This is a genomic window from Flavobacterium sp. 1 (assembly GCF_002797935.1).
Classification (GTDB): Bacteria; Bacteroidota; Bacteroidia; order Flavobacteriales; family Flavobacteriaceae; genus Flavobacterium.
Genome location: NZ_PGER01000001.1, coordinates 3690966 through 3748636 on the forward strand (window position 1 = coordinate 3690966; position 57671 = coordinate 3748636).

A 57671-nucleotide genomic window follows, 5' to 3' on the forward strand; every position below is an offset into this window, starting at 1 on the left:
CATTATAAATTTGTTTTAGAACCACTTTTTTACTTTTCAGAACCTTATAAAACTGGAATTATAACTAGTGCTTTTACAAAAAAACTGAAAAATGCAATTATGACAAATCCCGAAAATTATCTCTGGAGTCATAAGCGTTGGAAACATACCTACAAAAATGAGTACAAAAAAAGGTGGATTGATTCCTAATTCTACTTTTCAAAGAATCTAAAAAAAATCTATAAATATATTTCAAAATGAAAAAAAATATTTTCTTAATTATTGTATGTCTTTGTACTAATATAAAAGCACAAGGACAAGATAGTTTTTTAGGATTTTGGGCAAATGAAGATACAACACAAATCATTAAAATTTACAAAAGTGAAAAGTCCTATTATGGCAAAATGGTATATCTCAAAAATAAAGACGCGAAAGAGTTTAAATACGAAATTGTACTCATTCAAGTAAAAAAGAAGAACAAAAAACTTTACACCGGAAGATACTATGATAATAGTTTAAATCAAGAGTATGAGGTAAAACTCGAATTAGAAAATGATAAAACAATAAATTTCACTGGATTTTATGGTATTTCAAATATTTTTAGCGTTTGGCATAGGATGCTGTAAATTAAATACATACTAATTTGAACACAAAAACAAACAAATTACTATCGGAATTAAACGAGCAACTAAACTTTATTGATTTAGAGATTGACGACACCATTAAACGATATGCGAAAGCCATAGAAATTACAATCAAATCTGTGCAGAAACTAAAAATTCTATTCATTAAAGAAAACATCAAAAACCAAGAACAGGAAATTGATTTTTTCAAAAATATAAAACCAAAGTTTACTTCAAAATTCATCTTTTACGACATAATCTATAAAATCGAAACCAAAAAACCGTATGGTGGCGAACGGGTTGTGAAAAAATACCTCAATAACGAACTCGACAAACTAAAACGCTATTTCGACAATAATTTAGAATTTTACTTGACCGAACAAGTAAAAAAACACTTCATTGACATTGAGCTTCCCCAAATAGCTTCTAACTTTTTGGGGTAGTGCTTTTTTGTCGATTTTTTCGCCATTAGAAAATCAGAGAAAGTTTTTTTTTAAAAGAATCGGTTTATTATCTCTTCATTCATACTGCAAAAGCAAAAATTCTTTAATATATTAATTTCCTACGCATGAACTTTTAGTGCCTAAAAGCGACCCAAAGCGCCACTTTTAAGCAACGAAAAAGATTGCACCATAGCTTAGCTCACAACTTAACAATTAAAAATGAGAGGTGCGATGATGAACGACAATATAAATAAAGATGATTTAAGGCAATTTGGTCTATTGCTTGTAGACCAGTTCAAACAAATTATAAAGAACAACCAGAATAAAGACGATGACCACCTAAATCCAGAATGGATTAAAAGCCGTGTTGTCAAGAAACTGATGGATATGTCAGCAGCATCGTTACAGAATCTCCGGATTACGGGAAAAGTGCGCTTCAAAAAAGTTTTAGGATCTTACTATTACAACAAATCAGATTTAATAAATCTGTTCAACGATACAAAATAATATGAAACCGAAAAAGGTTTTAAAGTCCCTTTCAATTTTGGAAGCGGACCACAAACTTAATGTTTGGCACTTTGCGCTCTTAAGTGCAATTCTTTGTCTCGCTTATAAGCAAGGACAGACTAGGATCATTAAAGTGAGTCGTAGCAAGATAATGTCACTATCACATATTAGCACAATCCCAACCTATCATAAATACTTTAAGGAGTTGCAGCAAATGGGCTATATTAATTACAGACCATCCTATCATCCAGGATATCGAAGCGAAGTGGAAATAACAATAAAGCCTCACGATTTATCTTAAGTGTTCCTTGGTAATATTAAAATGCTTTTATCATACATTAAAAACCTTACGTAACTTTACCATCTGTAAATCTATATCCAGAAGTTCTTCAGCATTATGTACAATACTCTGCGCACTATCAGCAGTAGCAAATTGCTGCTTCAATTCTTGAATTTCCCTTTCCATTCTTTCGAGAACAGAAAGCCCCTCACCTCGGGTAATAATTTTTTCCCTATCCAATCTATTCTTTAATACTTGCATCTCCCTACCAATTGTCACTTGTTCTGTTAATGCGTATTCCTCAGTCTGCTTAACAGATTGATGACCAAGCATTTCTTTTACTACATGAATCGGCACACCATTGTTCAGCGTAACTGTACTGCCAAAAGTACGTCTCGCTTTATGTGTGTTCAATGTGAAATTGAAACCGCATAAATCACCGATTTCCTTCAAGTAGGCATTCATCTTCTGATTTGACAAAACAGGCAAGACAGTACCACGTTTCAGGCATAAAGGATGTTTTTTGTATTTCTCCATAATTTCAACAGCTTTTGGGAGCAATGGAATATTAGTTTCGGAATCCGTTTTCTGCCTCGCGGACATAATCCATTGTCCCCCATCAATACCGATTTTAATATTTGCCAGCTTCAGTTGGAAAACATCTATATAAGCTAATCCCGTATAACATTGGAAAATAAAAACATCTCTAACTACTTCGAGTCTCTCTATGGCAAAATCGCGATCCTCCAATATAAAAAGCTCTTCTGCCGTCATAGGTTTTTTATTCGTTTTGGTCTTTTTACCCTTGAACAGCTTAAAAGGATCAGTTGTAATAATCTCTTTAGCGATGGCTCTGAGCACAATTTTCTTAAAATTAGATATATACTTTAAAGAAGTGTTATTGCTGCATCCTTGTACTGTTTTAAGGTAAAACTCGTAATCTTTTATAAATTCATAATTCAGCTCCCTGAATTCAAGATCATCTACGTTATATTTAAACCTTATAAAATCACTAACATGAGATTTGGCTGTTACATAACGCTCAAGCGTGCCTGGAGCATACTCTTTCGGTACCAACGCTTTTACTTCATCATTATGGTTTTGAAACTCTTCTAAAACTTTTGCTTTTGAAGCTACCTTCCCTTTAACGTAATCAATGAGTTTTTGCGCAGTGATCGTTTGGTCATTGTAAAGCAAATCTGTTTTTCTTTTTTTTACTTTCAATTCCAGCGAATTCAAAAATTCATTTAATACTCTAGAATCTTCCTTACTTCCGGTAGCTCTTTCCAATTTCTGATCCCACCGGCTCACATTCCAAGTGTACTTCGTAGATGTTTCTTTAGGAATCCCATCAACTGTAATTCTTAAATAAATAGATCTGACATTAGTTTTTTTTCGCGGACTCTTCAAAAAGAAAGTTAATCCAAAACTGTTCTCTAACATAATTCAACATTTTAAGTTAATAAAGGTCGAACTATAGTTCTTTAAAATCAAGTCGTTAAAGCAATTTACATGTTGTAAATCAGTTAGTTACAACGATTTTGTGGCACACTTTTTTTCCCAGCCCGTTGCGCCACGAATGTGCCACAAAAAATAGGAGCATTTTTGAAAATTATGAAGGTACAGGGTATAAAAAAAGAAAACCTGCAAGTTAATAACTTGCAGGTTTTTAGTACTTTAAGACACTTTAAGCAAAAAACATCACTTGTTTTTGCAGAGAGAAAGGGATTCGAACCCTCGATACAGTTACCCATATACTAGCTTTCCAGGCTAGCTCCTTCAACCACTCGGACACCTCTCTATTTATTAAGGAGTGCAAAGAACACTAAAAAAAATGACTTTCGAAAATAAAAAATCAATATTATTGCATTTCTCCTCTTAACGAAGTTTCGAAAACATTTTTGAAGTCTTTTTGCGGTATATTTTGTCCTAATAAATACATTAATTTGGTAACGGCGGCTTCAGTTGTAATATCTTTTCCCGAAATAATTCCCAACTTTTTCATTGTGGTGCTTGTTTCATAATGTCCCATACTCACGCTTCCAATAGAACATTGCGTAACATTGACAATGAATAATCCTCTATTAACAGCATTTTGCAAAAGCGACAAAAACCATTCTTCTGTCGGCGCATTTCCTGCTCCATAGGTTTCCAGCACAATCCCTTTCAAACTTTCAATGTTTAAAATCGCTGACAGTACCGTCTCGCTGATTCCCGGAAACATTTTGATGATGGCTACATTATTATCCAAATGTGTATGGACTTTTAACGAACCTCCTTCGTTTGCAGGTAAAAACAATTCCGAATTTATTTTTAAATGCACACCTGATTCGACCAAGAAAGGATAATTAGGAGAAATAAACGCTCTGAAATGTTCGGCATTTATCTTAGTCGTTCTATTGCCACGGTATAATTTGTATTCGAAATAAAGACAAACCTCTTTGATTAACGGTTTTTCATTTTCCTGCAAAGAAGCGATCTGAATCGCCGTAATTAAATTTTCTTTGGCATCAGTCCGTAAATCACCAATAGGAAGTTGTGAACCCGTAAAAATGACAGGTTTGGAAAGATTTTCGAGCATAAAACTCAATGCCGAAGCCGAATACGACATCGTATCCGAACCGTGAAGCACCACAAAACCATCAAAATCGTCGTAATGGCTCTCGATAGTCTGGGCAATTTCGGCCCAATGTTCAGGATTCATATTCGATGAATCTATTGGATTTTCAAAAGAAAATGTATCTATATCACAATCCAATAATTTTAATTCGGGAATATTATGAAGAAGCTTACTGAAGTTGAAAGCCTTAAGAGCTCCCGTTTCTAAATCCTTGCTCATACCAATGGTTCCTCCGGTATAAATCAAAAGAATCTTTGGCTTAGAGTGCAAGTGCATCAACATATTTTAATTTATTAACAACTGGATTAGCATACATATCCAAAAATCCTTGTTTGGCAACTGGATGTTCATGATCGATTCTCATTTCCAATCGTCTCTCAAATAGTAATTTTTCGTTTTCAGTATATAAATGAGAAAATCGGTTCGAGCAGTTCAAAATATCATAAGCAATAAAATTGGTCGTCCATAATTTGTAATTGGATAAAATAGAATCATCAATTACTTGTGCCAATGCTTGTACTTGCTTGTTAGTAGTGTCTATATTTTTGATAATGTCATCGATTTCAGTATCGAGCACGCCACCTATATGGATGTGAATTCTTTTCTTTTGCCCAATAATTCCGCTCAATAAAGTCTTGAAGTCTTCATTTTTCTCTTTGATATAAATCTCATTATTTGCTTCGGCCAACAGTTGTGGCATTTTCAAAGCATCTGTAGGATCATACTCATAGGAAATAGAAACAGGCACAATTTTAATCTTCTTAAAATAGTCCATAATATTAGGCTCGTCAGATCCCATGGCTATCATTTTCAAAACTCCTGGATTGGTTTCATCATTTCCGTCTTTGGTTCTTCCCTCGCGTTGCGCAATCCAAACCGAACGATTTTCATGCAACAGCAGCTGCGCCATATATTCGGACAACAGTTTAGAACTAACCAATAATTCTCTTGGTGACAATCCGCGCTGCACCAAAAAATTTCTATTTAATTTTGATAATGTTTTTAAAAACGATTTTTTGACCAAATTATCACCAATGGCTGATGAAGTCATGTCCAAACCATGCTCAAATAAACAAGCATTCAGCAATGATGTATCCAAAACAATATCTCTATGATTGGACACAAACAGATAAGCTGTATTTTTTTCCAGTTTCTCAAAACCCGAAGTAGTTAACCCCTCCGAACTTTTTTCCAAAACCTGCTGCACTCCATGATAAATAAAGTTGCATTGAAAATCACGAATAGAGTGTGTTTTACGAAGCTGTTCTTTCCAAATTTCATCTTCTACTCCTGGAAAACAAAAGTTCATCAAAGCCTTCATCATCGGATGATCAATTACTTTTATTATTCCTTCGTTTATTTCGGAATCATAAAAAGACCGGATCGCATCAAATTTATTCATTTTTGTTTTCAATTTAGTTGGACAAAAGAACAAAAAAAATATTAAAGTTACAGAATATCTACATTAAATACCGAATATTTCAATCGAATTATTGGTTGTTACAGCTGCAATCTCATTTGTAGAAACATCATATATTTGAGCTAATTTATCGGCAATATTTATCAAATAGCTGCTCTCATTACGTTTGCCTCGATAAGGAATCGGAGCCAAATAAGGAGAATCGGTCTCCAAAACGATATGCTTTAAATCGATTTTATTTAAAAACTGATCTATTTTACCGTTTTTAAAAGTAACTACACCTCCTATTCCTAACTTCATATTATAAGATATCGCCTGCAAAGCCTGTTCGCAGGTTCCAGAAAAGCAGTGAAAAATTCCAAATAATTCAGGTGATTTCTCTTCTTCCAGAATTTCAAATATTTCATCAAAAGCTTCCCTGCAATGAATCACTATTGGAAGTTTATACTGTTTGGCTAACTGAATTTGTTTTCTAAAAGCGTTTTGCTGTTCTGCTAAGTGCGTTTTATCCCAATACAAATCAATGCCTATTTCACCAATAGCCACAAACTTTCTTTTGGCTAACTCATTTTCGACATGCTGCAGTTCCTCCAGATAATTATCCTTTACGTAAGTAGGATGCAAACCCATCATCAGGAACACATTATTGGGATAATCGCGTTCCAAATCGTACATACTTTGTGTGCATGACGAATCTATTGCAGGGACAAAAAAGCGAGTAACGCCATTATCCATGGCACGTTGCATCATTTCGCTTCTGTCCAAATCAAACTCTTCTGAATATAAATGGGTGTGGGTATCGGTAAGTATCGTTTTTGTTTCCAAGTGTAAAATTTAATGCTGCAAAATTACTCGAAAAAACGGGTATTTGCAAAAAAGGAAATACAGAAGCTATTTCGCAAAGATTCACAAAGAAAAAAAAGATTCGCAAAGACTTTAATATCTCTACGAATCTTTAAAATAATCTATCTCTGCGAATCTTCGTGTACCCTTTTCGAATCTTCGCGAAACTCTAATCCAGCTCTTCCAGCAAAGCATCAACCTGATCATTGCCTTCGTAATCTTCAGGAATAGTTAACAGCAGTTCTTTACACGATTTATAGTCTTTTTGTTTTAATTTACTCAAAGCTAAACTCCAAACCGCCTTATTTTTATAAATAGAATTTCCAGCTTTCAAAGTATTAAAAACTGCTTCAGCCTCCGGTAATTTATTGCCTTCAAGTAAAGAAAGCCCGTAAAAATACTGAATCTCGGCACTTTTATCCGTTTTCAAAATAGTTTCAAAAAGCGGAATCGCCGTTTTATATTGTTTTGCATTAAAAGCATCCTGAGCCAATTTCAAATTAGCAGCCACTTCTCCTCTCTCCGTAAAAAAAGCAGTTTCGGGCTGATTGTAATCCTCAAACAATGGATCTGAATTTTGATTCAAAAAAAACAGCCCAACCAAAACCGCCACCGAAGCCACAACTCCATAATGCCAAGGTTTGAAAACAATCACTTTTGGTTTGGAGTTTTTAAAATGATCTTTAGAAATCCCTTTCAAATTTTTCTTGAACATTTTTAATTCATTGGCTTGCCTAAATTTATTTTCCAAATGAAGATGCAGTTCCTTATACGTTTCAAAGGCCATAGCTAATTCAGGCTGATCCTTTAACTGCTGCTCAAAAGCCAATGTATCGGCAGTGGACATCTCGCCTTGAATATATTCGTCAAATTCCAAAAAATGATCTTCGTTCATGGCTAGGTATTTTTTATAGATTTAAAGCGGTTCGTTTCTTGAATCCACTGCGTCAATTGACCAATGCAAAGCGATTTTTTCTTGCGGGCATAACCATAGGTTACTGCCAGTTTTTCGGCCACTTGTTCCATCGATGGGAGCGTAAAACTTAGTTGCAGTAATTCTTGGCATTTCTCACCGAGTTTTTGAAACATCACATCATACAGTTGCTGTTTCTCGTCAAAATGTTCGGTCTGCAAAACCATCTCATCAGCAGATTCATGTATAGATGTCAATTCTTCTTTAATTGTTACCCCTTTATTCGAATGTTTTTTCAGTTCATTAAGCCATTTCCTTTTGCAAAGCAAAAAAAAGTATGCATCAAAGGGACATGTCAATCGAAGCTGTCCTGTTTTCGCCTGATTAAAAAGCAAAATCAGCACTTCCTGAATCACATCCTGAGCCTTATCGGCATCGCCCGAATTGTTCTTTATATAATGAATAACCTTTGGCACAAACTTTTTATAAATAACATGAATAACCGCCGAATCATTATTCGCCAATCCTTCAATATACATTTGGTCGGGATGCACAGTCGCTGAAACCATAAAAAACTTTTTACCGAAAATACTAAAAAAGATCGAAAAACACCCATATCACCTTTTATGAATTCCAACAATTATCTGGGCGTAACCCCATTATGAAAAGAGGCCTGCTCAGCTTTGCGGGTATTCGGCCTCTTTCCATAATGCGGTCGGGCTATCCGTTCCGCAGCGGCGGATTACTCCTATCCCTTACGCACATCACATAAAACGAACTATTTAGCATTTAAAAAACAACTTCAATTGCAAAAATCATATTGATTCCTATTTCCTGCAAGGAATCTCAAACAACAAAATCAAATAAAAAAATATTAAAACAAGGGTAACAATTCTAAAACCAAATGGATATAATGCTATAAATCGATAATTAAGAACTTTTTAAGACTTTTAGATTATGGAAAACATTAAAAAAATTGGAGTCAGTTTCTTAAGCAAACTTTGGGCATTAATTACCCGATAAAAAAAAATTAAAATTAATAGGGTAACAAATCAAAACTAAAGTTGATATAAGAATGAAATTAGAAATTAAAAAAATCCAATTCCAGCTCCCTCTACTCTGAAGAGGGTTGGAGTGAGAAAAAAAAAGAAATTTCAAAAACAAGGGTAACAATATCAAACCTTAATTGATATACAACAAAAGAAACAATAATTAACAACCAGAATCAAAAAACAAACTCTTGAACATTTCAAGACTGATTCAAAAAAAATTAGAAATCATGAACAGAAATTTAAAATCAATCGCATTTTTATTTTTAGCCACAATGGCAATGGTGAGCTGTACAAACGATGAAACTCCAAATACAGACATCCCAAACGTTCCAGCAACTGCCACCGAATTCAAAGCCATCAGAACCGAAGCGCTAACCAAACTAAAACAAACCTTCACAATTACCGAAGCTTCTGGTACAGTGACACTAACTTCAGCCAAAGGTGTAAAACTCATGATCAACAGGGATTATCTCAGAAAAAACGGAAATCCGGTTACTGGAACCATCAATATCGAATATATAGAATTGTTCGACAAAGGGCACATGCTTGTGGCAAACAAGCCTACAATGGGATTAACAACAGACGGAAAGAAAAATTTATTAATCTCGGGCGGAGAATTTTATATCAAAGCTACACAAGACGGCGTTGCTCTAGAATCGACAGCCAATATGACCCTTCTTGTCCCAGCAAGCTTAACCGATGGATTAAAAACAGGAATGCAGCTTTGGATAGGCAATGTTGAAGATCCTGAAAACTTAGTTTGGAGAAATGTAGCCGATCCTGGAACTGCAGGAGGAAAAGGCGGTGTTCAAGGAGAAGGGAATAATTACTATGTTTCTTTTGGAAACTTTGGATGGACAAACGTAGATAAATTCTATAGTGACCCAAGACCAAAAACAACCATTCTTGCTGATGCTCCCGAAGGTTATGACAACACCAACAGCGCTATTTATTTATCTTATGACGGTGAAGGTCAAAACGCCCTTGCTAAGTTGGATACTTATACCGCAGCAGGCTTATTCAGCGAACATTACGGTCAAATTCCGATTGGTCTAGCTTGTCACGTAATTTTTGCCACCGAGGAAAACGGACAATGGAAATATGCCATCAAAGCCGTTACTACAACTGCAAATGCTGTTTATACCTTCACATTGGCAGAAACGACTGTAGGCACCGAAGCGCAATTAATAGCAGCAATCAATGCCATTCAATAAGTTATAAATCCAAATTAATAAGAAAAAGTGGTGATTTGCTCACCGCTTTTTTTTACTTTTAAAAATTATTTGAATTTCAAAAAATCCAAAAAAACTATATTGACCGACCAAAATAACCAAATATGAACAAATCGCTATTCGTTTTTTTTCTAATTGCAGCTTTCCCGGTTTACGCGCAAGTAAAAGTAAAAGACACTATTACCAGAAGAGCCAATATTGGATACGATCAAAAAGGAAATTTAGTTAGTTTCAAACCCGAAACACCGCCATTGATTCCTATCGCAGGCGCGCCAAAACCGAGTTATTCTTATTTATGGGAATTGGGCGATGGTCATTACAGTAAAGAAGCCGAGCCGAAACATGTTTACAAAAACAAAGGAACATATACCGCCAGACTTACCGTAACCAATAATTACGACAATGGAAAACCTCCGGCTACCCGACCTAAAAAAGTTGTAATTAACGATATTGAAGACCCCAATTACAAAAATATTGCCTCTATTGTCAATCAAAATGGATTATCTATTCAAAAAAATTGCGACCCCATTCCCGAGCAGGAAATGCAGGTGATTGTGAGTTATGAAAACATGGAAAACTATGTAACCAACGGAAAACTCTATCTTTTTTACAACGAAAAACAATTCAAAAACAACAATTTCGATTTACAGGAAGTGCGTCCTTATGCCGGTGAAAGAACCGTAAAAGAAAACAACATCGTTTCAGCCGACGATATTGATAACTCAAATCGTTATTTGGCATCTGCCGAGACTTTGGCTTTTGCCAAAAAATATAAAGAAACCACTAGCGAAACCGATTTGGATTCGACTTTGTTAGCAGCCAAAAACAGCTATAAAGATGTCGCCATTTTAGAAATAGACGATCACAACCCCGGAGAGACCCGAAATGTTTTTTACACTTTCAAAACCACTCCCGAAATGATTAAAGACACTAGTGCCACCATAACCATGCGTTCTATTTATGTCCCAAACCGAAGTTTTAAAAACCATAAAATAAAAAACCTGGAAATGGAAATCGTCACTTCCCACGATCCAAACAAAATGGGCTCTAACGGAAGTTTCATGAATTACAGATTCGTGCGCTACAAAAGGGTCAAATTCAAAACCAGCTTTCAAAACAACGGTGAAGGACCTGCCCGAAAAATTCAGCTTGAAACTGATATTCCAGATATGTTTGACAAAAGCACCTTGAAAATTGAAAGCATGTATCCCGAATGCCCCATTTGTCCAAAAGGCGAAGCTCCAACAGTAAGCTGTCTCGATACCATTGTGAGAAACACGCAGATATTTTTTGTATTTAGAAACATCTATTTACCAGGAAGCAATCAAAAAAACGTGAAAGAAATTGACAGCACCAAAGGCTTTGTAAAATACTCCATGAAATTCAATGAGGATTTTCACAAAATAAAAACCAAAAGCAGAACTGCAATTATATTTGACAAAAACGAACCTATTATCACCAATTATGCCACCACCCGATTCACTCCTGGCATATCCATTGGAGCCAAAGCCGGCTATAACATATACTCAAACTTAGACAATTCCAAAAGCTATTTTGTTGGAGCTACAATCTCTCCTTTTAAATCCTACCGCTATTACATGCAGGCCGAATTTTTAAACAGTGTCACTTCCTATGACGGCGCTACAACTCTCACCCAAAAAATCAATCAAGATACAGGAGCAGTACAATTAAACCGCATCACCACATCTATTGAAAACAAAAACATTAATTGGGAAATCCCGGTATTGTTTCGATATAATATTTCAACGTATTTTGGTGTGGGCGCAGGTGTTCAAATCAATATGAATGTTTCCGAAAAGCAAACTCAACACATAGAAACCAAAGTATATGAAGGAACATCAGATAAATTATTATTACGTACAGATTACTCAACCGTTACCACCACAAACTCATTTCCAGAATTAAAATCAGGACTATTATTTGATTTTACAGCCGGGTTTGCAAGAATTGGCCCCACTTTTGGAGCGCGTTATGTGCTTAACTTTGACAATAATTTCAATTATTATCAGTTATATGCTCTCTGGAAATTTTAGAATTTTGACACCAGAAAACAAAGTTTCATTAGCTAAATATTTAATTTTTTAAAATATCAGACAATCGAAATGTTATGATAAAAAAAAGTATACTGCTTTGCCTTTTTACAGCTCTGAGCCTTTATGGGCAAAAACAGCTCCAAGAAGACATAACTTATGATGCCATCGATTATTTTGTAGCCAATCCGTCATTGGAAGGCATTAAAAACCTCAATACTGTTGAAACACTTTTTTGGAAAAGCCAAGACAAAAAAACAAAAGAAGGACTGCTGTCTATTGTCGTTCTCAACTGCAATAAAGGGTATTTTGAGAATAAATTCGGAAAAACAAATCAAGCCATTGGCAGTTACGAAAAAGCGTGGAAAACATATCAAGCCTATCAGCTCACCGATTATGATATAATTGAATATTGTCTGAAACCGCTTGGGAATTTATACACCATAATAGGAGATTATAATAATGCCGAAAACATCATTAAACACTATTATTTTATTGCGAATAAGCAAAATAATGAATCGCAGAAAATCGCTGCAATTCTTAATTTATCAAATGTGTATCAAAACTCAGGCAGAATTAATGAAGCAATCGATTTAATTAAAAAGACAATCCATACCGAAAAAATAACCACAACTCAAAAAGGGCTTTTATTAAATAATTTAGGCGCAAATTACCTTTTGAGATCGATAAATGAAGATTCATATAATGCTGAAGTGGCTTTTTTAAAAGCAATTCCATTATTAAAAAAAGACAAAACACAAGCGGAACCTTTATTTAACACCTATATCAATCTGTATAGGATTAAAATTAACATCCAAAAAAATGAAGCTTTAAATTATTTTGCAGAAGCCAAAACTATTTTTAAAAAATTACCAGATCAGGAACCTAGAAAAAAAGCCCAATTTTATTTGGAAGAAGCTTCTCTATTGCTAAAACAGAATAATTTAACCAAAGCTCAGACAGTTCTCCAAACCATTTTCAAAACATTAATTTCCAGTTACTCCAGAGAAAAAGACATACTGCCAAAAGAAAATTCTCTTTATGCCGAAACCGTTTTACTCGATGCTCTAGACCTCCAAGCTGATTTGTTTACAGCACAAAAACAGCCCGAGAAAGCATTAAAAAGCTATGATCTTGCTTTTTGTATCGAAAAATTATTTCAAACACTCATCGTGTATGAAAATTCTAAAATCATTACCCAAATTAAAAACAGAAAACGCATCGAAAAATGCATCCTCATTTACCAGTCATTATTTGAAAAAGATGCAAATTCAGTTTATATAGAAAAAGCTTTTCAATTAGTAGAACATACCAAATCGTGTGTTTTAAAAAATGAGATTTACAGAAACCGAACTGCTTCAAAAAAGGAAAAACAAAAAATAGAAGAATTGCGATTTTGGAACAATGAAATCCTGAAAGAACAGCAAAAAGGGGAATTGGCCAATATTAACAAAATAAACGAAGACATAAAAGAGCAGAACCAGACAATGCTTATACTAAAAGAATACCAACCAGTCCGAGCAAAACAAAATGAAACAACTATTAATATCAAGGCATTATATTCTAAACTGGAATCAGATAATTCCATTATGGTCGAGTATTTTTGGGGTTCGGAAACGGTGTATGTATTCACGATACAAAACAATCAAATTTCCCTGCAATCCTTTTGTACGGGACAAATGTGCGGCGATCCAATACCAAATTATATAAGCCTTTTTTATAACCCAGACAGTATCGTAAACGACATTGGCTTATACCAAAAAAAAGCTCATTTAGCTTACAAAAACCTGTTGTTACCTGCCAAATCAAGCTATCAAAACCTCATCATCATTCCTGATGGAATTTTAAATTTCCTGCCGTTTGAAGCCTTGATTACCAAAGAATCCAATACGGCAAATTTTGAAAAAATGCATTATTTACTGCATGATTTCAATATTGCATACAACAATTCGGCTAGTTTTTATTTGGATGCAAAACCGTTTTGCCCAAAAGAAAAAACCGTTTTGGGTATTTTCCCTGTTTTTGAAAAAACAAATTACACACTCACTTATTCTAAAAAAGAACTGCAGTCCATCAGAGACAGCTTTAAAGGACGCTTTTTTGAAAACAATAATGCAACTTTTCAAAATTTTAAAAATAACGCTGCTAATTATTCTATATTACATTTATCAACTCATGCAGATGCCGGCGATATTGAAACACCTGCCAGCATTAAATTTTATGACCGGGAAGTCTTGTATTCCGAATTATATCATCTGAATATCAATCCGAATCTGGTCGTTTTGAGTGCCTGTGAAACGGGGATTGGCAAACTCTTCAAATCCGAAGGAGCAATGAGTATTGCGAGAGGTTTTCAGTTTGCAGGAGCGCAGAATTTATTATTCTCTCTATGGAAAGTAAATGATTATACCACCTCTATATTTATGGGTGACTTCTATAAAAATATTAAAAAAAACAATTCCTATTTTGAAGCTAATCATCAGGCTAAACTTGATTTTTTGAATAACAAAAACATTTCAAATGCTAAAAAATCACCCTATTATTGGGCTTCATTTGTATATTATGGCGATATCGAAAACAAAGATAAAAACAACTACTTACTGCTAGGGATTATCATTGCAGCCATACTTATTGGAGGTTTTGTATTATTCAAACTTATTACAAGACGCATTCAAAAAGAAAAAACAACATTTAAAAAGGAAAAATAACGTTAGGAATGCTATTTTTACTTCTCACAATAGTCACCAAGTATGAAAAACTTACACGAAAAACTGAAGAAAGCAAATTATAAAAAAGTTAAGTTTAAAATCACCAAAACACAGCATCTTCTAATTAAGGTCAAAATCAATGGCGTGAAAGGAAATTTCATACTCGATACTGGCGCTTCAAACAGTTGTGTGGGATTTGAAAGCATCGAACATTTTGCATTGGAAGCCAAAAATTCCAAAACCAAAGCTTCGGGTGCCGGAGCAACAGGAATGCTGACGCAGATATCTTCCAACAACAAACTCCAATTGAACAACTGGAAACATAACAAGTTTGATCTTGTTATCTTCGATTTATCGCATGTAAATGAAGCTTTAAATCATTATAAGGTAAAACCTGTACACGGTATTATTGGAGCCGATGTTTTAATGAAAGGAAAAGGAATCATTGACTACTTTAATCATTGCTTGTATTTGAAGTAATTCGGGGTTTACTGTCAATAAAAAATCCCAAATTCCATTTTTATAAAGGAGTTTGGGATTTTTAGTATTGAAAATTAAATGAATTACAATTTCACCGTTTTTGTGTTATCATTCAAATCTATTGAGAAAATTTCTTTCCCTTTGACCCCATAATTACCGTTTGCATCCAGTATTATCTGATCATAAATACAAGGAAGTGTTTCAGTTTTAGTCAGCAAATTGTATGCTCCAATTTTTCCTTTTTGTTTTACGAGCAAAATATTATTGTTCTCTCCAACAATTTCCTCGTAGTTAGATTCCATTACCTGCTGTCCCATCATATCCAAAAGACCTGCTTTATTATTGTTTTGACACATCAAATAACTAAATTTTGATTCATCATAATAAGAGCCGCTTTTATTCAAAAAAGTAACTGGAGAGATATTAGAATATGCAATTGCTGAGATTTGCTGTGCGTTTTTGTCCAGCAAAACAAATTTCTTGTTCTTTTTGGCAATAAAAACAAAATTACTGGAATAATTGTTGTTCTTGCTTACAACCTTGTCTATGGATTCATATTCGCAGGGAGCGATTAATTTCCCAAAAGAATCCAACATTCCAAACAGATTGTTTTTTTCTACAATAAATGTTTCGTTTTCAATGTTGATATTATCGTATTCACAAGTAACAATTTCCGTAGGAGTACCGCTGTTTACTTGTATCAAACCGCATTTATTGTTTTTGGTAGTTTTCAAACTATTGGAATAACTGGTATTAATCTGGTCGTATTCAAATGGCAGAGAAACTTTTCCGTTGATTAAAACACAACCGTATTTACCGTCTTTATTGACAGCCAAAAATGAACCGTCATTATACGGATAAGTTTTAATATCCTTGTATTCTATTGGCAAAACAATGTTTTCATTTTCATCTATAATCCCCATTCTGTCGTTCAGTTTTACGATAAAATTTTTACTGTTGCTAACGCTGTTTATTTGAGTATACCATTTTTTAAATTTTGGCTTATTGTCGATCGTAACCAAATTAGATCCTTTTTCATTTTCAACTTTAAAATAATTACTATTATCAACAGTTTGAACGTATTGATATTCACAAGGAATCATAAATTTACCATTCAAAAGACTATACAACCCTCTCAAATTGGTTTTTTTATCCTGCAGAATAAAATAGTTCTCCACTCCGGAAACAGTACTGATTTCTCCCCATTTGAAAGGAATTAACACTTTATTGTCTCTGCTTAATACTCCATAATAACCATTCTTTGTACGTGCCGAAAAGATATCGTTCCCAATATGATTCAAAGAGTAGTAAATCATAGGAATTTCCCAAACTTCTTTTTCAACATTATAAAGCCCGTAATTATTCCCAATTCCAATTGGAAAAGAATTACCGTCGCTTACAGCTGGATATGTCTTTCTCTCGAATAATGCAGGTAAAAGAACTTGGTCTCTTTTTTTGATTCCAAATTTATAATTGCTGTTGTATTTATCATAAAACCAAATCGATTCGTCGTTTATTTTTTCTGTAGCATAGCGTCCATAATTTCCATCTGAACGAAGCTCTCTTATCTGAGGAGCCTCTTCAGCCATGACTGGCGCATCACTCACAAGCATTACATCTTCAACAGGCTGCGGATCGCCTTTTATTGTTTCAGTTTTAGGTTTACTTTTTTGTTTTGGTTTTTTCTTTTGCGAAAAGCTGTTTTGAAAAAATAAAACCATTGCAGAAAGCAACAATACTTTGACTTGATTTTTCATATTTTTGAGTAGATTTTTTGAAATGCAAGTATAAATAAAAACTTGCTTAAAAAGAAAGTTTTATACTGCTAAAATATATATTATCCTACTTACCATTTATTAGAGCGAATGACCTGATAAAAGACAAAGCAATAATTGATTACTTTAATCACTGTTTGTATTTGAAACAGCATACTTTTTTAATGAAAAATAGGAAACAATACCACTAATCATCATCAATAAACCGCCAAGAATAAATGGCATTCCTGCAAATTCAAATGGTGCTCCTTTATGTGTAAAATAATAAAAAAGACCTGACATTACTGGTGGTCCAACAATGGTTGCCGCACTCATTAAACTCGCAATTGTTCCTTGAATTTCGCCTTGTTCGGTTGGCAAAACATGATTTGTAATAATAGCTCGCAATGATGGACCAGCAATCCCAGCAAGACAATATGGAATTAGAAAGAGAAACATCATCCAGCCTTCTGAAGCAAAAGCAAACAAAAACATTCCGATAGTATATAATGTCATTCCCGCATAAATACTTTTTTCATTTCCTAATTTTCGACTGGTCCAGCGTATCAGTCCTCCCTGGACCAGACTTACTAAAACGCCGACAACACCCAGCGAAATTCCAACCATTTTTTCGTCCCAGCTGAATTTGTACATCGTAAAATAACTCCAGTTGCTTTCGACCGCATGTGATGCAACAAAAATCAAAAACAAAGCAATTAATAATCCATAAAGCGATGGGTATTTTTTTAAATTCAAAAAGGCACCTATTGGATTGGCTCTTTTCAAATTCACTGGCCTTCTGTTTTCTTTTGATAATGATTCGGGCAAAATAAAATAACCGTACAAGAAATTCAGCATGCATAAAACTGCGGCAGCATAAAACGGAATTCTGGAACCATAATGCCCCAAAACACCTCCAATAACCGGCCCAATTATAAATCCAAGGCCAAAAGCCACGCCAATCATCCCAAAGTTTTTGGCTCTATTTTCTGCCGTGCTCACATCGGCTATATACGCCGAAGCTGTTGAAATACTTGCTCCGGTCAATCCGGCAATTATTCTTCCTACAAACAACCATGTAATCGTTGGAGCAAATGCCAGCAAGATATAATCCAGCGAAAAGGCAAAAAGCGAAATTAAGATTATGGGTCTTCGCCCAAATTTATCACTCAAATTGCCTATTAATGGAGCGAACATAAATTGAGTTATCGCATAAGCAAATGTTAACCAGCCACCGTATTTTGCCGCTTCACTAACATCACCATGTATTAATTCTTTAATCAGTTTTGGAATAACCGGAATGATAATTCCCCAACCCGTAATATCGATTAACATTGTGATGAAGATAAAGCCGATAGCCGCTTGTTTTTTATTTGATGCCATAAATAGTATTTGGTTATAAACAGAGAACTAATTCAGTATTATAAAAAACTAAATCTTAAATGTTCCGAGATATAAAGTTTTATACTCATCTGAATAAACCTGAATTTCATAGCCGTCCCAAAGATTTCTAGCCCAAACTAATTTGTTTACTGAGATAAAATAATTGTACCATTTTCTTTCTCCTAATTTTTGAGGATTAAGTTTATTGGTTTCTAAAGCTTTTAGAATTTTAGTCTCTATATTCATAATACTAATTTACAAAATCTAAAAAAAGATGAGATAATTCTTTCTCATTATGATTAGAAAAATGACTGCCATTTACTGATGATAGAGGAGATAATATAGTTTCTTTTTCTCTTTTATCCATTATCAGCAATTTATTAATTCCTATTACACAATTATCAACTGTTCCTTCAAGAATATATCCAACAAGAAATCCTTCACAGTCAAAATATTTTCCACCCATTAAAAAATTATCAATACCTGTAGTAATATATCTTCTTTTTAGACCAGAATCATTTACTTTAATATTTTTTGCCTCAACAAAATACTTGTACTCTTCGCCTTTCCAAAAAGTAGCATATCTCATATCAATTCTTGAAAATTTAGCAGCAAACCCTTTATTATAAGTCACATCATTGTCAAAAATATAATTTTCCAGATTTGTTGAAATTCCCCAAACTTTCCTTTTAGGATTTTCATCGATATAATTATGAAGATTAGCAGTTATATCATTTTCATCAAAATCTAAACCAATAGATTTATTTGAAATAGAAGTATAATACGCTTCAATAAACAAACTTGTACATCTTTCTTTGAATTTGCCTTGAAACTTTAGAAATATTTAAGTAGTTAAAGTTCCTGCCATTATTCTTTCATATTAAGAATTTCAACTAACAAAGATTTACTATCTTCCATAGCGGCAGTTTGACTCCAAAAACGTCTTTGATTTGGCTTTATGATGTAAACATCATCACCATCATAATAATTTAGTTTTTTTCTAAAATATAAATTTTGACTTTCTTCTTCCCAAAGTTTTCTATCTAATGTTTTTAACTCTTTATATATATCCTCTTTTGATTCGAAAACTGGCTTTTGTTCATTTCCAAATGATATTTTAACCAAATACAATGGGCAATTTCCTTTGATATCATAAATTGTTGCAGACGCTTTTAAATCAACATCATCCAACCAATTATTTAGTTCTTTTGTTAATCTTTTGGAATAAACATCTATTTCATTAACAGGTAAAACGGCTTTAGAATTCTCTTGTTTTTCAAACAAATCCAAACTATAATCAAGTGTATCTTTAATTATTACCTGCTCGTCTTCTGTTATTTTTAAAATATCGTTGAAAATAATTTTGTCTATTTCTTTTTCTAAATGAGAAATATTTTGATCTACTTCGTCTGACTTTTTTATCGAAATTATTTCATCTGCAAGTTTTGATAGATTAACTAAATCTATTTCATTTATTGCATCTAAAATTGACGGTATTGTAAGTAACTCATTTAAATTTATCCTTTCTCTTTCAATACCCCAAGTAGATGTTGAAAGCGCTAAAAAATAATTAGCAAATGTTGAATTTAGAAATAAACACAATACTTTAGAATTTCTAAAATCACCACTATTATAAAAACCATACAATGAATTAGTAAAATATTCTTCATAATCTATTATTGAAGCACAATACTTTTTGTCTGTCTGTCCTTCTTTAAAAACTAAAAATGGTGATTTTACAAACTTAAAATCAATCTTTCTATAAAACTTATCATTTAATATTAATGCCGTCTTCGGAGTTGTATATCTTTTAACAAATTTTGGAGAAATAATTTTTTCAGGAATAAATTCAGGCTTAGAACTATCTGACATTATACCTTTTGCACAGTCCCATACATCGCTGTTTGATTTAATAAAATCACCTAAACTTATATATGCTTTATTCAATTTTTCAAGCAACTCAAAATCAAAATAACTTCCCCACATTGCTATTTTCCAAATCTTAGAATCTTTCTTTTCACATTCAATTCTTGGTAAAAACTTTTCATCTGATGAATCAATTACAATTCCTTCTAAAACATCATTTTTAATATAGGTTTTTGGAGCATAATAAGTAATTGTATCCTTTGGATTGTCTGGGTTTTCTTTCTGATAAAAGACAATACTTATTGGACCAACTGCCGAACCAAAAAGCTGACCTCCAAAATTCTTTTTTGCTTTTCTTAAAATGGAAAAATTATATATTTTTTCAACATAATTTTTATTGAATAGCCATTCTCTAAAATTTTGATAAGTTCCGCCAGTATTGGTTAAAACTTTAGTATTAAAAATTAAAGCGATTTGACCCTTTGGAGCTAAAAATGAAGCCTTGTGCATAAAAGGCAAAACCATTTCTTGTGCAAAGTTTTCTTTTTTGCAATAACTAATTATTGTTGGTAATAAATTTTTTGTTCCAAAAGGTGGGTTCCCAACAATTAAATCAAAATTTTGCAATTCTTTAATTCCAGACAGATCAGAAATTGTATCTTTTCTAAAAAGATTATTTCCTTGTTCTTTTAATGTTTTATCATCTAAATCATTAACTAAGTAAGGGAACTTTATAACACCATTCCACCACCCTGTCTTAGGATCAAGATTGTCCAACAATGCTAAATACAAACTGAATGCAGCTACTTTTATAGATTTTGCATCAAGTTCGATTCCAAAAATATTAGTTTTTAAAAGATTGATTAATACATCAAAATCATTTAGTTTACTATTGTGTTTGTTTTCATAACGTTTTACTAATCTTTTAAAACTTTGCAACAAAAAAATTCCTGAACCACAACTTGGGTCTAAGGTTTTTATATTGTAATTTGTTTCTTCATTTTTGGTAGATAATTTTTCATTAAGAATTAATTCAACCAATGATGGTGGTGTATAAAAAGTACCTGAATCTTTTTTTCCTTTCTTATCTAATTCAGACAAAAAGTTTTCGTAAATCTCACTTAATAATTCGATTCTGATAATACTAAAATCGAATAATTTCCAACTGAATAATCGTTGTTGATATTCGTCAATATTTCCGTCAAAAAAACATTTTTTAATTAAAGATAAATGCTCTTTTGTGACAGAATCTTTTTCATTTTCTTCAAAATTGAATAAACTACCGTTAAAATCATCTGCTAGTTTTTCAAATAAATTATAAGTTGCTTCTGTACTTTCGAGAATGTCAAAATAAGAAGTAGCACCACGTAAAAAGATTCATATAAATCAATTGATGTCGCTTTTTTATCTTCTAAATAAAACAAAAACAAAGAACGCATAATTAACTTATGGATAATTAACTTATTATTTAATCCATTATCATCTAATGCTCTCGCAACCTTAATAAGGCTCTGAATTAAAAATTTATCAACTCTATTTTGAAGATTTATTTTTTTCTTTATCTCATTTGCTTCTAAAGAAGACCAAATAAAACCAGTGTCAATAGCAATCCTAGAAAAAAGATTATTTAATGTTTTAAGTTTTGATTGATCCGTTTCTACACAAGAAAAAAGTTCAAGATTTTGAAGTTCTTTTTCTAAATTAATTTTTTCGTCATTTACATTATATCCAAATGGCTTTTCAGAACAATTATAAATTCTGATTTCAGTTTTGGTATAAACATAGAGAAATAATACTTTTTGAAAATTCCAACAAGTGTGCTGAATTTCAGAAATCAATTTTAATGTTTGAAAATCGAAAGATTCTACTTCTTTTAAGAAAAGAGCTGGTTGCCCCTCATTTTCATAAACTTTAATAATTCCGAATTTTTCAACACTAAAAATTTCAATATCAATTTCCTTGCAATCTTTTGCAAAGTCATTAAAATCGAGTTGTTGAAAAATGGAATTTGACATTATTTGGGTTTTAAACAAAAATATATTAAAAATCAATATTGCGTATAATTACGCAATATATTTATAAACAAAAAACCCAAACTCCTTAATTGGAATTTGGGTTTTTAATATTGAAAGTTATTTAATTACAATTCCAATGCTTTTTTAGCATTCCCACCCATCAATAATTCTAATGGGTTTTCCAACGCTTCTTTTACAGCAACCAAGAAACCAACAGACTCACGACCGTCGATAATTCTGTGGTCATAAGAAAGAGCAACATACATCATTGGGTGAATTTCCACTTTACCATTTACAGCAATAGGACGCTCGATAATGTTGTGCATTCCAAGGATTCCAGATTGAGGAGGGTTGATAATTGGAGTAGATAACATAGAACCAAAAACACCACCATTAGTGATTGTGAAAGTTCCTCCAGTCATGTCGTCAACAGTGATTTGACCGTCACGGGCTCTAAGTGCCAATCTTTTAATTTCAGCTTCAACTCCACGGAAAGTCAAGTTTTCAGCATTACGAACTACAGGAACCATAAGTCCTTTTGGTCCTGAAACTGCGATTGAAATATCAGCAAAATCATAAGCTATTTTATAATCTCCATCCATCATAGAGTTTACGTCTGGATACAATTCTAAAGCTCTTGTAACGGCTTTAGTAAAGAAAGACATATATCCTAAACCGAGTCCGCCGTGTTTTGCTTTGAAAGCATCTTTGTATTCGTTACGAATCTGGTTGATTGGCGTCATGTTAACTTCGTTGAAAGTAGTTAACATTGCTGTTTCGTTTTTAGCAGCTACTAATCTCTCAGCAACTTTACGACGCAGCATTGATAATTTTGTACGCTCAGAACCACGGTTGCCACCAGTTGGAGTTCCCATTGAAGGCACTGCATTTACAGCGTCGTCTTTAGTTATTCTTCCGCCTTTACCAGTTCCTGATATTGTTGCTGGAGCGATATTTTTTTCTTCTAATATTTTTTTAGCTGCTGGAGATGGAGTCCCTGCTGCATAAGATGCTGCTGGTGCAGGTGCTGCGGCTACCGGAGCCGGAGCCACTGGTGCAGGTGTTGCTTTTGGCGCTTCAGCTGCAGGAGCTGAACCTGATGGTTTTGCACCGTCAGTATCAATAAGACAAACTACTGCCCCAACCGCTACTGTGTCACCTTCTTCTGCTTTTAACGTGATAATTCCGCTCATTTCAGCTGGCAATTCAAGTGTTGCTTTGTCAGAATCAACCTCAGCAATAGCTTGGTCTTTTTCTACATAATCTCCGTCCTTAACTAACCATGTTGCAATTTCTACTTCTTTGATTGATTCCCCTGGTGATGGGACTTTCATTTCTAAAATCATGTCTTATTATTTTAAATTATGAATTTTATATTCTAAAATTGTCCTTAAAAGAACACTTGTTCATTGTACTTTCTAGCCCTGATGGAAACGGCATCCTTTTTATTTTTCCTTTAAAAATAAAAAGATACAGTGTACAGCAGGAAATAGCTCCTTATTATTATCTGAATAAATTTTTGTCAAATACCATTCTGATAGCATCAGCATGACGGCGTTTTGCTCTTGTATAACTTCCAGAAGCTGGTGCAGCATACGCTTTTAATGAAGCCAATCTCCATTTGATAAAGTCAAAATTCATCAGCATAAAGCTGTAAGCACCCATGTTTTTAGGCTCTTCCTGTGCCCAAACATAATCGTCAGCATTTGGATATTTAGCGATAATTGCTTTAATCTGTTCTGCCGGGAAAGGAAATAATTGCTCGACACGAACAACTGCAACATCATTTCTTCCGCTGTTTTCTCTTTCGGCAACAATATCATAATAGAATTTACCTGTACAGAAAACCAATGTTTTTACGTCCTTTTTATTTACTGTTTCGTCATCAATAGTTTCTTGGAAACTTCCTTTTGCTAATTCTTCCACTGAAGACACGCATCTTGGGTCACGCAATAAACTTTTTGGAGAGAAAACAACAAGCGGTTTACGGAAAGTTGTTTTCATTTGTCTTCTCAACAAGTGGAAAAAGTTGGCTGGCGTTGTACAATCGGCAACATACATATTGTGTCTGGCACAAAGCTGTAAGTAACGCTCCATTCTTGCAGATGAGTGCTCTGCTCCCTGTCCTTCGTATCCGTGAGGCAATAATAAAACAATACCGTTTTGATTGTTCCATTTGTCTTCACCGCAAGAAATATATTGATCAATCATAATTTGGGCTCCATTGCTGAAATCTCCAAATTGTGCTTCCCAAATAGTTAATGCATTTGGATTTGCTAAGGCGTAACCGTAATCAAAACCAAGAACACCATATTCAGATAAATGTGAATTGAAAATACCGAAGTTTCCTTTTTTGTTTTCGATAGCGTTCAATAAGATTACTTCTTCTTCAGAATCTTCTACTTTAACTACGGCATGACGGTGAGAGAATGTCCCACGCTCTACGTCTTGCCCTGAAATTCGAATATCAAATCCTTCATTCAAAAGCGAACCGTAGGCTAATGTTTCGGCAGTTCCCCAATCGATAGTATTGTTATCGTATCCTGCTTTTCTGTCAGAAACAATTTTGGTTATTTTGTTAATGAATTTTTTATCAGATGGTAAAGTCGATACCGTTTTGATAATAGAATCCAAAGATTTTTTAGCAAAAGATGTATCTACATTTTGAAGCATCACATCATCAGAAACCTGTTTGAATCCTTTCCATTCATTCTGCATAAATGGAGTAATGATTGTCAGGTCTTTTTTGCGGGAAGCTTCTAAATTTTCTTCAAGATCTGCTTTGTATTCTTTTTCTAATGCATTTACAAAAGAAGCATCGATAACGCCTTCTGCCAATAATTTCTCGGCATAAATGTCTCTAGGGTTTTGATGTTTTGCAATGATTTTATATAAAACTGGTTGTGTAAAACGAGGTTCATCACCTTCGTTATGACCGTATTTTCTGTATCCTAATAAATCGATAAAGACGTCGCGGCCATACTCCATTCTGTAATCCAACGCAAAGGATACTGCATGTACAACAGCCTCTGCATCATCAGCATTTACGTGCAATACTGGCGAAAGCGTCACTTTGGCAACATCTGTACAATAAGTAGAGGAACGAGCATCTAAATAGTTTGTTGTAAAACCAACCTGGTTATTGATTACAATGTGAATCGTACCGCCTGTTTTGTATCCGTCAAGCAATGACATTTGAATGATTTCATACAAAATCCCCTGCCCTGCAATTGCAGCATCACCGTGAACGGCAATTGGCAAAACTTTAGAGAAATCATCTGCAAAATATTTATCTTGTTTGGCTCTTGTAATTCCTTCGATTACTGCACCTACTGTTTCAAGATGCGAAGGATTTGGAGCTAAATTGATGTTTATTTTTTTACCAGATTTAGTTACTTTATCAGCAGTAAGACCTAAGTGGTATTTTACATCCCCGTCAAAGTATTCCTGATCGTAATCTTTTCCGTCAAATTCACCGAAGATATCCTGAGTTGATTTTCCGAAAATGTTAGCCAAGACATTCAAGCGCCCGCGGTGAGCCATTCCCATCACAAACTGCTCTACTCCTTTTTCGGCCGCTTTTTCGATCAAAGCATCAAGAGCTGGAATTACAGATTCTCCTCCTTCTAATGAGAAACGTTTTTGCCCTACATATTTGGTATGCAAAAAATTCTCGAAAGAAACTGCTTGATTTAATTTATTTAAGATTGTTTTCTTTTCCTCAACAGAGAAATTAGGCTGATTATTATTTACTCCCAATTTGTCTTGAATCCATTTTACAACACTAGGATTCCTAATATACATATATTCAACCCCAATATACTGACAGTAAATAGCTTTAAGGCGATCTACAATATCCTGCAAAGAACACGGTGGAACACCAATTACCTGAGCTGCATCAAAAACAGTTGAAAGATCAGCAGTTGTTAATCCGAAATTTTCAATATCCAAAGTCGGGCTATATGTTCTGCGATCTCGAACCGGATTTGTTTTTGTGAATAAATGTCCACGGGTGCGGTATCCATCAATTAATTTTAAAACATTGAATTCTTTTTGCAGTTTATCCGAAACCAAACTGTAGTCAGCATTGCTTTCTACATATTCAACAATTCGCTGAACTGGATTTTCATCATTATAAGTAGTCATTCCAAAATCGAAACCTTGAAAAAAACTTCTCCAGCTAGGTTCTACGCTATCTGGGTTTTCTAAATATTGATCGTATAATTGAGCAAAAAATTCTGTGTGTGCTGCGTTTAAAAATGAAAACCTATCCATATCTTATTGAATATACTTTTGTTAAATAGTTCGGCAAAAATACAATAAAGCAATTTATTTAAATCTATTTTTTTACGTACTTTTACGTAAAAATTTGTTAAAAAAAGCCAGAAGTATGAAAAAATCAACCTTTCCCCCCCTAACAAAGCACCTTTTCATCTTTTTTACCTTGTTCTTCTACGAAAACGTAATAGCTCAATACCAGCAAATGCCTCAGCCAAGAAATCCTTTTTGGGAAAAAGTACAATTTGGAGGTGGATTAGGATTGAGTTTTGGCAGCGGTTACACGGATATTTCTGTTGCTCCCAGTGCAATTTATAATATAAATCCTTATTTGGCAACGGGTTTAGGTCTTCAGGCGAGTTATGTTTCTTCCAAAGGATATTACGATTCCGGAATTTATGGAGTGAGCTTCCTAACTTACATCAATCCGATTCCTGAGATTCAGCTTTCGATAAACTTAAATGAGTCGTATGTCAATAATCATTACGAAGCCTATAATGGTTATAGTAGTTATACCGATAATTTCTGGAATACAGCTTTGTTTCTTGGAGCAGGTTACCGAACTGGAAACGTAACCGTAGGGCTTGCCTATAATGTATTGTTTAACGAAAATGACAATGTGTACAGCGATGCACTTATGCCTTTTGTAAGAGCATATTTTTGATTTTTTGGAGTTGCTAAGATTCTAAGTTCCTGAGATTCTAAGATAGAATTATTCTTAAACTCTTAGATTATCAAACTCTTAGAAACTTAGAATCTTTACTTATATTTATTCCTAAACCAAACTTTTTAAATATATTTTAAAAACATTATATAATTAATATACAGATACTTAGATAAATTTTATTTTGTTAAAAAAATAGTCAAACGACACAAAAACGACACCACCTTTTTTATTTGAATGTAAATTTGTATAAATTTGAATTATAAAACATATTCAAATGACTAAATCCATCATATTACATCAAATAAATTCAGAAAACAAAGGAACTCTATTCATTAGATTTTTTGATGGACATGGCAACAAAAAACTTATATCTCTAAAATTTAAAATGTTTAAGAAAGACTTTGAAAAGTCCTACATTAAAGATTTATTATTGTTTGGGAAAAATCAGAACTTTAATCATATTGAAATCAACAATAAAGTTAGAGAGTACGAAAACCACAACCCCTTTTCAGAAACTCAATCTGTAAACTTTACTTCTTTTACTGATTTTTTCAAAAGAGAAGTAGATAATACAACCAAACAATCTACAAAACACACAAATCAATATGTCCTAAATTCATTAAATGATTTTAGAAAAACAATACACTTTGAAGACTTAAATCGAGATTTAATGAAGTCTTACATGAATTTCCTCATCAAAAGAAGAGAAGCAAAACCAATAAGAAAATCAACAATAAGAAAGTATTTTCAAGTCATAAAAACAGTTTGCAACATTGCCAAAAGAGAAGGACATATAATAAATGAAAACACATTTGACATCGTAATAGGTAAAGACGAAAACATTAACAATAAAGTATTAACCAAAAATGACATTGAAATACTAAACAACATACAAAAGGATCAAAGATATTTTTACGAAAGGAATGTATTTCTATTTTCATTATACACCCAAGGTTTAAGGGTTTCAGATGCATTGTTTATTAGAGTAGAGAATTTCAAACAATCACATATTGAAATAGGAATGACAAAAACTAAAAATACATTACAAATTCAATATTCAGACAAAATAATGGACATATTAATGGATGTGTTAGACATTCCAAATCCAATAAAAAGATTCAAAATGCAAAATGCCCAAATTTACATAAAACAACAAGCTAATGAAACACTAATAGATAGACATACCGTTGAAGGAAGAAAAAAAAGAAGAGTCCAAAAAGAAATCCTTTCAAATCTTTTAAAGAGTAAATATCAAGAATTCAACATAAAAGAAACAATACTAAAGAAATTTAAAGAAAAATATAAACCTAACGATTTTCTTTTTAAGGATTTGTTAAATGACCACTATTTTAAGAATTCAATGAAAGTTGATATTGACAATAAAGTATGGAGAGGTTCTCAAATTTCTGTTCAAAATTACAATCAGAAACTAAAAATCATGTCAAGAATATATGACTTATCAGTAGGTCAGAATATTAGTTCTCATTCCGCAAGATATACATTCGTAAATCTATTATTAGAAAAAAACACCAATGTTTATCTCATATCTAAAGCCCTAGGTCATTCAAACCTCTCAATCACTGAAAAATATATCAGACGAAATTTTGGAGCCGAAAGACTAAATATAACGGAAACATTATCTAATATTTTTGATTAACACAAAAAACTTAAATATCATCGTTGTACAAGCTGTTACCAGCAGTAGTTGCTTTTTATTAATGATTTTCAAACGTGTTATTTATTGGATAAGTTCCCAATTTAAAAGCAAGATATGGTTCAAACATTGTCTGCAAAATATCATTTTCTACAGCGATACATCTGAATTCTATATTTGTTAAATTTAATTTATGCTTTCTGAAAATTTCTATAAATTCTTCAATTTGCATTAGTTGCTTTCTTTGCAATGTTATTTCACTCTTCTTTGCATATTCCATTTTCGCAAGGTTAAATGCAAAACTTGCGCTTTCACTTCCTGAACTTTCTCTGGTATGCCATTGAATTCTTTTGCGGATATTATTTGCACGTCCAACGTATATTGGTTTTCCGTTTTCGTAGAAAGCATAAATGCCACGATATTTTGGTAATTCGTTTCTTTTCAATAAATCAGATATTTCAAATTCTTCAAATAATTCTTGAAATAATGAATCCATTTCTGTAATGTAAGGCTTCAATTGTTCTAATTTATCCATATAGTAGTTTTATTCGAAGTTGTTATACATTATGCGTATCTATTGCTAGTAACTAACAGATAAGACCTATTAAACTCAGTCGTTTTAAAAAATTAAAATTTACCTTGATACTGTATATACAAATATATACAACTGCTCCTACTATATCGAAAATCTCTTTAAAAAATCCATCATTTAAAAAATACACTCCAATTCTTTCATATATAATACATGGATTGAAACGATTTGTTTTAATTCAGAGAAAAAAGAAATTATATTATGAAAAAGAAAACACACTTACACACCAACTTTGTTAAGTTTATTGTTGAGAAATACAATAAAGAAAATCAAGAACTCAAAGACGAAGAAACAATAGAACCAAATGAAAATGAATTTGATGAATTTGATAAAATTATAAATAATGACAATGAGGTTCAAGATGAAAAGGATGAAGACGAAGATGAGAATGTGGATGACCTTTTAATTGAATACAAAAAGGAATTAGAAAAAAAATATTGGAGAAAGAAAAATGATAAAATTTATAAAAGACGATAAAATACTATACGATATAGAAACTATCAAACAAATCTTAAGAGTTCCTCGTTCAAAAGTTCAAAGAGAAATAAAAAAACAACAAACCGAAATTATTAAATATAAGAACTTGTATTTATATCCAGAAACGACATTGTTTAAATTAATGGAAATCGTCCTTATTGAAAAATTAAATAAGTCAAATGATAGATTGGAATAAAATTAGAAAATATCAAGTTTCCATCAAAAAGACCAAAGAGAAGTTACAAGCTGAAACGGATTTTAAGAAAAAAGAAAAGTTAAAACTTAAAATACAAATTGATGAATTAAAGGTAAAAATTGAAAAACTGAATTAAAATATAATGAGTTCTCACACTCTGGAATAAAAGTGAATAGACGGCAATAAAAAGCAAACAGATTAACAAATTCAACTGTATAGATATTTTATTTATCTGTATTGGTTGAATTATATAAAAATATTAAGTGATGAATGACATTGATAAAAAAGAAAAACACTTTCAAAACACCCCAAATGATTGTTGATGACATAAGATATGGTTTTCACAGAATAACCTCCCAAAACAATCCCATTTATTCAATAACAATAACCAATACGGGTTGTAAAACAACCGAAGAACTAAGATTTTTTCTAACCAATAAACTTTTCAATCAAATCAATAAAGATTATAAGAACTCATTTGAAAAATTAAATTATCTTTTTGTTATAGAATATCCTACCAAGGTTTCAATGGGAAATCAAATTCCTGATAGTTGCGATGTTCATACTCATATTGTTTTAGAAACCACTATTTCACCTCAACATTTAGAATACTACATTCAAACAACCTTTAAGAACCCTAATATTCACATTGAAGATATTACAAAGAGGGATGATAAAAATGAGTACGTTAATTACTTAATCAAACAAAAGGATTTACTCACCAATGACAATTATAATTATAAAATAAGTATATGAAAAATAACAAAATTTGACTTTATGAGAGAACTACATTATACACATTACTACACCCAAAAAAAGTTAGTTCTTTATCCGTGATTTTCTATTATTTTTATTCTGCATTCTAATGTTTTCTGATTTCCATAAATGATAATTAAACTTATAAAACCACTTAAAAGCTATTTCTAGCTCATTAATTATTGTTTGCATATCTTTTGATTGATTCCATATTGCTTGAAAGTTTCCAAACGAAATATTTTCTCTTTCTTGTTTTGGTAATAACATTCCACTCACATAATTGTGCATAAGATTAATAATGTTGCTTTTGTATTTTGCATTAAATTCTGGAGTAATATCTTTTTCGTAATATGGGCCATTATGAAAAAATAAAAATCCATTTTTAGTGCATATATCAAAAAACTCCGTCATAAACTCATCTTTTAGATTACGTATATTTTCCCAATGTCCAATATCTGTATCAAAGTATAATTCTCTTTTAAAAAAATCTAACCCAATCATAAAATGACAGCCTGTTTTAATAGATTTTGCAGTAACACTAATTACAATGCCAGGCGACCAATAAAACTCAAAATCATCTTTAAAACTTGTTTTGCTTATTAAATAATCCCAAACTAAATATGTAGTATCAACAAAATCCTTGTAACCCTCAGACTTTGGATCCTCCCATAGTTTATTAATGCAGTTGCAATAGTCACTTATTAGTTTATCATTTTTTTTCATGCTATTATCTAATTAACTACTACAGTTGATAATGGGATTATATAAAAATCATCATCATTAAGATCCTCAAGATAATCATCATCAAAATAATTATCGAGAGTTTCTATCGAATTTTTATCTTTTAAAATTGATTTAAGAGTTTTAATTTTTTCAATAACATCCTCACTTCTAATAACCATATACATATTATGCTCACCGTCAATTATATTGCTTTCTGAATAACAAGAAAGATTATCATTATTGAATCTTTTAATATATTGCTCAAGAAAATTAATGGATTTGCTAAATAATTCAGATTCAAAAATATCTTCCTCCAATTCATAGCAAATCTCATCTAATATAACCTCAACATCTTCAATATCTTCTACTGACATATCTAATTGGTCAAAAGTATCATTAAGTGTTAAACCGCTATACAGAGTAAATTTATTAATATCATCAATTTTAAGTTGAATTTCTCCATCTGAAATATCATCAGTTATTCTATAAACTTGGTCTTGTGTCAATTCAAATTGTTTCATGTTTTTTTAATAGTTGGTTTAAAATTTTGTTGTTTTTTAATTGTAAATCTGAATTAATTAAGTTTCCAATATGTCCCGTGATTTTTGTCAGTCCCTACTCTAAATTGTACTGTTAATTTTCCAGTCATAATTAAATCCTCTACAAACTGATTTGTGATAAAATTACATTTTACATTTTTAACATCCAATACTTTGGTAATAGATTTTAATTCCCAACAGTCAATATCTAAAGAGTTGTTTCCATCACCTACAACCAATGAAACCACATCTTTTTTTACAGTTAAACTCAAATAATATCCATTGTATATTACACCCTTGTTTCCAGAAATATATGGAGTTTTGAATGTTGGAATTCCATCCACTTTTATTCCTAAATTGTTTTTTAAAGAATTGATAGAACCACTAAAGAATTTTTTGTCTGTAACCAAACAAAACTTTTTAATTGTAAGTAATGCCATATTTAAAACAGGTTTTACTTTTTTGAAAATTTTTGGGTAAGTAGTGAATCCTCCGTCGAAAATAGATAATGTTCTCATAATTTTTATATTTAATGATTAGTAATTTTTAAGCAATAAAATCCCTGCTCACCAAAGGCAAGTTTTTTTAATTTTAATTTATAATCTTTTGAAAATTAACCTCTAATAGAAATATTTAGAGATGTGTTTTTGATTTCTTTGACAAAAGTAATATGAAAATAATTCATTTTTTTAAAAAAATTAGAGGCAAAAAATTTGGAAAATTCGAACCCGTGATGAATACTGAAATTATAAAAAAAGTTGTTTTTAATTTTAATTCACTCCAAATAAACAAAATCGGTTTTACTGGGTTTGAAGGATTTTTTTAATTTTATCGTTCCTAACGATAGATTTTAATAAATTGAACACCGTAACATATTCATCGATAGAAAACGTAAGGACAGAACTAAAAACAACAAAATAATACATAACCTCCCAATCTTTCAATAAGTAATTTTCAATTTTATTGGTTTCAAAATCTTTTATTATTTTTTCAGTATCAAAACAAAGTAATATTTTGTGTAGTTGTTGAGGTCTTATTGTTTTACCTCTACCAATTATTATAATTTCATTGTCTTTAAGGTGGTATTGTTTCAATTTCAATATTGTATATATAAAGAAAGGGGTCAACTGTTGTTGACCCCTTTCTTTATTTTATTTTTTCCAATAATCAAACTTTGGTAATTCTTTTTTTAGACTATTAAGGCCATTATCAATTGTCTTTTCATCAGGATGACTAAAAAAATAGTTTGGTTTTTCCATCTGTAAGAACAATATTTTTTTAAATCCTGATATGGCTTTTGATTTTGATAAATCATAATTATTAGTTCCGATTAACATTCCTTTATCTGTTTCTTCAAAAAATTCGGAATTTTCATCATATCCTTGATTTATAGTAATATAATCATCGATAAGAATAAAAATATCCCATTCGTATTTCTCCTTACCATTTTGGTAATTTATAAGGGCTGAGGTATATTCTATTTTAGGTTTCTTTTCTTCTATAATTATTTTATAACCATTCATTATTTTTCCACTATCAAAAGTTAAATCTGAAAGAGTTATATACTTATTGTCTTTTTTAATTCTATGTGTATATCTTATTAACCATCCATTTTTTACTTCTACTTTATTTAATATACTGTCATTTTGATCTTTTTCAATTCCTACACCGCTGAAATTTTCTTTTTCATCATTTCTTTTTATATTTTGAGTTGTATAGGGATTTTGATCACTATTATAATTTAGTTCGTTTGTTGGTCCTTTAATATGGAGTTGGTCGAGAGGACATTCATTTTCTTTTTTTGTAATTTCATCTGTATTAACAACGTCTTTTTTGTCATTCTTACCTCCGCAAGAAATTAGTAATATCCCGCTAATCATAATTAGCATAAAATTGATTTTCTTCATCTTAGTTATTTTTTTATAAATTTATTGATTACAATATTTTTCTTTAAAACCTTTGCCTTTTTCATCACCATTACTCTGAGCTTCATTGAAATAAAAGCAGGCATTGTTTTTGTCTCCAATTTGAATATATGCTAATCCTAAACAAAGCACTAAATTTTTTGCATTCTCTTCATCTTGTTTGTAATTTAATTTGACAAGATTCCACCCTTCTTCGTAATCTTCAACAGCACCTTTCCAATCGTTTAACCTACCTTTTATCGCTCCTCTCAGATAAAATCCATTATAATCTTCCGGAGCAAGTTTGATATAAGAATTGATTTCTTTAATAGCACCTTCGTTATCTTTTGCATTAAATTTATCAACACCGTTATTATAATAATTTTTGATATCTAGCGAATTATCTTCTTTAACACATCTTATATAAATACCCCATTTCCACCTGTCTCCCCAATCTTTATTATCTTCCCAGATACTTTTGTTTCCATCCGAATATCTATTAAATGAAACATCATTATCACTATTGTCAAAATCTATATATTTATATTTTCTATTTTGTTCATCATAATACCAAAAAGATGTTGTTAATCCAATAGAATCAAATCCTCCAAAATTCCCCATTGCTCTACTATCGAATCTCATTCCTGCCGCTAATAAATTGAATCCTGTTTTATTTGCTTTTTGTGCATTGACTTTATTGTATGTCCAACTATCTGAAACCTTTAAATAGTCGATATCCCCATTAACGGCATTCAATAAATTTACCCAATTTTCAAAAGTTGCGATTTTCCATCCTTTAGGTACTAAAACTCTGGAATCTGTTACCGCATAATAGTTATACATTTTGCCATATTTCCCACTTTGAGGATTGCCGTATTTTACTTTATCTGACTCACTTAATTTATAGTAACACCAAGCAGGTTTTTTATTGTTTAGTGCATTTGTCCATTCGTCAGCTGTTTTTGCTTCTGGAATTGGGTCTCCATTTCTGAAATGACTGACATTTAGATTTTTTGTCATCCACTTCGCATCCCCTATATCTATAAATTGATATTCTTTTTCAATGGTTGCTTTTACTGATCCAGTTGTTATTGCTTTTTTTACAGCTGGTTTCTTTGTTTGTCCTATTCCATTTGTTGATAAAAATAGAAGTCCAAACATTACTGATAAAAATACTTTTTTGGTTTTCATTGGTTTGTTAAAATTTTATGATAATGAAATTAATGTTTTTACTGCAAATATCTTACTCGGTGTTTCTTTGTTAATAATCAAGAGACAATAAATATTTTTTGTAAATATATCTACATTATAGCAAATATGCTATAATATTTTTGTCTTTATTATCTTCTTTTTGATAGATGGAAAAGAATGATAATTTATCCCGAAAATTTATCTTTGATGAGGAAGGATTGAGATTGTTGGCCAAACGAATAAAAGAAATACGTTCAAATAAAGGGATAACCCAAGAGGAATTGTCTTATCGGTCGGAATTGACACTTTCTCAAATTGCAAGAATTGAAACTGTTAAAACAAATCCAACTATCAGTACAGTTTTTAAAATTATTCAATCATTAGAAGTTTCTCTGAATGAATTTTTTAGTTTTGATTTACCTCCAAATAAGGAAAACTGAGGTTTGAGGATATAAACTTTTATTGTTCTAAAAGTTTTTTAATCTTTTGAACTGTACCACTACTTTTGTCGGTTAGTTTCATTGTTTTTCTAGCGGAATAACCTTGTTTTAATAGTTTTACAACTTCTTTATGTTCGGTTAAAAGACTTTGTGCATCCTTTTTAAATCCGTCTTTTCTTAATTGTTCAGAGTTGACCAAATAGACCCAAATAAAAAAGTGATATTCGTGTTTCACTTTTTCTTTTAATCACTCCAAAACCACCCATTTTAAGTAAGGGAATGATTTAAGAAATAATTTTACTTTTAATATTTTCGATTGCAATTCTATCCCATTCTTTATGAATATTAATATGACATTCTTTGCACACAGAAACTAAGTCTTCCATATTTTCATTGAATAAATTATCATACGTTTTATGATGTACTTCGACTGCAGGATTTGTACTACATTCTTGGCAAAGATTTTCATCTCGTTTTAAAACTTCATTTCTTATCGTTTTCCATTTGTCTGACTGAATATAATTTGAATATTTTCCAAATCTTGAACTTGTATAATTATCATCCTTTACACTTTCCCACAAATTTTTTAATTCTTCGTTTCTTTCATCATTCCAGTTTGAGTAATTATTGTGACTAAACTCGAATCTTATTTTTGAAGAATGTTGTTTGTGACTTAACGGTCTCGTTCTATCCAAGCACCCCCCACAACTTTGACATTGTCGGTGAAGTCTAAGTCGTTCTTGATTTTTATTATCGATTGTCACATTTAAAAAAGGATTTCTGCAACAATCTTCTATTTTAATTGGCATTAAATAGCTACAAGATATACATCTGAAAATGGTATGAAATTTATGTTCGCTAACAATAACGAAGGTTTCACTGCCACATCTTATACATTTTTCCGACATTGATATAGTTCTTAATAATTAGTAATTCATTTTTTTTTCAAATCACTTACTTTCCAAAGCTTATAGTTCAACTGATACATTATTTTGAATGCAGTACTGAACTCTCTAATTATTTCTTCTACATCTGTATCAAAAGGTAAAAATATTTTAAGTTCTCCAACGCTACTTGAACCTTCTCTAAAGTCTGGGTCAGTTTGGTCAAATATGTACTTTCTCATTATTCGATATATCATACTTTTATTCGCAGAAAATAGTTGAGGAAACTCTCTTGTTCGATCAGTTCGGGTAAATTCATTTTCTTCATAAATAAAACCCTTATATTCTGATAAATCTAATAGAGATTTCCAAAAATCATCTCCCATATATCTGATGTTATCGTTATGACTTATATAAGTGCAGATATATATACCGTCATTATCTATTCCCAATCTGTACTTACAATTAGTTTTTAATGATTTGATAATTAATTCGGGACCAGAGAAATTTTGATAAAAATTAGAATATTCCCAATTATCTTTGAAATTACCATAAGCAAAACAAGCTTCAGCAATTTTAGCTAATGAATTAACACATTCAATAGTCGTTTTCCATGTCTCGTCCATGTCTCTCTGACTACTATCTCTCCACATAATTAGATAGTTATTTATACTGTCAACTATTAAGTCAAAGTCAATGGAGAATTTTTCTATAGTTTTATTAAGTTTTAAATCCAAGTGAAACTTTTTTATTAATTATTTTTTTGGTTTAGTTATTTTATTAGTTTTCGGGTTGTAAATAAATAGCGTTTCTAGCTTTCGAGTTTGTTTATTTTCAGTTACATAAAACTCGCTAACTTCATCATCTCTTATTATCATTTCACTTTCCAAATTATCTTCTATTTTTACGTTTATTGTATTCGCTTTGACAATTCCATTTTTATCTTTCAATGTTCTTCCTGAAATCATTTGTGGGTAGATAAATCCAAATTTCACTAAAACATCAAATGTACCATTGAGTAATGTAATATGCTCATTGTTTAATCCTAGGATGTAAGAATTTGAAAACTGTAATCCAAAGTTTACAGGGAATGTGATTTCTTCATTATTCTTATTATCCATTTTCATCCATTCAAATAAGGCTAACCCAAAAATTTCTCTTCGATATTTGATGATTGCGTCATTGAGAATAATATTTATGTTAGTGACTGAATTGTCTATTTCGTTGTAAATCTCACCTTTGAATATTTTTTGAATCTCTTTTAAGTTATCTTCCGATGAATCAAAATGTAAAATCGAATTATTGATAATCGGTAAAATTTCGGGTTTTAATTGTCTTATTGGAAGAATATTTTCTAAATAATCACGACTTAATTCCGTCGCAGTTAATAGCTCTATTCCATAATATCTAGCTGAGTTAATAGCGTCGGACTGAAACCCATTTGAACTTATAAATATCTTTTTGTTAATCTGTTTAATCCTATCACATTTTGATTGGAATGCTTCAATTTTTTCAACCGGTATTTTTTTGCTGTAATCTTTACATTCGATAGCAATATAGATTTCAAAATCATTAACTTTTGAGATTATAAGAATATCAATTTCACGATTATTACCACTTTCGTTTGGGATTTTATAATTACTCAGGATCTGAGTAGTTACAGAATCCTTGAATGCTTCTTGAATTAATCTTATTGTTCTTTCAAATTGTGAACCTTTCTCTTTCATACAGGGTTATTAGTTTCTTTTCTAAAAAATATTGTTTCTTCATCAAGATAGTTTCTCCATTTTATTCTTCCGTTTTGAATAAATCCAACTTTACCCAAATTAAATTGAATGACTCCATCTTTAATATCAGATACTTTAAATTTTAAAACCTTTTCAAATTTTAAGTTTTCAATTACGGAGTTGGGATGAAATGCCATATTGCATAATTTTGTATCAGTAAGAACACTTGGATAGATTATAAAATCTCTATGTAAATCACCGTATAGCATTTCATTACTTAGCATTGATGTTAGGGGATAAGGATTCTTTTCAGAAATGAATTTGTGGCTTATAAATTTATAAAGTGCCATGAAATGCTTGAATTTATCTTTACTCTGATAAGGTAAAGATTTAATGAGATATTCAAAAGAATCCTTTGCAATGATGTTCCATTCGTTTTCATCTGGTAAATCATAAGGAAGACAAATACCCGCTTTAACAGGTCGAGAAGCATTACCATTCCAAAAACTCAAATAACCTTCGTCTCCAATTTTCGGTTTACACTCTAATATCGCCGCATTTGGATTGTTTGAACAGTAAAAAACACTTTTCCCATTTAGATTTGCTCGACCTTTATCTTTACAAACTGAACTGGGAGGATAAGAATAAGTGTGTATTAAAGATATATCCTCTTTTTCTCTATCAATGTTTAATCGAACTCTGAAAAAAATATGTTGATTAAATTTTTGAGGATTGAATATTCCGTATGAATAGGGAAGAATTTTTGCATAGTCATAGAATGTGTCATAAATCTCCCGATTAGATAAATTTGAGAAATCGTAATCATCAAGGGTTTTTAGTCCATTGAAATATATCTCAAAATCTGGGAATTCGTTTAAATCCTCTGTAGTTAAGTCACTCATAAGTTGCTGGATAAAAAAATATGCTTAGTCACGATAAAAACAAATGTGAGTATTTTGTTCGAAGGACTTTGCATAAGTCATCAAGAACATGAAATTCTTTAATTTTTTGGTTTTCATCTCTTTCTACCCAAATCAAATCTACTTTCTCAAGATAATTTATTCTTGTCCAAATTTTATAACGGAAATCACTATTTATATCTTTATTATCATAAAAAACTTTTGATAATATTTCTGTTTTATTATTTGATTCAGCAATTATAATGAGCGTTTCTAGATGAGGTTCATCAAGTTCATTCCAGAAATTCCTTTCCAGAGCTAAATTCATTCTTTTATACTTTTGTTCTTTAGTTAAAGGTGGTTTTTTAATAACTTCTTTTTCGACTTTAAGTTTTGTGATTTGTTGATTTTTATAATCTTCAAGACAAACTTTACATAAAAAAAATTCTAACGACAATAATTCATCAGGATGGAAATCCTTTCTCATTCTATAAACATTTAATTCTTGAGAACATTTTACACATTTGGTTATTAAAGCAGAATTGCTACTAGCAATTTCTGTGACTTTTAGAAGTGAAATATCAAAACGAATCGCTATATCTCTAACATGATATGTATATTTCATTTTTTTATTAATATCCCAATAACGTTCGCAAATTGCAATTAATGATATATCATCTGTATTTAAAACTATCGTAAATAAATTATCCATGAATAATTAAGGTTTATCGCTGGTAAATTTAATAATTATAATTTTTTAAAAACTTTTATTGAGAAATTTAACTCATTTTATAATAATCTTTTAAATAAAAACGAAATATTATAGCTGAACCAAAATATTAAATATGACTGAATTAACTGTCTCAGAAGATGAAATTTATAGACTAGCTTTTGGAACTTATAATAATGAAGATTTTTTTGACAGACAACCACTTAGCAGAATGAAGCGGGATATACTATTGGAGTTGGGAATTATTAAATAATTAGTTTTTTTATTTTCTGTACTGTTCCGCTACTCTTTTCAGTCAATTTCATTGTCTTTCTAACTGAGTATCCTTGTTTTAATAATTTTACAACATCTTTATGTTCGGTTAGTAATGCTTCATTGTCTTTTTTGAAACCTATTTTTCTTCCAACTACACCACCATTTTTTCTAAAACTTTCATACCCTGATTTTATTCTTTGTCTGATTTGAGTTTTTTCCATCTCACTAACGGAAGTTAAGATTTGAATTAAAAACTGCGACATAGGGTTTATTTCGCATTTATCATTTAAGGTTTCAATATTGTGGTTTTTGATATAAAGAGAAATACAATTTTCATTTAGCAATTGAATAGTTTTTAAAACCTCAATTGTGTTCCTCCCAATACGGGATAATTCCCAACAAAGAACTTTATCAATTTTGTTAATTTTGACAAAATTTATCATTTCCATAAGTTGTGGTCTTTCTTCATTCGTTTTACCTCCAGAAATCTTTTCTTCAAAAATATTCACAATCTCATAATTATTCTTTTTTGAGAACTCCATTAGTTCTTCTGTCTGTCTTTTGAAATCCTGACTATTTGTTGAAACCCTTGAATATATAACTACTTTCATTATGTATCATTTTAATATTTTATATTACAAAGATACGAAAATTGTATCGCACCACCTCGCCATAAAAGATTAAAATGATACACTTTTAGGTTTGGTACAAAAATAAAATTATTATGAGGTTTGAATTGATAAAAGTTATCAATAAAGAGAATTGAATTTTGCAACTTAAAAACAATTAGTAAATGAGCTTGTGCGATATTTATGAGTATCAGAAATGAGTGTATAGAACAGATACTATTAACTTAAAACGACACAAAAAACGACACAATTAAAACAAAATCAATATTACGTACTAAATATCAATACTTTATGAAGAATACTTATTTCTAAACCAAACCTTCTGCCATTCTCTTTTTAAGACTAAAAAAGAAACATCTTCAGCTAGAATTACTAAATCAGAACCATCTAATTTTTTTATTTGATCTTCTGAAACATCAATAATGTAAAGCAGGTTTAGATATTCGGCAAATTTGTACTGAATCATTCTATATATTTTCTCGTGCAATTGTATTTTTAATTCTTCGGGCGAAATACTCAGCGGAAAATCAACGCCTTCATTGGCCAAATTAAAATCCTTATTGATTTGCTCAATTAATTTCAGATACAATGTTTCGGCTTGCGCTTCAACAAGTAATGACTCAGTATTTTTTGGTGCTGTAAACATATTTTTAATTTCAAAATTCAATGGCAATGGCAATGATAAAATCTATACCAAAATTCAATAGAAAAGTAAAATTAAATTTCCTAAATTGTTATTGCCATTGAATTTTGCCATTGTCATTGCAATTACTAAACTTTTCTTCCCATCAGGTTTGCACCAAAAGTTTTTAGAATATTCTTTTTCTCTTCTGAAATTGTCATTTTTTCTAAAGTTTCAAAAGCCTTGAAAGTATACATTTCTATAGCTTCCTGAGTAGCTTTTGATGCTCCGGATTGGTTAAAAACAGTTTTTGCAGTTTCAATTTTTTCTGAATTATCTTCCATCTGTAAACTAAATAATTTTTCTAATTCTGAAGCTTTTTTCGGGGTCGAAAATTCGATTGCTTTCAAATACAAATATGTTTTTTTATTTTCGATTATATCACCGCCTACTTGTTTTCCAAAAGTTTCAGGATCACCAAAAGCATCTAAATAATCATCCTGCAATTGGAAAGCTAATCCTAAATTGAGTCCGAAATCATAAATCAAATTAGCATTATCTACAGAGGTATTAGCAATAATCGCTCCCATTTTCATGGCTGCTGCAACTAAAACTGCCGTTTTATATTCGATCATTTTTAGATATTCCGGAATCGTAACATCGGTACGGGTTTCAAAGTCAACGTCCCATTGCTGTCCTTCACAAACTTCGATAGCCGTTTTACTAAACAGTTTTGCCAAATCTCTAAAGACGATTGGCTCATATTGTTCAAAATATTGATAGGCTAAAATCAGCATCGCATCACCCGAAAGGATTCCGGCATTGATATCCCATTTTTCATGAACTGTCTGTTTTCCTCTTCTTAAGGGAGCATCATCCATAATATCATCGTGAACCAGCGAAAAATTATGAAAAACTTCAACAGCCATGGCGGCAGGAAGTGCTTTTTTATAATCGGCATCAAATACTTCCGCTGACAATAAAGTCAATACAGGCCTCATTCTTTTTCCTCCTAAGCTCAATATGTAATCTATCGGTTCATATAGATTCTTTGGAGCTTTATTGATTTTTTGATTTTCTAAATATGTAATAAAAAATTCTTGATACTGATGAATCGCGTGCATAAAATGAGATATGGTTTACTCTTAGGAGTTTTCTTTTAGAATATATAAGGCTTCAAAGATACAATTCAAATGTGAATTATTGAATTGTAAATTACTGTAAAAATGGAACTATAGTTTTTTCTTATAATAGATATCGAAAAAAAACATCGGAAACTTTGTTGGTTTTTAAAGTTTCCTTCTTACATTTGCAAAACACAAGAAACTTTACCAGTATCTAAAGTTTCCGAAATACATTTTAAAAAATTAAAAAACCAAACATTTAGGAAACACTATTACTAAAATTAATCATTATGGAAAATGCATGGGCTATTGATTCTAATGAATCAGACGTTATCATAAAATCTAGACATTCTCTAATAGGCTACTTGCCCGGAAACAAAAACAATTTAAAAGGGCATGTTGCCATACAGAATAATGAAGTTGAAGATGCTTCAATAGAATTTTCATTGAATGTAAATGATAAAAAAAACATTTCAATCGAAAAAAACAAAGAAGCCAAATTCACTGATCTCTTTGATAAAGATGAGGCGCCTTTGATAAAATTCAAATCAACTTCTTTTGAAAAAATAAACAAGAATATTAATTTTTTGAAAGGTTTTCTGACCATCAAAAACATCACAAAAGCGGTCGAATTCGATACCGAGTTTATAGGATTCAATAATTATAATGGTGTGCAAAAAGCATCTTTTGAAATTACTGGAAACATCAACCGCAAAGATTTTGGTCTTAATTACAATGTGCTTAGACAAAATAAAAATGTGCCGATAAGTAAAGACATTAAGCTAATTGCCAATTTAGAATTCACACATTAAGAATAACCAGCTCTTAAAAACCCAAAACTCATTTAATAACTAACTTTTACTGTATCAATAAATTTTAAGTTTTAATTACAATAAGTTACCATAAAAATGAAAGAAAAAATTATAGCAAAAGCAGGCGAAATGTTTTTAAAACTAGGTTTTAAAAGCATTACTATGGATGACATCGCTGGCGAAATGTGTATTTCTAAAAAAACAATTTACAAATATTTCTGCAACAAAGAAATACTGATTGAAGAGAGTGTACATTTAATTCATAAAGAAGTTCATCAACTTATAGGTGATGCAATTTCTAAAAACTACAATGCAATTGAAGAAAATTTTGAAATCAGACGCATGTTTGCCGAGCTATTTAAATCTTCTGATACGTCTCCAATCTTCCAATTAAAAAAACATTATCCTGAAATTTACAAAAATACTTTAAAATTTCAAATTGATGAATGTGAATTTTGTTTTAGACAAAATATTGAAAAAGGAATTGAACAAAAACTATATCGCAATAATTTGAATGTAGAAACTTATGTCAAATTCTATTACTATTTGATTTTTAGCATCAATGAAAATACTCGCTCTGAAAGTGAGGCAAAAAAATTAGAATGTGAAGCTTTAGAATATCATACCAGAGCCATGGCAACACCAGAGGGAATCATCGAACTGGAAAAACAATTACAAAACGTTAATATATAAACATAAATGAAAAAAACAATTCTCATACTTTTGTGTACAGCTGGTTTGACTTCCAATGCACAAGTAAAAGTTTTAACCTTAAAAGACGCCATAACTTATGCTTTAGAAAATAAAGCCGAGGCAAGAAAATCAAGGTTAGAAATAGAAAACAGCGAATACAAAATTCAAGAAATCCGTTCTAGAGCCTTACCTCAAATTACGGCAAATGGAAGTTTAACCTATAATCCTATTTTACAAACCAATGTAATTGACGGTTCCGCTTTTGGTGCGCCAGGAACTACCATTCAAGCATCATTTGGACAAAAATGGACTTCAGGTGCAGGAGTTTCGTTAAATCAGGCAATTTTTGACCAATCCGTTTTTACAGGATTGAGAGCTGCAAATTCTACTCGTGAATTTTACAAAATCAACAATCAGCTGACAGAAGAACAAGTTATCGAAAGAGTTGCCAACAATTATTATTCTGTATATGTACAGCGTGAAAAATTAATTTTATTAGACAGCAATTATGTTAATACTTCAAAAGTCCGCAACATTGTGAAAGGGCAATTTGATAATGGATTAGCAAAAAAAACTGACTTAGACCGTATTATCGTAAAAATGTCAAACATTGACACAGAACGCCAGCAGGTTAAAAATCAAATAGAACTTCAGGAAAACGCATTGAAATTTTACATGGGAATGCCTATTGAAGCTAAATTTGATATCCCGCAGACTGAATTTGAAATAACACCGGAATTGTTTGCAGAAACTCCTAATACGGCTAACAGAACCGAATATCTTCTTTTGAAAAAACAAGAGGAATTATTAGAATTTCAAAAAACAGCTGTTAAAGCAGAATATTACCCAACGCTTTCATTAGTAGCAGGATATAACTATATAGGACAAGGACCAGAAATGCCTTGGTTTGCAAAACCTTCTGATGGCGTGTACTGGTCTGATTACTCAGCAATCGGACTAAACTTAAAAATCCCAATTTTTAATGGTTTTGGAACCCGTGCCAGAGTAAGACAAGCCGATGTAGACATCAAATCGCTTCAAGAAGACATCAAAAACACACAGCTTTCACTTGATTTGGATTATAGAAATGCAAAAGCTCAGATTGAAAACAACTATGTAACAATCACCAATCAAAAAGAAAACATGCGATTGGCCGAAGAGATCCTGAAAAATACTAAAAACAATTATCTTCAGGGATTAGCTTCATTAACCGATTTATTGGACGCACAAAATGCATCACTCGAAGCACAAAACAATTATACCAGAGCAATCTTAAATTATAAAATAGCTGAAGTAGCATTAATCAAATCAAAAGGACAACTTAAAACACTAATAAATAATTAAAATGAAAAAGACAATACTTACAATAATCGCAATAGTTGCTTCCTTAGGAGTAATTGGTTATGTTTTATCTAAAAACAAGGCAGAAAATAAAGCTAAAACAGATATTGTTGCCGAAAAAAACGCAGCCGTTTCTGTAAAGACAGCACAAGTAAAAACAGAAAATATTTCATTAGATTTTGTTGCTAACGGAAACTTTGCTCCTACTCAGGAACTGACTTTCTCTGCTGAAAAATCAGGAAAAGTAATTAAAGTTTTAGTTGATGAAGGAGATTATGTGAATGTTGGACAAACCTTGGTAATTGTGAGAAGCGACGTAATTAATGTAAATGCAAATACTGCAAAAGCAGCTTACGACAATGCTAAAAGCGATTACGCAAGATATGAGAATGCTTACCAAACTGGTGGTGTTACTAAACAGCAATTGGATCAGGCAAAACTGCAATTAACAAATGCGCAGGCAAACTTAACTCAAGCCAACATCAATGTAGGCGACACTAAGGTAAAAGCACCTATCAAAGGATTCATTAACAAAAGATTCATTGAACCAGGAACTATTCTAGCAGGAATGCCTCCAACACAAATGTTTGACATCGTTGATGTTTCTAAATTAAAATTAAAAGTCAGCGTAAACGAAAGTCAGGTAGCTGGTCTAAAAATTGGGAATAGTGTACCTGTAACTTCAAGTGTTTTTCCTGATAAGGTTGTTACTGGTAAAATTATTTTTATCGCTCCAAAAGCAGATGAAAGCCTAAACTTCCCTATTGAAATTGAAATCACAAATAATGCTAACAGCAGTATTAAAGCGGGTATGTACGGTACGGCTAACTTTGGAACAAAACAAAAACAAGAATTAAAAGTGGTTCCTAGAAATGCTTTCGTAGGAAGTGTGAGCAGCAATCAGATTTTTGTGGTTGAAAATGGAATCGCTAAACTGAAAAAAGTAACAGCGGGCAGAATTTTAGGTGACCAAGTTGAAATAATTAACGGATTATCTGATGGTGATACTGTAATTATAACAGGGCAGATCAACTTACAAGATGGTAACGCTGTAGAAATTATTAAATAAAAGTAATTAGTGACTAGTAATTAGTGATTAGCTATGAACTGTACTCAAGGCTAATCACCAGTCACTAATTACTCTTTACTATCCATATCACTATTTAAAAGAAAAACATGAAATTAGCAGAAATATCCATAAAACGTCCTTCGTTAGTAATCGTTCTTTTTACGATACTAACTCTTGGAGGACTGTTCAGCTACAGCCAATTGGGCTATGAACTGATTCCTAAATTCGAGCAGAATGTAATTACGATTTCTACAATTTATCCTGGAGCTTCTCCAAGTGAGGTAGAAAATACCGTAACCAAAAAGATTGAAGACGGAATTGCTTCTTTAGAAAACATCAAAAAAATCGATTCTAAATCATACGAAAGTTTATCAATCGTATCGGTTACATTGACATCAAATGCCAAAATTGACATTTCGATGAATGATGCGCAGCGTAAAATCAATGCACTGGTGAGCGACTTGCCGGATGATGCCGAAACGCCGGCTTTAACCAAATTCTCCTTGAGTGATTTACCAATTATGACTATTGGTGCCAATGGCAAAATGGACGAAGCCACTTTTTATGATTTAATTGACAAAAAGATTGCACCAATCTTATCGCGTGTGCAGGGTGTGGCTCAGGTAAATATCATCGGTGGTCAGGAACGTGAAATTCAGGTAAACCTTGATGCAGTAAAAATGCAGGGTTACGGACTTTCGATTCCGCAGGTACAACAAATTATTTTGACATCAAACTTGGATTTCCCAACGGGTAACATTCAAACCAGAAATCAAAAAATATTAATTCGTTTAGCGGGTAAATATAAAAGCGTAGACGAATTAAGAAACCTCGTAGTATCGTCTAAAAACGGAATCGAAGTTCGTTTAAATGATATTGCCGATGTTCAGGATACTCAAAAAATAGCTGAGAAAATCTCAAGAGTAGATCAAAAAAGCGCGATTATTTTACAGGTTATCAAACAGTCGGATGCAAATGCGGTGGCAGTAAGCGCTGATTTAAAAAGAACCATCACTAAATTGGAGAACGATTATAAAACATCGCAACTGGCTTTAGAAATTGCAAAAGACAGTACCGATTACACGCTTGAAGCAGCAGATTCTGTAATACACGATTTATTGATCGCAGTAATCTTGGTAGCATTTGTAATGTTATTCTTCCTGCACAGTATTCGTAACTCGCTGATCGTAATGGTTTCGATTCCTGCTTCATTGATTGCCACTTTTATCGGAATTTACCTTTTGGGTTATACTTTAAACTTAATGAGTTTATTAGGACTTTCTCTAGTAGTTGGTATTCTGGTCGATGATGCGATTGTAGTATTGGAAAATATTTACAGGCACATGGAAATGGGCAAAAGCCGTATCCGTGCCTCTTATGACGGTACTGCCGAAATTGGAGGAACAGTAACTTCGATTACATTGGTAATTGTGGTGGTATTTTTACCAATTGCGATGAGTTCAGGATTGGTGTCAAACATTATTACACAATTCTGTGTTACCGTAATTATATCTACTTTATTGTCATTATTGGCTTCGTTTACAATTATTCCGTGGCTGTCTTCCCGTTTTGGAAAACTGGAACATATTGAAGGCAAAAACTTATTTGGAAGAACCATTCTAGGTTTCGAAAGTTATTTAACAAGTTTTACTAACTGGGTTTCAAATTTATTAAACTGGTGTTTGGATCATTATATCAAAACCATTGTTGTTGTTTTAGTCTTATTCTTTGGTTCGACTATCGGATTAATGGGTGGTGGTTTTATCGGTGGGGAATTCTTTGCCTCTTCAGACAGTGGTGAGTTCTTAGTTCAAATCGAAATGCCAAAAGATGCTTCATTGGAACAATCAAACTTTATGACTCAAAAAGCAGAAGCCTTTTTGAAAAATGAAGAATATGTAAAAAGCCAAATTACTACAGTAGGCCAAACTTCAGAAGGTCTGGGAGGTTCACAAGCCACTGCATATAAAGCAGAGATTGATGTAAAAATGATTGACCAGTCAGAACGTTCAGATGATGCTTCAGTATATGCAGCAAAAATCAAACGTAAACTGGAAAAAGTTTTAGTGGGGGCTAAAGTAAAAACAGTGCCTGTTGGTATTCTAGGTACTGCAGAAAATGCAAAACTTGGATTGATCGTTACAGGACCTTCTACTGAAGCGGCTATGGCTTTTGCTAAATTAGCCGAAGCGGAATTACGCAGCATTCCAGGAACAACGGAAATTAAATTAACCGTTGAAGATGGAAATCCTGAAATAAACATACAAGTGGATCGTGATAAAATGGCTGCATTAGGACTTACGCTGCAAACAGTAGGTCTGACGATGCAGACTGCATACAGCGGAAACACTGACGGGAAGTTTAGAGCTGGTGAATATGAGTACGACATCAACATCAAATACAATGCTTTTGACAGAAAAAACATTACCGATGTGAGTAATCTGATTTTCGTTAACAGTGCAGGACAGCAAATTAAACTGTCTCAATTTGCAGCTATTACCGAAGGTTCTGGCCCGAGCCAATTGGAACGCCGTGACAAATCGGCTTCGGTTACTGTTCAAGGACAAAACGTTGGGGTTCCAACAGGAACAATTGTAACACAATGGCAAGCTAAATTAGACAAGCTCAAAAAACCAGTTGGTGTAAACTACATCTGGGGAGGTGACCAAGAAAACCAAAGCGAAGGTTTTGGTACTTTAGGAATTGCTTTATTAGCAGCTATCATCTTGGTTTACTTGGTAATGGTTGGTTTGTATGACAGTTTTATGCACCCGTTTGTGGTATTGTTTGCTATTCCGCTTTCGTTCATTGGAGCGATGCTGGCTTTGGCTTTGACTAATAATACGCTGAATATATTTACCATTTTGGGTATCATCATGTTGATTGGTCTGGTGTGTAAGAATGCGATTATGCTTGTGGATTACACCAACCAGCGAAGAGCTGCAGGCGAAAGCATAAGAAGAGCATTAATCCAAGCGAATCATGCCCGTCTGCGTCCGATCTTGATGACAACAATTGCGATGGTTTTTGGTATGTTCCCTATCGCATTAGCTTCTGGAGCTGGTGCCGAATGGAAAAACGGTTTGGCTTGGGTAATTATTGGCGGATTGATTTCATCATTATTCCTTACCCTGATTATTGTTCCAGTGATTTATGAAATCATGGAGAAAATCAAAGCCAAATTAACTAAAGATGAAAAATCGATTATGAAGCCGAAATGGTTGCCGATTATGATCATAAAGAACTAAGTGAAGACGGTTTTAACCCGAAGCATACAGTATAATACCTGAATTAATTGTGATAAAGAAACCGCCAGAAATCTGATTTTTGGCGGTTTCTTTTTTTTAGCGGGAATGGAATGAGTATATTTGGAAGATAATACACTAACAAAATAATACATCTCCAAACTCAAACAGGCGAGCTTGTAAAAATTTGTTTAGTATATAAGTTGTGCATCACTTTATCCAATAATAAATTAAAAAAGAATGCAAAAGAGGACAATAATTATTTATTCATCTGTAGACGGTCAGACGAAAAAAATTTGTTGTCATATAAAGAATATTTTAATCCTAAATAATCATTTGGTCGATGTCTTTTCAGTAAATGATTTAACTCAAGAAATTACAGCGTTTGATAAAATAATTATTGCTTCCAGTATAAGGTACGGAAAACATAACGAACAAATAGAAAAACTTATAAAAGAAAATTCGGAGTTTTTAAATTCTAAAAAAACGGCATTTATTTCTGTGAATTTGGTCGCACGCAAAGCTGAGAAAAGCAAACCTGATACAAACCCGTATGTAATAAAATTTTTTAATTCCATAGAATGGAAGCCAACACTTGCAGCTGTTTTTCCTGGAAAATTAGATTATAAACTTTACAGTTTCAGAGATAGACTTTTAATAAAATTAATAATGATGATGACCAAAGGACCAATTAATTCAAAAACGGTTATAGAATATACTAATTGGACTGAAGTAGATGAATTTGCAAAGAAATTTGCTGCAATATAAAAAGGAAAACTATCTGCGCTTACTTAAATTTATGGATACTATCCTAAATTAAATCCTGTTTTCATATTTGCCACTCGAGATAGCGAATAGACGAAGTAAAACATCCCAAATACAAAACCAAATTCCCATTAAACCAATTGCACAAATTCGTTGTAGCTGTTGTGTGTAGCTTTTATTCAGTTTTGGTGATAACGCAAACACCGTTAATTCCTAATATTCCATAATTTTCATATGCTTTTAAACCTCGAATGTTTTCAATTTTATAATTTGGGTTCTCGACATTTTTCATTAGAAACTTAGTGATTTTTTTATTTTCTTTGGGCATTTTTTCAATTAAACCATAACTATTTGTAATTCCTCTGTCAATTATTATTTTTTCGTTATCTATAATTGTGATTGATTTTCTTCTTATATAATTTTTGTTGAGAATTTTTTGTTCAACATATACAGTTTCATTGGTTTTGTCAATAAGTTCATTCTTGTTTTTACTTAGAGTTATTTTTCTGTTTTCTAAGTAATCCAATTTGTAAATTTTCAAATTGTTTTTTTCTACTTCACTTAGGTTTTTAATTTCAATTATTACAGTTTCATTTTCTTTAAAATACTCAATTTTAAAACTGAAATTTATGCTTCCGTGAGTTGGAATATTTTGAAATTCAACTATTGAATCATTCAAAAATTTCATTCTGTATTCTTTCAGGTTTCCTGAAGAAAATGAATTGTAAAAAACATTCAAATTCTGTGAGTAAGAATTCAAGTTTGTTACAAGAATAAGAAATAGTATTTTCTTCATTTATGAGGATTCTTATACACAACGTTCCAGCGCTAGACGCAGTTTGGGACTAAATTAAGCCCATTATTCGGATTTGCCAAATCATCCCAAATACAAAACCAACTTCTCATTAAGCCAATTGCCCAAATCAGTTGTAGCTGTTATGCGTTGTTTTTCTTTCACTAACTATGTCTAATAAAGCTTTAGCATGTCTAAGTGAGTCGTTCTCGTCAAAATCTAAATCCACTTCGTGACCTAAGTCAATAAGTTTATTATTTCTATCTATTGAATAAAATTTATAGAAATTCTGTCCTGAAAGCACAAAGCTTTCTACTAATTTATTCACAGTGTCAACTTCCGGATTTCCTATTTCTTCAAAACCTTTAACATAATTCAACATCTTAGTTTTGGTATTTACAAGATATAGATGAAAACCATGATTTTCACGAGGGTCACTGCCTCTTGGTATTAATATGTCCTTTACACCATCAAAATTATAGTCTTTAAATTCAATCTCTAGTTCTGGTTCAGCCATTCTAGAATTTCTACAAAACAACGAATCGTTTATTAAAGTATCTATGATGTTTAAATGAATATGGTAAAGATTAATAACAGCAGTTGGCTTGTCAATGTCGTAAGAATCAGTCGTGTCAATAGTCGTCAAAGTAAAAATATAACTTGAGTCATTAAATAGTGTTACCTTTTTAAAATACTTGTCTAATTTTTTACTTCTTAGTTTTGTAACTGCCTCGCTTGCCTGATTATGTTGTTGTGAGCAGGTTATAAAAGCAAAAGTTAAAAATATGATTAATGTTGTCTTCATATAAAATAACGCATAACTTATATATACACGAAACAAAGCTGCTATATGCATCTACTAGTTGGGCAGATTGTCGAAGGATTGTTTCGTTTTATGTTTTTTCAAATATAGAAAATAATAGTCACAAACCTACAAAGTGTAATTTTTGTTTATTTCTTTCATTTTAGGAAAATAAGGTGTTTTAAGGACATCCATATTAGTGAAGAAGGTTAACAAAATTTAAAAATGGTATTTTATGCTTAAACCAACTGCAATATTATAGTTCAATCCTATTTCTTTGAAAAAGCGAGTAGTCATGGTTCCCGACTGCGTTATTTTGTTCGTTGTAAAGGCAAAAAATACGAGACAAATAGTACCGTTTATTTTGAAAAAATTTCCTGACCTAAAAAAAATTAAAAAAAAAGCCATTTCCGTAAAATATTTATCGCGTTCATTTGTCTACATAAATAGAGGCTCATTAAAATGAATTTAAAAACAAATAAAATATAACATGAAAAGAAAAGGTTTTAAAATAGCGGGAATGGTATTGCTTGGCATTGGAGCAGGTGCAGGATTTACTTTGGCAGTAATGCTGTTGTGGAATGCACTTATACCGAGCATATTCGGATTAGGAATTATCAGTTTTTGGCAGGCATTGGGATTACTCGTGCTTTCACGTCTTTTGTTCGGTGGTTTCGGGCATCATGGCGGTTCTGGATTTGGAGGCATGCGTCATAAAAATGGTATCCGCGAAAAATGGATGAGCATGACTCCCGAACAGCAAAAAGAATTTATAGATAAACGCAAAGAACACATGTGCGGCGGAAGATTCGGCCGCAGACGTTTCTTTGGAGATAGGGATTTTGATTTTGACAGTACTGACATCGACAAAAAAGATAATGAGTAATAAAAAACAGCAAGATGTCGGATCGCTGGTAACAGCTTATAAACCTAGGTTGAACGCGTTTATCCGTAAACGCGTTTCAAACAAGGAAGATGCCGAAGACATTTTGCAGGACGTTTTTTATCAACTGGCAAAAGTGGATACTGCGATGAATCCGATAGAGCAGGTAGCTGCTTGGCTGTATCGGGTGGCCCGCAACATGATAATCAATAAACAAATTAAGAAGCATGAAGAAGAATTACCTTCCTACCAAAACGACGACGACGAGGTGATCAAAGATATTTCGGAAATGCTTTTCAGCACACAAACGGCACCATCTCCCGAAACGGAATACTTACGTTCTCTAATGTGGGTTGAACTAGAAAACGCATTATCTGAATTACCACTGGTGCAAAGAGAAGTTTTTGAAAAAAACGAATTGGATGGTTTGTCATTCAAAGAAATATCGAATGAAACGGGTGTTCCTGTCAAAACATTACTTTCGCGAAAGCATTATGCTGTTTTGCATCTACGAAAAAGATTATCCGAATTGTATGAAGAAATCATTTACTCCTAATTTTTTCAGCTATTACAATTAACAATTCGGGCAAAAATCACAATATAATTATCTAATTTTTAATAGAATACAATTAAAGAAACGGAAACTTTATTTGTTTTTAAAGTTTCCGTTGCTATATTTGCATTACAAAAATATTACAAAACTGTAGAAATCATGGAAAACGAATGGAAAATTGATTCGGAAGAATCAGACGTATTGATAAAAACGAGACATTCTTTGATTGACTATATGTCTGGTTCCAAAAATAATTTTAAAGGTCACGTTGCCATACAAAATCACGAAGTTGAAAATGCTTCTATCGAATTTTCATTGAAAGCAAACGACAAGAGCAGAAATTCTGATTTGAAATTGATTGACTTTTTTGATTATGACGAAACCCCTGTTATTCAGTTCAAATCGACTTCTTTCGAAAAAATAAACAAAAACATCAATTTCCTGAAAGGGCATCTCACCATCAAAAACATTACAAAAGAAGTGGAATTAGACACCGAATTTATTGGTTACAACAACTACAACGGCGTTCAAAAAGCATCATTTGAAATTACGGGAAACATCAGCCGTAAGGATTTTGGTCTGAATTATAATCCCTATCATGGAGGATACGCAGTAGGTTCTGACATTAAGCTGATAGCTAATTTAGAATTTGTTCATCATTAAAAACAGTGGGAAACGATTTGAAAGTCATAATCCCCTATTTATATTAAAAAACCACTAACAAACAAAAAGTTACAACCGACAATGAAAGACAAAATTGTATCCAAAGCTAGTGATCTGTTTTTAAAACTAGGTTTTAAAAGCGTCACTATGGATGATATTGCTGGCGAAATGTGCATATCCAAAAAAACCATTTACAAATACTTTTGCAATAAAGAAGTATTGATTGAGGAAAGCACAGAGCTCGTTCATAAAACCGTTCATGAAGTCATTGATACCATTGTCGCCAAAAATCACAACGCAATTGAAGAGAATTTTGAAATCAGAAAAATGTTCAAAGAGATGTTTCAAGCAACAGACACTTCGCCTTTATATCAATTAAAAAAGCATTATCCCGAAATCTATCAAAAAGTAATGTCTCGGGAAATTGATGAATGTAATTTGTGTTTTAAACAAAATATAGAAAAAGGAATTGAACAAGATTTATATCGAAAAGAGCTTGATGTAGATATCTATGTTAAATTCTATTATTTATTAATTTTTAGCATTAAAGAAAATACCATTTCTGAAAAGGATTCTGTAAAACTAGAATTAGAAGCATTGGAATATCACACTAGAGCCATGGCAACACCAAAAGGAATAGTCGAACTCGAAAAGCAATTACTTAAAACTAATATATAATGAAGAATCTATTTATATTAACCCTTACTCTATTTACAATGAGTGGTTTTGCTCAAGACACGAGCACTAGTGAACAAAAGAAAAACTATTCATTTACCTTACAGCAAGCTATAGATCATGCTCTTGAAAACAACTATTCAGCGATCAATTCAGGACGTGATATAGAAGCCGCCAAAGAGAAAAAGTGGGAGACAACAGCAATGGGACTTCCTCAACTTAACGCAGGAGTCGATTTTACTAATAATTTTGTATTACAAAAATCAGTAGTTCCTGCAGAATTCTTTGGAGGAAATCCGGGTGAATATGCCGAAGTTGCTTTTGGAACCAAATACAATATGGTCGCGAAATCGACTTTAAGCCAGCTTATTTTTGACGGATCTTATATTGTAGCGCTGCAAGCTTCAAAAACGTATTTGAAATATTATGAAAATGCAAAACGAAGAACGGATATTGACGTCAAAGAAATGGTTGTTAACTCCTATGGAAATGTTTTGTTGGCCAAAGAAAACATTGCTATTCTAGAAAAAAATATTGCTTCATTACAAAAAACATTGAACGATACGAGAGCTACCTATAAAAACGGTTTAATCGAAGAAGAAAACGTAGAGCAATTGGAAATTACTTTGGCTTCCTTAGAAAGCACTTTAAATTACAACAACCGTTTACTGGATATTACCTATAAAATGCTAAAAATTAATCTTGGCATTGACATCAACGCTGCAATTACTTTGAAGGACAACTTAGATGATTTGACCACCCAAAACATGGATCTTGCTTTTTCCAAAACAGAATTTGATGTCAATAACAACATCAGTTATAAAATAGCCACCAATTTTGAAGAGCAGAGAACATTAGAATACAAACTTCAAAGAAGTAAAGCACTGCCTTCTTTATCGGCGAATTTTAATTTTGGATATACCGCTTTTAAGGACCATTTCGAATTTTTTTCCAAAAATCAAAACTGGTTCAATTATTCCAATCTTGGTCTTAGTTTAAATGTGCCGATATTTAGCAGTTTGGCCAGAAGTTCCAGAACACAGCAGGCTAAAATTGCTTTGGATCAGGCCAAAACGCAATTGAATGAAACCGAACAAAAACTGAAACTGCAGTATGCTGCCGCAAAAACCGAATACGAATACAGCATCGCCGATTATGAAACTGCCAAAAGCAATCTGAATCTGGCAGAAAGAATTGAGAAAAAACAGCAAATCAAATTCACCGAAGGACTTTCAACAAGCTTTGACTTTAATGATGCGCAACGCCAATTGTACACCGCTCAACAGAAATACCTGCAGACAATGGTAAACATAATCAATAAAAAAGCCAGTTTAGAAAAAATCATCACTCAATAACGACACCAATAAAATTTAAAAATATGAAAAAGATACTAATCCTGATCACACTTTCAATTGTATTGATTTCCTGTAATTCATCAGAAAAAAACCAAACAATCGACAGCATTATTGCATCCAAAGACGTAAAAGCAATAACTGCCAAAAAAGCCGAATTACAGCTGCAGCTTACCCAAATCGACGAAGCATTGGCTGCTTTGGACGTAAACAAAGAAATCGAAGCATTGGTTACTGCCGTAAAACTGAAAGACACTTTATTCAACCATTATCTTGAGGTTCAGGGAAGCATTAACACCAATGAAAATGTATTAGTTCAGCCTGAATTCCCAGGAAACTTAGTGGAATTGAATGTGAAAGCCGGACAAAAGGTAAGCAAAGGACAAGTTTTGGGACGCACAGATGATGGCGGTATGAGCCAGCAGTTAGCCAGTGCCGAAAACCAATATGCCTTAGCCAAAACTACATTTGAACGCCAAAAAAATCTTTGGAGCCAAAAAATCGGTTCCGAAATACAATACCTCCAAGCACAAACGCAAATGATTTCAGCGCAAAAAGGAGTGGCTCAAATCAAAGCACAAATTGCAAAAACGGTAATCAGAGCCCCTTTTTCAGGAACTATTGACGAAGTTTTTGTAGAGAAAGGCGAAGTAGTTGCCGCAAGTCCAAAAGGATTAATGCGAATCGTGAATTTAGGAAATATGTATGTTTCCACTTCCATTCCCGAAACCTATATCGGAAAATTGAACATTGGCACTGAAGTGGATGTTTACTTAACTTCATTAGACAAAACTTACAAAGGTAAAGTCCGCCAAATAGGTAATTTTATAAATCCAAACAATAGAAGTTTCGGAATCGAAGTTAGCGTTCCCAATCCGGAAAACTTATTGCGTCCTAACCAAGTTGCAAAAATGAAAGTGATTGATTATGTGAGCAAAAACGCCGTAGTTGTTCCTACTAATGTAATTCAGCAGGATTCCAAGAAAAACAGTTTTGTGTACACTGTGGCTAATTCTAACGGAAAATCAGGCATTGCTAAAAAAGTAATTGTTAAAACTGGCCAGTCATCAGATAATGTAACCGAAATTTTAAGCGGATTGGATTCGGATGCCATAATAGTTACCGAAGGGATGAACACTATTTCGGACGGGATGAAATTGAATTTTTAAAAAGTTTAAAATTGTTTAACTGTTTAAGGTTGTTTAAAACACAACCCTATTTAAACTTTTAAACAACATTAAACCACCTTAAACCAAAAATATATGTCACATCAAAATAAAGAATTCGGAATATCAAGTTGGGCTGTCGAAAACCGCGTTACAGTCTATATCCTGACTTTACTGATTGTAATCACAGGAACCATTGCCTATGTTACGATGCCTCGCGAGGACTTTCCGGAAATTATAGAAAACAAGGTTTACATTTCGTCTGTTTTCCCTGGGAATTCAGCCGAAGATGTGGAGAAATTAATCATCAAACCTCTTGAAAAGGAAATCAAGAACATTAGCGGAGTCGATAAAATTACATCAAGCTCTTTTCAGGATTATGGAATGATAATCGTTGAGTTTG

At 32.2% G+C, this 57671-nt stretch carries 58 protein-coding genes, 1 tRNA gene and 1 pseudogene (2 of these 60 cut by a window edge); 28 read left to right on the forward strand and 32 right to left on the reverse strand.

Annotated features, from left to right (window positions below; all coding sequences use genetic code 11):
* The 4 genes from CLU83_RS14940 to CLU83_RS14955 all read left to right on the forward strand — a co-directional run.
* A protein-coding gene (locus tag CLU83_RS14940; protein ID WP_100432348.1) for a lysophospholipid acyltransferase family protein crosses the window boundary here: on the forward strand, positions 1–189 show its final stretch. It extends 690 nt beyond the left edge of the window; only the last 189 of its 879 coding nucleotides appear in the window; the start codon falls outside the window, past its left edge; the stop codon is at positions 187–189.
* Between the two features lie 47 nt (positions 190–236).
* Complete coding sequence (locus CLU83_RS14945; protein ID WP_100432349.1) at positions 237–605, forward strand: DUF2147 domain-containing protein; 369 nt, start codon at positions 237–239, stop codon at positions 603–605.
* 17 nt (positions 606–622) lie between these two features.
* A complete protein-coding gene (locus CLU83_RS14950) occupies positions 623–1045 on the forward strand; it encodes an RteC domain-containing protein (RefSeq protein ID WP_232727130.1) in 423 nt (140 codons plus the stop codon).
* 231 nt (positions 1046–1276) lie between these two features.
* Positions 1277–1552, forward strand: coding sequence for a DNA-binding protein (locus tag CLU83_RS14955; protein ID WP_232727132.1), 276 nt, complete (start codon positions 1277–1279; stop codon positions 1550–1552).
* Positions 1553–1883: 331 nt separating this feature from the next.
* On the opposite strand, the gene CLU83_RS14965 is transcribed toward CLU83_RS14955, so the two are convergent.
* The 7 genes from CLU83_RS14965 to CLU83_RS14995 all read right to left on the reverse strand — a co-directional run bounded on the left by CLU83_RS14965 (position 1884) and on the right by CLU83_RS14995 (position 8197).
* Positions 1884–3275 (reverse strand): site-specific integrase, encoded by a 1392-nt coding sequence (locus CLU83_RS14965; protein WP_100432351.1) that lies wholly within the window; start codon positions 3273–3275, stop codon positions 1884–1886.
* 271 nt (positions 3276–3546) lie between these two features.
* Positions 3547–3633: transfer RNA gene (locus CLU83_RS14970), tRNA-Ser, on the reverse strand.
* Positions 3634–3693: 60 nt separating this feature from the next.
* A complete protein-coding gene (locus CLU83_RS14975; protein ID WP_100433758.1) occupies positions 3694–4722 on the reverse strand; it encodes an asparaginase in 1029 nt (342 codons plus the stop codon).
* A complete protein-coding gene (locus CLU83_RS14980; RefSeq protein ID WP_100432352.1) occupies positions 4712–5854 on the reverse strand; it encodes a 1-acyl-sn-glycerol-3-phosphate acyltransferase in 1143 nt (380 codons plus the stop codon). Before CLU83_RS14980 ends, CLU83_RS14975 begins: the two co-directional genes overlap by 11 nt.
* A gap of 63 nt (positions 5855–5917) precedes the next feature.
* Positions 5918–6697, reverse strand: a complete 780-nt coding sequence (locus CLU83_RS14985) for a TatD family hydrolase (RefSeq protein WP_100432353.1) — start codon at positions 6695–6697, stop codon at positions 5918–5920.
* A gap of 187 nt (positions 6698–6884) precedes the next feature.
* Entirely contained in the window at positions 6885–7610 is a 726-nt protein-coding gene (locus CLU83_RS14990; protein WP_100432354.1) for a tol-pal system YbgF family protein, read from the reverse strand.
* 2 nt (positions 7611–7612) lie between these two features.
* The gene (locus CLU83_RS14995; protein WP_100432355.1) at positions 7613–8197 is read right to left on the reverse strand and encodes an RNA polymerase sigma factor; all 585 of its coding nucleotides are present in this window, start codon (positions 8195–8197) and stop codon (positions 7613–7615) included.
* Positions 8198–8907: 710 nt separating this feature from the next.
* Between CLU83_RS14995 and CLU83_RS15000 the strand changes: the two genes are divergently transcribed.
* From CLU83_RS15000 to CLU83_RS15015, 4 genes are all read left to right on the forward strand, one after another.
* Entirely contained in the window at positions 8908–9894 is a 987-nt protein-coding gene (locus tag CLU83_RS15000) for a hypothetical protein (protein ID WP_100432356.1), read from the forward strand.
* A gap of 122 nt (positions 9895–10016) precedes the next feature.
* Entirely contained in the window at positions 10017–11966 is a 1950-nt protein-coding gene (locus CLU83_RS22735; RefSeq protein ID WP_100432357.1) for a PKD domain-containing protein, read from the forward strand.
* 74 nt (positions 11967–12040) lie between these two features.
* Positions 12041–14671: a CHAT domain-containing protein gene (locus CLU83_RS15010; RefSeq protein ID WP_100432358.1), complete on the forward strand. Its 2631-nt coding sequence runs from the start codon at positions 12041–12043 to the stop codon at positions 14669–14671.
* Between the two features lie 42 nt (positions 14672–14713).
* The gene (locus CLU83_RS15015; protein WP_100432359.1) at positions 14714–15151 is read left to right on the forward strand and encodes a retropepsin-like aspartic protease; all 438 of its coding nucleotides are present in this window, start codon (positions 14714–14716) and stop codon (positions 15149–15151) included.
* 83 nt (positions 15152–15234) lie between these two features.
* Here CLU83_RS15015 and CLU83_RS15020 read toward each other — a convergent pair whose 3' ends face one another.
* The 8 genes from CLU83_RS15020 to CLU83_RS15055 all read right to left on the reverse strand — a co-directional run bounded on the left by CLU83_RS15020 (position 15235) and on the right by CLU83_RS15055 (position 26444).
* Positions 15235–16908 (reverse strand): WG repeat-containing protein, encoded by a 1674-nt coding sequence (locus CLU83_RS15020; protein ID WP_100432360.1) that lies wholly within the window; start codon positions 16906–16908, stop codon positions 15235–15237.
* A gap of 144 nt (positions 16909–17052) precedes the next feature.
* Positions 17053–18288, reverse strand: coding sequence for a TCR/Tet family MFS transporter (locus tag CLU83_RS15025; RefSeq protein ID WP_100432361.1), 1236 nt, complete (start codon positions 18286–18288; stop codon positions 17053–17055).
* 48 nt (positions 18289–18336) lie between these two features.
* The gene (locus CLU83_RS15030) at positions 18337–18534 is read right to left on the reverse strand and encodes a hypothetical protein (protein WP_100432362.1); all 198 of its coding nucleotides are present in this window, start codon (positions 18532–18534) and stop codon (positions 18337–18339) included.
* 4 nt (positions 18535–18538) lie between these two features.
* Positions 18539–19087 (reverse strand): hypothetical protein, encoded by a 549-nt coding sequence (locus CLU83_RS15035; protein ID WP_198512296.1) that lies wholly within the window; start codon positions 19085–19087, stop codon positions 18539–18541.
* Positions 19088–19155: 68 nt separating this feature from the next.
* Positions 19156–21255, reverse strand: a complete 2100-nt coding sequence (locus tag CLU83_RS15040; protein ID WP_198512297.1) for a class I SAM-dependent DNA methyltransferase — start codon at positions 21253–21255, stop codon at positions 19156–19158.
* 197 nt (positions 21256–21452) lie between these two features.
* The gene (locus tag CLU83_RS22285) at positions 21453–22169 is read right to left on the reverse strand and encodes a hypothetical protein (protein WP_198512298.1); all 717 of its coding nucleotides are present in this window, start codon (positions 22167–22169) and stop codon (positions 21453–21455) included.
* A 125-nt stretch (positions 22170–22294) separates the two neighbouring features.
* On the reverse strand, positions 22295–23515 hold the full coding sequence (gene odhB, locus CLU83_RS15045) for a 2-oxoglutarate dehydrogenase complex dihydrolipoyllysine-residue succinyltransferase (RefSeq protein WP_100432363.1): 1221 nt from the start codon (positions 23513–23515) through the stop codon (positions 22295–22297).
* Positions 23516–23672: 157 nt separating this feature from the next.
* A complete protein-coding gene (locus CLU83_RS15055; protein ID WP_100432365.1) occupies positions 23673–26444 on the reverse strand; it encodes a 2-oxoglutarate dehydrogenase E1 component in 2772 nt (923 codons plus the stop codon).
* A 115-nt stretch (positions 26445–26559) separates the two neighbouring features.
* On the opposite strand from CLU83_RS15055, the gene CLU83_RS15060 reads away from it, so the two are divergent.
* Positions 26560–27111 (forward strand): hypothetical protein, encoded by a 552-nt coding sequence (locus CLU83_RS15060; protein ID WP_232727133.1) that lies wholly within the window; start codon positions 26560–26562, stop codon positions 27109–27111.
* A gap of 277 nt (positions 27112–27388) precedes the next feature.
* A complete protein-coding gene (locus CLU83_RS15065) occupies positions 27389–28771 on the forward strand; it encodes a site-specific integrase (protein WP_100432367.1) in 1383 nt (460 codons plus the stop codon).
* A gap of 58 nt (positions 28772–28829) precedes the next feature.
* On the opposite strand, the gene CLU83_RS15070 is transcribed toward CLU83_RS15065, so the two are convergent.
* Positions 28830–29303 carry a GIY-YIG nuclease family protein gene (locus CLU83_RS15070; RefSeq protein WP_100432368.1) on the reverse strand — a complete coding sequence of 158 codons (474 nt, stop codon included), beginning with the start codon at positions 29301–29303 and terminating at the stop codon, positions 28830–28832.
* Positions 29304–29561: 258 nt separating this feature from the next.
* On the opposite strand from CLU83_RS15070, the gene CLU83_RS15075 reads away from it, so the two are divergent.
* The 3 genes from CLU83_RS15075 to CLU83_RS15085 all read left to right on the forward strand — a co-directional run bounded on the left by CLU83_RS15075 (position 29562) and on the right by CLU83_RS15085 (position 30789).
* The gene (locus tag CLU83_RS15075) at positions 29562–29837 is read left to right on the forward strand and encodes a hypothetical protein (protein WP_100432369.1); all 276 of its coding nucleotides are present in this window, start codon (positions 29562–29564) and stop codon (positions 29835–29837) included.
* 179 nt (positions 29838–30016) lie between these two features.
* The gene (locus tag CLU83_RS22145) at positions 30017–30169 is read left to right on the forward strand and encodes a hypothetical protein (protein ID WP_157802107.1); all 153 of its coding nucleotides are present in this window, start codon (positions 30017–30019) and stop codon (positions 30167–30169) included.
* A 134-nt stretch (positions 30170–30303) separates the two neighbouring features.
* Positions 30304–30789, forward strand: a complete 486-nt coding sequence (locus CLU83_RS15085; protein ID WP_100432371.1) for a hypothetical protein — start codon at positions 30304–30306, stop codon at positions 30787–30789.
* 63 nt (positions 30790–30852) lie between these two features.
* On the opposite strand, the gene CLU83_RS15090 is transcribed toward CLU83_RS15085, so the two are convergent.
* The 5 genes from CLU83_RS15090 to CLU83_RS15115 all read right to left on the reverse strand — a co-directional run bounded on the left by CLU83_RS15090 (position 30853) and on the right by CLU83_RS15115 (position 35146).
* Complete coding sequence (locus tag CLU83_RS15090; RefSeq protein WP_100432372.1) at positions 30853–31512, reverse strand: hypothetical protein; 660 nt, start codon at positions 31510–31512, stop codon at positions 30853–30855.
* Between the two features lie 8 nt (positions 31513–31520).
* On the reverse strand, positions 31521–32033 hold the full coding sequence (locus CLU83_RS15095; RefSeq protein WP_100432373.1) for a hypothetical protein: 513 nt from the start codon (positions 32031–32033) through the stop codon (positions 31521–31523).
* A gap of 53 nt (positions 32034–32086) precedes the next feature.
* Complete coding sequence (locus CLU83_RS15100; protein WP_100432374.1) at positions 32087–32569, reverse strand: hypothetical protein; 483 nt, start codon at positions 32567–32569, stop codon at positions 32087–32089.
* 633 nt (positions 32570–33202) lie between these two features.
* Complete coding sequence (locus tag CLU83_RS15110) at positions 33203–33958, reverse strand: hypothetical protein (RefSeq protein ID WP_100432376.1); 756 nt, start codon at positions 33956–33958, stop codon at positions 33203–33205.
* 21 nt (positions 33959–33979) lie between these two features.
* Positions 33980–35146: an FISUMP domain-containing protein gene (locus CLU83_RS15115; RefSeq protein WP_100432377.1), complete on the reverse strand. Its 1167-nt coding sequence runs from the start codon at positions 35144–35146 to the stop codon at positions 33980–33982.
* A 167-nt stretch (positions 35147–35313) separates the two neighbouring features.
* Here CLU83_RS15115 and CLU83_RS15120 point away from each other — a divergent pair, with 167 nt between their 5' ends.
* On the forward strand, positions 35314–35586 hold the full coding sequence (locus CLU83_RS15120) for a helix-turn-helix transcriptional regulator (protein ID WP_100432378.1): 273 nt from the start codon (positions 35314–35316) through the stop codon (positions 35584–35586).
* 19 nt (positions 35587–35605) lie between these two features.
* Here CLU83_RS15120 and CLU83_RS15125 read toward each other — a convergent pair whose 3' ends face one another.
* The 6 genes from CLU83_RS15125 to CLU83_RS15150 all read right to left on the reverse strand — a co-directional run bounded on the left by CLU83_RS15125 (position 35606) and on the right by CLU83_RS15150 (position 39808).
* Positions 35606–35821, reverse strand: coding sequence for a hypothetical protein (locus CLU83_RS15125; RefSeq protein ID WP_100432379.1), 216 nt, complete (start codon positions 35819–35821; stop codon positions 35606–35608).
* A gap of 49 nt (positions 35822–35870) precedes the next feature.
* On the reverse strand, positions 35871–36395 hold the full coding sequence (locus tag CLU83_RS15130; RefSeq protein WP_100432380.1) for an HNH endonuclease: 525 nt from the start codon (positions 36393–36395) through the stop codon (positions 35871–35873).
* Between the two features lie 125 nt (positions 36396–36520).
* Positions 36521–37207: a hypothetical protein gene (locus tag CLU83_RS15135; RefSeq protein WP_157802109.1), complete on the reverse strand. Its 687-nt coding sequence runs from the start codon at positions 37205–37207 to the stop codon at positions 36521–36523.
* A gap of 18 nt (positions 37208–37225) precedes the next feature.
* A complete protein-coding gene (locus tag CLU83_RS15140) occupies positions 37226–38197 on the reverse strand; it encodes a restriction endonuclease (protein ID WP_100432382.1) in 972 nt (323 codons plus the stop codon).
* Complete coding sequence (locus CLU83_RS15145) at positions 38194–39099, reverse strand: hypothetical protein (protein ID WP_100432383.1); 906 nt, start codon at positions 39097–39099, stop codon at positions 38194–38196. Before CLU83_RS15145 ends, CLU83_RS15140 begins: the two co-directional genes overlap by 4 nt.
* Positions 39100–39127: 28 nt before the next feature.
* Positions 39128–39808: a hypothetical protein gene (locus tag CLU83_RS15150; RefSeq protein WP_100432384.1), complete on the reverse strand. Its 681-nt coding sequence runs from the start codon at positions 39806–39808 to the stop codon at positions 39128–39130.
* A gap of 133 nt (positions 39809–39941) precedes the next feature.
* On the opposite strand from CLU83_RS15150, the gene CLU83_RS22290 reads away from it, so the two are divergent.
* Positions 39942–40079: a hypothetical protein gene (locus CLU83_RS22290; RefSeq protein ID WP_198512299.1), complete on the forward strand. Its 138-nt coding sequence runs from the start codon at positions 39942–39944 to the stop codon at positions 40077–40079.
* On the opposite strand, the gene CLU83_RS15155 is transcribed toward CLU83_RS22290, so the two are convergent.
* From CLU83_RS15155 to CLU83_RS15165, 3 genes are all read right to left on the reverse strand, one after another.
* Entirely contained in the window at positions 40072–40692 is a 621-nt protein-coding gene (locus tag CLU83_RS15155) for a recombinase family protein (RefSeq protein WP_198512300.1), read from the reverse strand. The genes CLU83_RS22290 and CLU83_RS15155 overlap by 8 nt on opposite strands.
* A gap of 307 nt (positions 40693–40999) precedes the next feature.
* The gene (locus CLU83_RS15160) at positions 41000–41356 is read right to left on the reverse strand and encodes a hypothetical protein (RefSeq protein ID WP_100433759.1); all 357 of its coding nucleotides are present in this window, start codon (positions 41354–41356) and stop codon (positions 41000–41002) included.
* Positions 41357–41481: 125 nt separating this feature from the next.
* Positions 41482–42456: a polyprenyl synthetase family protein gene (locus CLU83_RS15165; RefSeq protein ID WP_100432386.1), complete on the reverse strand. Its 975-nt coding sequence runs from the start codon at positions 42454–42456 to the stop codon at positions 41482–41484.
* Between the two features lie 290 nt (positions 42457–42746).
* Between CLU83_RS15165 and CLU83_RS15170 the strand changes: the two genes are divergently transcribed.
* The 6 genes and pseudogenes from CLU83_RS15170 to hemG all read left to right on the forward strand — a co-directional run bounded on the left by CLU83_RS15170 (position 42747) and on the right by hemG (position 50384).
* Positions 42747–43268, forward strand: coding sequence for a YceI family protein (locus CLU83_RS15170; RefSeq protein WP_100432387.1), 522 nt, complete (start codon positions 42747–42749; stop codon positions 43266–43268).
* Positions 43269–43364: 96 nt separating this feature from the next.
* Positions 43365–43961 carry a TetR/AcrR family transcriptional regulator gene (locus CLU83_RS15175; RefSeq protein WP_100432388.1) on the forward strand — a complete coding sequence of 199 codons (597 nt, stop codon included), beginning with the start codon at positions 43365–43367 and terminating at the stop codon, positions 43959–43961.
* Between the two features lie 6 nt (positions 43962–43967).
* Positions 43968–45305 carry a TolC family protein gene (locus CLU83_RS15180; RefSeq protein WP_100432389.1) on the forward strand — a complete coding sequence of 446 codons (1338 nt, stop codon included), beginning with the start codon at positions 43968–43970 and terminating at the stop codon, positions 45303–45305.
* A gap of 1 nt (position 45306) precedes the next feature.
* Positions 45307–46371, forward strand: a complete 1065-nt coding sequence (locus CLU83_RS15185) for an efflux RND transporter periplasmic adaptor subunit (RefSeq protein WP_100432390.1) — start codon at positions 45307–45309, stop codon at positions 46369–46371.
* A gap of 107 nt (positions 46372–46478) precedes the next feature.
* A pseudogene (locus CLU83_RS15190) lies at positions 46479–49654 on the forward strand (efflux RND transporter permease subunit).
* Between the two features lie 202 nt (positions 49655–49856).
* On the forward strand, positions 49857–50384 hold the full coding sequence (gene hemG / locus CLU83_RS15195; RefSeq protein ID WP_100432391.1) for a menaquinone-dependent protoporphyrinogen IX dehydrogenase: 528 nt from the start codon (positions 49857–49859) through the stop codon (positions 50382–50384).
* A 172-nt stretch (positions 50385–50556) separates the two neighbouring features.
* Here hemG and CLU83_RS15200 read toward each other — a convergent pair whose 3' ends face one another.
* Together CLU83_RS15200 and CLU83_RS15205 are read right to left on the reverse strand one after the other, a co-directional pair.
* Positions 50557–51177 carry a hypothetical protein gene (locus tag CLU83_RS15200; protein ID WP_100432392.1) on the reverse strand — a complete coding sequence of 207 codons (621 nt, stop codon included), beginning with the start codon at positions 51175–51177 and terminating at the stop codon, positions 50557–50559.
* Between the two features lie 127 nt (positions 51178–51304).
* Entirely contained in the window at positions 51305–51979 is a 675-nt protein-coding gene (locus tag CLU83_RS15205) for a hypothetical protein (RefSeq protein WP_100432393.1), read from the reverse strand.
* A 487-nt stretch (positions 51980–52466) separates the two neighbouring features.
* Here CLU83_RS15205 and CLU83_RS15215 point away from each other — a divergent pair, with 487 nt between their 5' ends.
* The 7 genes from CLU83_RS15215 to CLU83_RS15245 form a co-directional block, all read left to right on the forward strand.
* Positions 52467–52862, forward strand: coding sequence for a hypothetical protein (locus tag CLU83_RS15215; RefSeq protein WP_100432395.1), 396 nt, complete (start codon positions 52467–52469; stop codon positions 52860–52862).
* Positions 52855–53415 (forward strand): RNA polymerase sigma factor, encoded by a 561-nt coding sequence (locus CLU83_RS15220; protein WP_100432396.1) that lies wholly within the window; start codon positions 52855–52857, stop codon positions 53413–53415. Before CLU83_RS15215 ends, CLU83_RS15220 begins: the two co-directional genes overlap by 8 nt.
* Positions 53416–53571: 156 nt before the next feature.
* Positions 53572–54075 carry a YceI family protein gene (locus CLU83_RS15225; RefSeq protein WP_100432397.1) on the forward strand — a complete coding sequence of 168 codons (504 nt, stop codon included), beginning with the start codon at positions 53572–53574 and terminating at the stop codon, positions 54073–54075.
* An 81-nt stretch (positions 54076–54156) separates the two neighbouring features.
* Positions 54157–54753, forward strand: a complete 597-nt coding sequence (locus tag CLU83_RS15230) for a TetR/AcrR family transcriptional regulator (RefSeq protein ID WP_100432398.1) — start codon at positions 54157–54159, stop codon at positions 54751–54753.
* Positions 54753–56105 (forward strand): TolC family protein, encoded by a 1353-nt coding sequence (locus tag CLU83_RS15235; protein WP_100432399.1) that lies wholly within the window; start codon positions 54753–54755, stop codon positions 56103–56105. The genes CLU83_RS15230 and CLU83_RS15235 overlap by 1 nt, the downstream gene beginning before the upstream one ends.
* A gap of 23 nt (positions 56106–56128) precedes the next feature.
* Positions 56129–57271: an efflux RND transporter periplasmic adaptor subunit gene (locus CLU83_RS15240; RefSeq protein WP_100432400.1), complete on the forward strand. Its 1143-nt coding sequence runs from the start codon at positions 56129–56131 to the stop codon at positions 57269–57271.
* A gap of 93 nt (positions 57272–57364) precedes the next feature.
* A protein-coding gene (locus CLU83_RS15245) for an efflux RND transporter permease subunit (protein ID WP_100432401.1) crosses the window boundary here: on the forward strand, positions 57365–57671 show its beginning. Its footprint extends 3158 nt past the window's final position; 307 of the gene's 3465 nt are visible here — the first part of the coding sequence; it begins with the start codon at positions 57365–57367; its stop codon lies beyond the right edge, outside the window.

Excerpts from the sequence above, each read along its gene's own strand:
- CLU83_RS15160 (WP_100433759.1), bottom strand. The coding sequence starts at position 41,356 with ATGTTTACAGCACCAAAAAATACTGAGTCATTACTTGTTGAAGCGCAA.
- CLU83_RS15155 (WP_198512300.1), bottom strand. The coding sequence starts at position 40,692 with ATGAAAGTAGTTATATATTCAAGGGTTTCAACAAATAGTCAGGATTTC.
- CLU83_RS15220 (WP_100432396.1), top strand. The coding sequence starts at position 52,855 with ATGAGTAATAAAAAACAGCAAGATGTCGGATCGCTGGTAACAGCTTAT.
- CLU83_RS15165 (WP_100432386.1), bottom strand. The coding sequence starts at position 42,456 with ATGCACGCGATTCATCAGTATCAAGAATTTTTTATTACATATTTAGAA.
- CLU83_RS15180 (WP_100432389.1), top strand. The coding sequence starts at position 43,968 with ATGAAAAAAACAATTCTCATACTTTTGTGTACAGCTGGTTTGACTTCC.
- CLU83_RS15065 (WP_100432367.1), top strand. The coding sequence starts at position 27,389 with ATGACTAAATCCATCATATTACATCAAATAAATTCAGAAAACAAAGGA.
- CLU83_RS15115 (WP_100432377.1), bottom strand. The coding sequence starts at position 35,146 with ATGAAAACCAAAAAAGTATTTTTATCAGTAATGTTTGGACTTCTATTT.
- CLU83_RS15240 (WP_100432400.1), top strand. The coding sequence starts at position 56,129 with ATGAAAAAGATACTAATCCTGATCACACTTTCAATTGTATTGATTTCC.
- CLU83_RS14995 (WP_100432355.1), bottom strand. The coding sequence starts at position 8,197 with ATGGTTTCAGCGACTGTGCATCCCGACCAAATGTATATTGAAGGATTG.
- CLU83_RS15090 (WP_100432372.1), bottom strand. The coding sequence starts at position 31,512 with ATGAAAAAAAATGATAAACTAATAAGTGACTATTGCAACTGCATTAAT.
- CLU83_RS15170 (WP_100432387.1), top strand. The coding sequence starts at position 42,747 with ATGGAAAATGCATGGGCTATTGATTCTAATGAATCAGACGTTATCATA.
- CLU83_RS15025 (WP_100432361.1), bottom strand. The coding sequence starts at position 18,288 with ATGGCATCAAATAAAAAACAAGCGGCTATCGGCTTTATCTTCATCACA.
- CLU83_RS15030 (WP_100432362.1), bottom strand. The coding sequence starts at position 18,534 with ATGAATATAGAGACTAAAATTCTAAAAGCTTTAGAAACCAATAAACTT.
- CLU83_RS15130 (WP_100432380.1), bottom strand. The coding sequence starts at position 36,395 with ATGCCAATTAAAATAGAAGATTGTTGCAGAAATCCTTTTTTAAATGTG.
- CLU83_RS22285 (WP_198512298.1), bottom strand. The coding sequence starts at position 22,169 with ATGTCAAATTCCATTTTTCAACAACTCGATTTTAATGACTTTGCAAAA.
- CLU83_RS15200 (WP_100432392.1), bottom strand. The coding sequence starts at position 51,177 with ATGAAGAAAATACTATTTCTTATTCTTGTAACAAACTTGAATTCTTAC.
- CLU83_RS15070 (WP_100432368.1), bottom strand. The coding sequence starts at position 29,303 with ATGGATAAATTAGAACAATTGAAGCCTTACATTACAGAAATGGATTCA.
- CLU83_RS15095 (WP_100432373.1), bottom strand. The coding sequence starts at position 32,033 with ATGAAACAATTTGAATTGACACAAGACCAAGTTTATAGAATAACTGAT.
- CLU83_RS14990 (WP_100432354.1), bottom strand. The coding sequence starts at position 7,610 with ATGAACGAAGATCATTTTTTGGAATTTGACGAATATATTCAAGGCGAG.
- CLU83_RS15000 (WP_100432356.1), top strand. The coding sequence starts at position 8,908 with ATGAACAGAAATTTAAAATCAATCGCATTTTTATTTTTAGCCACAATG.
- CLU83_RS15100 (WP_100432374.1), bottom strand. The coding sequence starts at position 32,569 with ATGAGAACATTATCTATTTTCGACGGAGGATTCACTACTTACCCAAAA.
- CLU83_RS22145 (WP_157802107.1), top strand. The coding sequence starts at position 30,017 with ATGATAGATTGGAATAAAATTAGAAAATATCAAGTTTCCATCAAAAAG.
- CLU83_RS15120 (WP_100432378.1), top strand. The coding sequence starts at position 35,314 with ATGGAAAAGAATGATAATTTATCCCGAAAATTTATCTTTGATGAGGAA.
- CLU83_RS15145 (WP_100432383.1), bottom strand. The coding sequence starts at position 39,099 with ATGAGTGACTTAACTACAGAGGATTTAAACGAATTCCCAGATTTTGAG.
- CLU83_RS15010 (WP_100432358.1), top strand. The coding sequence starts at position 12,041 with ATGATAAAAAAAAGTATACTGCTTTGCCTTTTTACAGCTCTGAGCCTT.
- CLU83_RS15185 (WP_100432390.1), top strand. The coding sequence starts at position 45,307 with ATGAAAAAGACAATACTTACAATAATCGCAATAGTTGCTTCCTTAGGA.
- CLU83_RS15020 (WP_100432360.1), bottom strand. The coding sequence starts at position 16,908 with ATGAAAAATCAAGTCAAAGTATTGTTGCTTTCTGCAATGGTTTTATTT.
- CLU83_RS15015 (WP_100432359.1), top strand. The coding sequence starts at position 14,714 with ATGAAAAACTTACACGAAAAACTGAAGAAAGCAAATTATAAAAAAGTT.
- CLU83_RS15085 (WP_100432371.1), top strand. The coding sequence starts at position 30,304 with ATGACATTGATAAAAAAGAAAAACACTTTCAAAACACCCCAAATGATT.
- CLU83_RS15230 (WP_100432398.1), top strand. The coding sequence starts at position 54,157 with ATGAAAGACAAAATTGTATCCAAAGCTAGTGATCTGTTTTTAAAACTA.
- CLU83_RS15075 (WP_100432369.1), top strand. The coding sequence starts at position 29,562 with ATGAAAAAGAAAACACACTTACACACCAACTTTGTTAAGTTTATTGTT.
- odhB (WP_100432363.1), bottom strand. The coding sequence starts at position 23,515 with ATGATTTTAGAAATGAAAGTCCCATCACCAGGGGAATCAATCAAAGAA.
- CLU83_RS15225 (WP_100432397.1), top strand. The coding sequence starts at position 53,572 with ATGGAAAACGAATGGAAAATTGATTCGGAAGAATCAGACGTATTGATA.
- CLU83_RS15150 (WP_100432384.1), bottom strand. The coding sequence starts at position 39,808 with ATGGATAATTTATTTACGATAGTTTTAAATACAGATGATATATCATTA.
- CLU83_RS15215 (WP_100432395.1), top strand. The coding sequence starts at position 52,467 with ATGAAAAGAAAAGGTTTTAAAATAGCGGGAATGGTATTGCTTGGCATT.
- CLU83_RS15235 (WP_100432399.1), top strand. The coding sequence starts at position 54,753 with ATGAAGAATCTATTTATATTAACCCTTACTCTATTTACAATGAGTGGT.
- CLU83_RS15205 (WP_100432393.1), bottom strand. The coding sequence starts at position 51,979 with ATGAAGACAACATTAATCATATTTTTAACTTTTGCTTTTATAACCTGC.
- CLU83_RS15110 (WP_100432376.1), bottom strand. The coding sequence starts at position 33,958 with ATGAAGAAAATCAATTTTATGCTAATTATGATTAGCGGGATATTACTA.
- CLU83_RS14955 (WP_232727132.1), top strand. The coding sequence starts at position 1,277 with ATGATGAACGACAATATAAATAAAGATGATTTAAGGCAATTTGGTCTA.
- CLU83_RS15055 (WP_100432365.1), bottom strand. The coding sequence starts at position 26,444 with ATGGATAGGTTTTCATTTTTAAACGCAGCACACACAGAATTTTTTGCT.
- hemG (WP_100432391.1), top strand. The coding sequence starts at position 49,857 with ATGCAAAAGAGGACAATAATTATTTATTCATCTGTAGACGGTCAGACG.
- CLU83_RS15060 (WP_232727133.1), top strand. The coding sequence starts at position 26,560 with ATGAAAAAATCAACCTTTCCCCCCCTAACAAAGCACCTTTTCATCTTT.
- CLU83_RS14945 (WP_100432349.1), top strand. The coding sequence starts at position 237 with ATGAAAAAAAATATTTTCTTAATTATTGTATGTCTTTGTACTAATATA.
- CLU83_RS14980 (WP_100432352.1), bottom strand. The coding sequence starts at position 5,854 with ATGAATAAATTTGATGCGATCCGGTCTTTTTATGATTCCGAAATAAAC.
- CLU83_RS14965 (WP_100432351.1), bottom strand. The coding sequence starts at position 3,275 with ATGTTAGAGAACAGTTTTGGATTAACTTTCTTTTTGAAGAGTCCGCGA.
- CLU83_RS15175 (WP_100432388.1), top strand. The coding sequence starts at position 43,365 with ATGAAAGAAAAAATTATAGCAAAAGCAGGCGAAATGTTTTTAAAACTA.
- CLU83_RS22290 (WP_198512299.1), top strand. The coding sequence starts at position 39,942 with ATGACTGAATTAACTGTCTCAGAAGATGAAATTTATAGACTAGCTTTT.
- CLU83_RS22735 (WP_100432357.1), top strand. The coding sequence starts at position 10,017 with ATGAACAAATCGCTATTCGTTTTTTTTCTAATTGCAGCTTTCCCGGTT.
- CLU83_RS15140 (WP_100432382.1), bottom strand. The coding sequence starts at position 38,197 with ATGAAAGAGAAAGGTTCACAATTTGAAAGAACAATAAGATTAATTCAA.